At 61.6% G+C, this 57,531-nt stretch carries 49 protein-coding genes and 3 pseudogenes (1 of these 52 only partly in view); 21 read left to right on the forward strand and 31 right to left on the reverse strand.

Going from position 1 to position 57,531, the window contains the following annotated elements:
* The first annotated feature begins 104 nt into the window (after positions 1-104).
* Complete coding sequence (locus tag ACFPN9_RS25500; RefSeq protein WP_377817872.1) at positions 105-1,064, forward strand: esterase/lipase family protein; 960 nt, start codon at positions 105-107, stop codon at positions 1,062-1,064.
* Between the two features lie 80 nt (positions 1,065-1,144).
* Complete coding sequence (locus tag ACFPN9_RS25505; protein ID WP_377817828.1) at positions 1,145-2,887, forward strand: CHAT domain-containing protein; 1,743 nt, start codon at positions 1,145-1,147, stop codon at positions 2,885-2,887.
* Position 2,888: 1 nt separating this feature from the next.
* Here ACFPN9_RS25505 and ACFPN9_RS25510 read toward each other — a convergent pair whose 3' ends face one another.
* The 11 genes from ACFPN9_RS25510 to ACFPN9_RS25560 form a co-directional block, all read right to left on the reverse strand.
* Complete coding sequence (locus ACFPN9_RS25510) at positions 2,889-5,468, reverse strand: S8 family peptidase (protein WP_377817829.1); 2,580 nt, start codon at positions 5,466-5,468, stop codon at positions 2,889-2,891.
* 45 nt (positions 5,469-5,513) lie between these two features.
* The gene (locus tag ACFPN9_RS25515) at positions 5,514-6,494 is read right to left on the reverse strand and encodes an AAA family ATPase (protein ID WP_377817830.1); all 981 of its coding nucleotides are present in this window, start codon (positions 6,492-6,494) and stop codon (positions 5,514-5,516) included.
* A gap of 985 nt (positions 6,495-7,479) precedes the next feature.
* Positions 7,480-8,271: an HpcH/HpaI aldolase family protein gene (locus ACFPN9_RS25520; protein WP_377817831.1), complete on the reverse strand. Its 792-nt coding sequence runs from the start codon at positions 8,269-8,271 to the stop codon at positions 7,480-7,482.
* Between the two features lie 61 nt (positions 8,272-8,332).
* Positions 8,333-9,955: an ABC transporter substrate-binding protein gene (locus ACFPN9_RS25525; RefSeq protein WP_377817832.1), complete on the reverse strand. Its 1,623-nt coding sequence runs from the start codon at positions 9,953-9,955 to the stop codon at positions 8,333-8,335.
* A 37-nt stretch (positions 9,956-9,992) separates the two neighbouring features.
* Positions 9,993-10,967, reverse strand: coding sequence for an ABC transporter permease (locus tag ACFPN9_RS25530; RefSeq protein WP_417281644.1), 975 nt, complete (start codon positions 10,965-10,967; stop codon positions 9,993-9,995).
* Positions 10,937-11,923, reverse strand: a complete 987-nt coding sequence (locus ACFPN9_RS25535) for an ABC transporter permease (protein ID WP_377817834.1) — start codon at positions 11,921-11,923, stop codon at positions 10,937-10,939. The genes ACFPN9_RS25530 and ACFPN9_RS25535 overlap by 31 nt, the downstream gene beginning before the upstream one ends.
* On the reverse strand, positions 11,923-12,615 hold the full coding sequence (locus ACFPN9_RS25540) for an RraA family protein (RefSeq protein WP_377817835.1): 693 nt from the start codon (positions 12,613-12,615) through the stop codon (positions 11,923-11,925). Before ACFPN9_RS25540 ends, ACFPN9_RS25535 begins: the two co-directional genes overlap by 1 nt.
* A gap of 52 nt (positions 12,616-12,667) precedes the next feature.
* Complete coding sequence (locus ACFPN9_RS25545) at positions 12,668-13,366, reverse strand: hypothetical protein (RefSeq protein WP_377817836.1); 699 nt, start codon at positions 13,364-13,366, stop codon at positions 12,668-12,670.
* Positions 13,367-13,396: 30 nt separating this feature from the next.
* A complete protein-coding gene (locus ACFPN9_RS25550) occupies positions 13,397-14,230 on the reverse strand; it encodes a CoA-transferase (protein ID WP_377817837.1) in 834 nt (277 codons plus the stop codon).
* 64 nt (positions 14,231-14,294) lie between these two features.
* On the reverse strand, positions 14,295-15,902 hold the full coding sequence (locus tag ACFPN9_RS25555) for an ABC transporter substrate-binding protein (RefSeq protein WP_377817838.1): 1,608 nt from the start codon (positions 15,900-15,902) through the stop codon (positions 14,295-14,297).
* A gap of 69 nt (positions 15,903-15,971) precedes the next feature.
* Complete coding sequence (locus tag ACFPN9_RS25560) at positions 15,972-17,639, reverse strand: ABC transporter ATP-binding protein (RefSeq protein ID WP_377817839.1); 1,668 nt, start codon at positions 17,637-17,639, stop codon at positions 15,972-15,974.
* 718 nt (positions 17,640-18,357) lie between these two features.
* On the opposite strand from ACFPN9_RS25560, the gene ACFPN9_RS25565 reads away from it, so the two are divergent.
* On the forward strand, positions 18,358-18,621 hold the full coding sequence (locus ACFPN9_RS25565; RefSeq protein WP_377817840.1) for a hypothetical protein: 264 nt from the start codon (positions 18,358-18,360) through the stop codon (positions 18,619-18,621).
* On the opposite strand, the gene ACFPN9_RS25570 is transcribed toward ACFPN9_RS25565, so the two are convergent.
* Together ACFPN9_RS25570 and ACFPN9_RS25575 are read right to left on the reverse strand one after the other, a co-directional pair.
* Positions 18,596-20,371 (reverse strand): hypothetical protein, encoded by a 1,776-nt coding sequence (locus ACFPN9_RS25570; protein ID WP_377817841.1) that lies wholly within the window; start codon positions 20,369-20,371, stop codon positions 18,596-18,598. The genes ACFPN9_RS25565 and ACFPN9_RS25570 overlap by 26 nt on opposite strands.
* Positions 20,368-20,751: a hypothetical protein gene (locus ACFPN9_RS25575; protein WP_377817842.1), complete on the reverse strand. Its 384-nt coding sequence runs from the start codon at positions 20,749-20,751 to the stop codon at positions 20,368-20,370. Before ACFPN9_RS25575 ends, ACFPN9_RS25570 begins: the two co-directional genes overlap by 4 nt.
* Positions 20,752-21,041: 290 nt before the next feature.
* Here ACFPN9_RS25575 and ACFPN9_RS25580 point away from each other — a divergent pair, with 290 nt between their 5' ends.
* From ACFPN9_RS25580 to ACFPN9_RS25595, 4 genes are read left to right on the forward strand one after another with little or no spacing between them, the layout of a single operon-like run.
* The gene (locus ACFPN9_RS25580; protein WP_377817843.1) at positions 21,042-21,536 is read left to right on the forward strand and encodes a hypothetical protein; all 495 of its coding nucleotides are present in this window, start codon (positions 21,042-21,044) and stop codon (positions 21,534-21,536) included.
* 16 nt (positions 21,537-21,552) lie between these two features.
* On the forward strand, positions 21,553-22,266 hold the full coding sequence (locus tag ACFPN9_RS25585) for a hypothetical protein (RefSeq protein ID WP_377817844.1): 714 nt from the start codon (positions 21,553-21,555) through the stop codon (positions 22,264-22,266).
* On the forward strand, positions 22,266-22,913 hold the full coding sequence (locus tag ACFPN9_RS25590) for a hypothetical protein (protein WP_377817845.1): 648 nt from the start codon (positions 22,266-22,268) through the stop codon (positions 22,911-22,913). The genes ACFPN9_RS25585 and ACFPN9_RS25590 overlap by 1 nt, the downstream gene beginning before the upstream one ends.
* Positions 22,910-23,146, forward strand: a complete 237-nt coding sequence (locus ACFPN9_RS25595) for a hypothetical protein (protein WP_377817846.1) — start codon at positions 22,910-22,912, stop codon at positions 23,144-23,146. The genes ACFPN9_RS25590 and ACFPN9_RS25595 overlap by 4 nt, the downstream gene beginning before the upstream one ends.
* Before the next feature lie 645 nt (positions 23,147-23,791).
* Here ACFPN9_RS25595 and ACFPN9_RS25600 read toward each other — a convergent pair.
* A complete protein-coding gene (locus ACFPN9_RS25600) occupies positions 23,792-24,925 on the reverse strand; it encodes an AAA family ATPase (RefSeq protein ID WP_465247901.1) in 1,134 nt (377 codons plus the stop codon).
* Positions 24,926-25,816: 891 nt separating this feature from the next.
* Here ACFPN9_RS25600 and ACFPN9_RS25605 point away from each other — a divergent pair.
* Both ACFPN9_RS25605 and ACFPN9_RS25610 read left to right on the forward strand, forming a co-directional pair.
* Positions 25,817-26,794 carry a LysR family transcriptional regulator gene (locus ACFPN9_RS25605; RefSeq protein WP_377817848.1) on the forward strand — a complete coding sequence of 326 codons (978 nt, stop codon included), beginning with the start codon at positions 25,817-25,819 and terminating at the stop codon, positions 26,792-26,794.
* A gap of 631 nt (positions 26,795-27,425) precedes the next feature.
* On the forward strand, positions 27,426-27,509 hold the full coding sequence (locus ACFPN9_RS25610) for a hypothetical protein (protein ID WP_377817873.1): 84 nt from the start codon (positions 27,426-27,428) through the stop codon (positions 27,507-27,509).
* Between the two features lie 159 nt (positions 27,510-27,668).
* Here the strand turns inward: ACFPN9_RS25610 and ACFPN9_RS25615 are convergent, their stop codons facing one another.
* Positions 27,669-28,574: a LysR family transcriptional regulator gene (locus ACFPN9_RS25615; RefSeq protein WP_377817849.1), complete on the reverse strand. Its 906-nt coding sequence runs from the start codon at positions 28,572-28,574 to the stop codon at positions 27,669-27,671.
* A 114-nt stretch (positions 28,575-28,688) separates the two neighbouring features.
* On the opposite strand from ACFPN9_RS25615, the gene ACFPN9_RS25620 reads away from it, so the two are divergent.
* From ACFPN9_RS25620 to ACFPN9_RS25630, 3 genes and pseudogenes are all read left to right on the forward strand, one after another.
* Positions 28,689-29,540 (forward strand): carbon-nitrogen hydrolase family protein, encoded by an 852-nt coding sequence (locus tag ACFPN9_RS25620; protein WP_377817850.1) that lies wholly within the window; start codon positions 28,689-28,691, stop codon positions 29,538-29,540.
* A gap of 54 nt (positions 29,541-29,594) precedes the next feature.
* A complete protein-coding gene (locus ACFPN9_RS25625) occupies positions 29,595-30,935 on the forward strand; it encodes an MFS transporter (protein WP_377817851.1) in 1,341 nt (446 codons plus the stop codon).
* Between the two features lie 562 nt (positions 30,936-31,497).
* Positions 31,498-31,755, forward strand: a pseudogene (locus ACFPN9_RS25630) (transposase); the annotation flags it as partial.
* A gap of 121 nt (positions 31,756-31,876) precedes the next feature.
* On the opposite strand, the gene ACFPN9_RS25635 reads toward ACFPN9_RS25630, so the two are convergent.
* The 10 genes from ACFPN9_RS25635 to ACFPN9_RS25680 all read right to left on the reverse strand — a co-directional run bounded on the left by ACFPN9_RS25635 (position 31,877) and on the right by ACFPN9_RS25680 (position 43,449).
* Positions 31,877-34,306: an FAD-binding and (Fe-S)-binding domain-containing protein gene (locus tag ACFPN9_RS25635; protein WP_377817852.1), complete on the reverse strand. Its 2,430-nt coding sequence runs from the start codon at positions 34,304-34,306 to the stop codon at positions 31,877-31,879.
* A gap of 181 nt (positions 34,307-34,487) precedes the next feature.
* On the reverse strand, positions 34,488-35,240 hold the full coding sequence (gene istB / locus ACFPN9_RS25640) for an IS21-like element helper ATPase IstB (RefSeq protein WP_068176996.1): 753 nt from the start codon (positions 35,238-35,240) through the stop codon (positions 34,488-34,490).
* Between the two features lie 13 nt (positions 35,241-35,253).
* Positions 35,254-36,762 (reverse strand): IS21 family transposase, encoded by a 1,509-nt coding sequence (gene istA, locus ACFPN9_RS25645; RefSeq protein WP_305663633.1) that lies wholly within the window; start codon positions 36,760-36,762, stop codon positions 35,254-35,256.
* 131 nt (positions 36,763-36,893) lie between these two features.
* Positions 36,894-37,514 (reverse strand): FAD-binding oxidoreductase, encoded by a 621-nt coding sequence (locus ACFPN9_RS25650; RefSeq protein ID WP_377817853.1) that lies wholly within the window; start codon positions 37,512-37,514, stop codon positions 36,894-36,896.
* 8 nt (positions 37,515-37,522) lie between these two features.
* Complete coding sequence (gene hglS, locus ACFPN9_RS25655; RefSeq protein WP_377817874.1) at positions 37,523-38,929, reverse strand: 2-oxoadipate dioxygenase/decarboxylase HglS; 1,407 nt, start codon at positions 38,927-38,929, stop codon at positions 37,523-37,525.
* A 68-nt stretch (positions 38,930-38,997) separates the two neighbouring features.
* The gene (locus ACFPN9_RS25660) at positions 38,998-39,354 is read right to left on the reverse strand and encodes a RidA family protein (RefSeq protein ID WP_377817854.1); all 357 of its coding nucleotides are present in this window, start codon (positions 39,352-39,354) and stop codon (positions 38,998-39,000) included.
* 55 nt (positions 39,355-39,409) lie between these two features.
* Complete coding sequence (locus ACFPN9_RS25665) at positions 39,410-40,726, reverse strand: NAD(P)/FAD-dependent oxidoreductase (RefSeq protein WP_377817855.1); 1,317 nt, start codon at positions 40,724-40,726, stop codon at positions 39,410-39,412.
* 124 nt (positions 40,727-40,850) lie between these two features.
* The gene (locus ACFPN9_RS25670) at positions 40,851-41,639 is read right to left on the reverse strand and encodes an ABC transporter ATP-binding protein (protein WP_377817856.1); all 789 of its coding nucleotides are present in this window, start codon (positions 41,637-41,639) and stop codon (positions 40,851-40,853) included.
* Entirely contained in the window at positions 41,627-42,448 is an 822-nt protein-coding gene (locus ACFPN9_RS25675; protein WP_377817857.1) for an ABC transporter permease, read from the reverse strand. The genes ACFPN9_RS25670 and ACFPN9_RS25675 overlap by 13 nt, the downstream gene beginning before the upstream one ends.
* Positions 42,445-43,449, reverse strand: a complete 1,005-nt coding sequence (locus ACFPN9_RS25680; RefSeq protein ID WP_377817858.1) for an ABC transporter substrate-binding protein — start codon at positions 43,447-43,449, stop codon at positions 42,445-42,447. Before ACFPN9_RS25680 ends, ACFPN9_RS25675 begins: the two co-directional genes overlap by 4 nt.
* Positions 43,450-43,798: 349 nt before the next feature.
* Here ACFPN9_RS25680 and ACFPN9_RS25685 point away from each other — a divergent pair, with 349 nt between their 5' ends.
* Complete coding sequence (locus ACFPN9_RS25685) at positions 43,799-44,800, forward strand: LysR family transcriptional regulator (protein ID WP_377817859.1); 1,002 nt, start codon at positions 43,799-43,801, stop codon at positions 44,798-44,800.
* 403 nt (positions 44,801-45,203) lie between these two features.
* On the opposite strand, the pseudogene ACFPN9_RS25690 reads toward ACFPN9_RS25685, so the two are convergent.
* The 3 genes and pseudogenes from ACFPN9_RS25690 to ACFPN9_RS25700 form a co-directional block, all read right to left on the reverse strand.
* Positions 45,204-45,664: pseudogene (locus ACFPN9_RS25690) on the reverse strand (transposase); the annotation flags it as partial.
* 85 nt (positions 45,665-45,749) lie between these two features.
* Positions 45,750-46,076: pseudogene (locus ACFPN9_RS25695) on the reverse strand (IS630 family transposase); the annotation flags it as partial.
* 98 nt (positions 46,077-46,174) lie between these two features.
* Positions 46,175-46,807: a TetR/AcrR family transcriptional regulator gene (locus ACFPN9_RS25700; RefSeq protein WP_377817861.1), complete on the reverse strand. Its 633-nt coding sequence runs from the start codon at positions 46,805-46,807 to the stop codon at positions 46,175-46,177.
* 165 nt (positions 46,808-46,972) lie between these two features.
* On the opposite strand from ACFPN9_RS25700, the gene ACFPN9_RS25705 reads away from it, so the two are divergent.
* From ACFPN9_RS25705 to ACFPN9_RS25735, 7 genes are read left to right on the forward strand one after another with little or no spacing between them, the layout of a single operon-like run.
* Positions 46,973-48,205, forward strand: a complete 1,233-nt coding sequence (locus ACFPN9_RS25705) for a metal-dependent hydrolase family protein (protein ID WP_377817862.1) — start codon at positions 46,973-46,975, stop codon at positions 48,203-48,205.
* Positions 48,206-48,242: 37 nt separating this feature from the next.
* On the forward strand, positions 48,243-49,514 hold the full coding sequence (locus ACFPN9_RS25710; RefSeq protein ID WP_377817863.1) for an ABC transporter substrate-binding protein: 1,272 nt from the start codon (positions 48,243-48,245) through the stop codon (positions 49,512-49,514).
* Positions 49,515-50,384 (forward strand): branched-chain amino acid ABC transporter permease, encoded by an 870-nt coding sequence (locus ACFPN9_RS25715; protein ID WP_377817864.1) that lies wholly within the window; start codon positions 49,515-49,517, stop codon positions 50,382-50,384.
* Complete coding sequence (locus ACFPN9_RS25720; protein ID WP_377817865.1) at positions 50,384-51,259, forward strand: branched-chain amino acid ABC transporter permease; 876 nt, start codon at positions 50,384-50,386, stop codon at positions 51,257-51,259. The genes ACFPN9_RS25715 and ACFPN9_RS25720 overlap by 1 nt, the downstream gene beginning before the upstream one ends.
* Positions 51,256-52,014, forward strand: a complete 759-nt coding sequence (locus ACFPN9_RS25725) for an ABC transporter ATP-binding protein (protein WP_377817866.1) — start codon at positions 51,256-51,258, stop codon at positions 52,012-52,014. Before ACFPN9_RS25720 ends, ACFPN9_RS25725 begins: the two co-directional genes overlap by 4 nt.
* Entirely contained in the window at positions 52,014-52,721 is a 708-nt protein-coding gene (locus ACFPN9_RS25730; RefSeq protein WP_377817867.1) for an ABC transporter ATP-binding protein, read from the forward strand. The genes ACFPN9_RS25725 and ACFPN9_RS25730 overlap by 1 nt, the downstream gene beginning before the upstream one ends.
* On the forward strand, positions 52,711-53,199 hold the full coding sequence (locus ACFPN9_RS25735; RefSeq protein ID WP_377817868.1) for a hypothetical protein: 489 nt from the start codon (positions 52,711-52,713) through the stop codon (positions 53,197-53,199). Before ACFPN9_RS25730 ends, ACFPN9_RS25735 begins: the two co-directional genes overlap by 11 nt.
* 683 nt (positions 53,200-53,882) lie before the next feature.
* Here the strand turns inward: ACFPN9_RS25735 and ACFPN9_RS25740 are convergent.
* From ACFPN9_RS25740 to ACFPN9_RS25750, 3 genes are all read right to left on the reverse strand, one after another.
* Positions 53,883-55,541: a recombinase family protein gene (locus ACFPN9_RS25740; protein ID WP_377817869.1), complete on the reverse strand. Its 1,659-nt coding sequence runs from the start codon at positions 55,539-55,541 to the stop codon at positions 53,883-53,885.
* A complete protein-coding gene (locus tag ACFPN9_RS25745; RefSeq protein ID WP_024925088.1) occupies positions 55,538-55,927 on the reverse strand; it encodes an HVO_A0114 family putative DNA-binding protein in 390 nt (129 codons plus the stop codon). The genes ACFPN9_RS25740 and ACFPN9_RS25745 overlap by 4 nt, the downstream gene beginning before the upstream one ends.
* 87 nt (positions 55,928-56,014) lie before the next feature.
* Positions 56,015-56,329, reverse strand: coding sequence for a hypothetical protein (locus ACFPN9_RS25750; protein ID WP_051504830.1), 315 nt, complete (start codon positions 56,327-56,329; stop codon positions 56,015-56,017).
* Positions 56,330-57,004: 675 nt separating this feature from the next.
* Between ACFPN9_RS25750 and ACFPN9_RS25755 the strand changes: the two genes are divergently transcribed.
* On the forward strand, positions 57,005-57,531 hold the 5' portion of the coding sequence (locus ACFPN9_RS25755; protein WP_024925086.1) for a LysR family transcriptional regulator. The gene runs 439 nt beyond the window's last position; the window shows 527 of its 966 coding nt (coding positions 1-527); the start codon lies at positions 57,005-57,007; its stop codon lies off the right edge, out of view.

The following is a 57,531-nucleotide window of genomic DNA, read 5'->3' on the forward strand; positions in this document are numbered from 1 at the left end:
ACCCGAAAAACGACCGCTGTTCCATCGCAATCCGCCCCGTGCGCCGAGGGGAGATGGAATCATAAAATCAGCAAGCGCGGTAGGTTCTTGCGGGTGTCCAGCTGATTTTCGTGGCCCATTCGATGGGCGGCCTGGTCGCCCGATACTACGTCGAGTGCATGGAGGGCTGGAAGCTCACCCGGTCGCTGGTGACCTTCGGGACCCCCTTCCGAGGATCTGGAAACGCCCTTGGTTTCCTCGCGAACGGCTTCGTGTGGAAGAGCGGTCCATTCTCGCTGTTCGACGGCACTGAGGCCCTTCGCTCCTTCGATTCGGTCTATCAGCTTCTGCCGATCTATCCCTTCGTGAACGATGGCTCGAAGCTCGTGCGCCCGGCCGAGATCGACATACCGAACCTGGACAGGGAGCGGGCGTCGGCGGCGCTCGGGTTCCACGACGAGATGACAAAGGCTTACGAGCTCAACCGGGAGCTCGATGCCTATCGTTCCGCGGGTACCAAAATCCGTGCGGTCGTCGGGGTCGACCAGCCCACCGCGCAGTCGGCGACCATAACAGCAGACATGGTCGAGACCTCCACGATGTACGAGGGCGAGGAGATATCGGGCGATGGCACGGTGCCCCGGGTATCCGCCTTCCCTATCGGGTATCAAGAAAGCGGCGTCACCTACATCTCCGCGACGCACTCCGCGCTGCAGAGCGTCGCGAACGCCCTTGAGCATCTGAGAGGCGTCCTGACGGCGACCCAGATCGACTTCGACAAATTCCGGGCCGACCCGATTGGGCCTGGATCGATATCGCTGGATCTACCTGACGCGTTCGACGGCACGGCGCCGGCCGCGTTCAGGCTCCGCACCAGCGCGAACGTTCAGGCGGTATCAGGCTTGGTCGAGCGCCTCGACGGAACCCCGAGGCAATGGAGGCCGACGCTGATGCGGGTCGGGCCCAACGAGTATGCGGGCGAGCTCGCGCTGCCGGCCGGTCTGTATCGTTTTTCCGCGTCTCCCACGAATTTCCGGCCCGCCAGCGATATCTTCCTCGTCGCGGGAGCGTACGCGAACTCATGACGTCGGACTTGGATTGGAGCTGGCGTTGGGCGCCCGAGCTAAATCTGCGAGACGGGCGTTTCCGCGTCGGGATGAACGATATGGGCGGCCCCTCACTGGAAGAGGAGGCGTGGAGCTCGATCCGGCTCGCGATCTACCGGCTGGTGGCGGACATCTATCGCCTCGATATCGTTCGTGACGGTTCGAAGATAACCCTCACCGGTGAAGTCACCCGTGACGATGTCAAGGCGACGATCGAGGAGTCGATGCGGCGCCACGGAGTGGATGTCGACAACCAGCTCGTCGTCGCCGCGCCGTTCAAACCGGCCGGCGACATCGAGTTTTCCGCTCGGACTACTGCGCTGTCCGGGCCCACGCCGACGAACTCGATTTGCCGATTTCCGGACGTCCGCAAGGTCTCGGAGGCGATCCCCGATGAGGAGTTCGTATTCACCGTCGACCTGACGGTGGGCGATCCAGGTGACGGCGCGTCTATATCGATAGACGGCGTACCGCCCGACTGGAGCTCATTGGAGGTCGAGGCCGAGGTCGTCAGCAACGCGCTCGTTTTCGAGGAGGGCGAAAGCGTAAAGCCGGTAGGGATCAAAGCCGACGAGAGCTCCGTGGCGGCGGAATTCAGGGCTCTCCTGCGACCCATGCCCGGCGCAGTCTCGTTCGAGATACGGATCCTGTTTTCTTTCAAGGGCCGTCACAGCGGCATGACCCGCAAAACCTTCGACGTCGAGGCGAAGCCGGGCCCCATCGGCGAGCCGGTCGCGGTCGCCAAGCCTGCGGCGGTCGTCATCTCGCCTTCGGCACGGCCTCCGACGTTGACGATCCGCATAAGCGACATCGGCGGCGGCAGATATCACTGGTCGTCCATCGCGCCGCAAGGCGTTGGGAAGGGTCCTCGCGATGGCACGATCGAGCTGGAGGATGCCCGGGAATTTGCACGCGACCTGATCGGCAGGTGCCCGCACATGGCTCCCGGGAAGCATCGTAGCCAGCTGCGCGGAATAGGCGAGCGCATCTGGCGGACGACGCCCGAGCGCTTCCGGGGACTGATGGCGGCGATGCGACAGAAGTACGGATCGGAATTCCCGATCCAGATCATCACCGACGAGACCTTCGTACCTTGGGAGATGATGTTTCCGACCGACGACTCGGGGATCGCCGATCCCACCCATCTCTTCCTCACCCATCCGATGGCACGCTGGTTCAATGCGCACGACGCCGTCGTTCGCGACAGCCTGCCCAAAGGCGCCGTGGCCTGCTTCGTGCCCGAATACGAGGACGGCTCCGCGTTGCCGAGCACGCTCAGGGAGGCGGCGTGGTTCGAGCGGGAGCTGGGGGCCGTGCGTCCCGAAGCGAGCTGCGATAGCTTCAACGGGTATCTCGGCCCCGAAATGCCGCCGACGACCACGGCGATCGTCCACTTCGCCGGCCACGGACGCGCGAAGGATGGCAGCGCCGCCTCGGCGATCCTCATGACGGATGACTGGGTGACGTCCGACGAGATCCACGGAGGCGTGAAATTGGGCGAACGCGACGGCAGTTACGTGATCCTCAACGCTTGCGCTGTCGGGGCCGAACAGGCGCAGCTGGGCGTGCTCGACGGTTTCCCGAGCAGCCTAGCCAGCCGCGGCTTCCGGGCCGTTCTGGCACCCATCTGGTCGGTCCTCGACAGCCAGGCATCCCAGATCGTCTGCGATCAGGCCAAGTACCTGATGGACGGGAAATCTCTCGGGGTATCGGTCCGCGACGCCCGGGCGACGCACTACAACGCGTCTTCCACCCCGTATGCGTACATCTGCTACGGCGACGTGATGGCAAGGATCGCGTAGCTCAGGTGTCGATCGCGATGGCCGGGGTTTCCACTCGCACGCGGGTTGGGACCTTCGCCGAGACCTCGGTCCAAAGATCTCCCGGCTTCGCCTCGGGGGTGCGGATCGAGACGATCAACGAGAACCGGACCGGCACGTCCGTCTTGTCGAAGGTGGCTGTGTCGCCCCACCAGCCCCGAACCGGCGCGACGACAATGCCGTCGCGGTCCACCAGCTGATAGGCGGGCCCCTGCCAGACGTCGTGATGCAGCGTTCCCCGCTGCCTCGCTCCGAAGCCGAGCATCCATCCCGAGTCCACCGCAGGCGAGCTGAAGTCCCCGCCGAGCGCCAACTCGTTGGCGCGCCTTTGGGTCGTCTCATGGCTTTCGCCATATCGCCGGAGGTCGAACCTCAGCCGGTGGGAGGGATAGCTCTCGATCCGATCGCGGGACACGGCGTGAGGATCGGGATCGACGAAGAATGACAGCGTCACCCGCATCTCGACCTCGGTGTTCTGGAGGCTCCGGAGAACGTCCGACGGCCAGGGCAGCTTGAAGTACTTCATCTCTTTCAGCCTCGGCGCCGACGCGCCTTCCGCGTAAGGGATCAGCGTATCCTCGGCGATCAACGTCAGCGCGTTCCGAGCGCTGTGGAACAGGCGCTCCTCGTTCGGAACGCCCCAACCGAACCGGCTCAGCAGCAGCCTCCTCGCCTCCAGGCGTCCCATGCCAGCGCCCACGGCTTCGTCGAAGTGAGCCCGCATCGCCGGCGTCCATTCGGCCGAGTTCACGAGCATGGCCCGCAGTGTCTCGGGCCTAAAACCGGGATAGCTGGCGAGCAGCCTGCCTGCGAGCCCGGCGGCGGCCGCCGTCGCCGCGCTCGTCTCTCCTACCAGCGCCAGCGGCCTCCCAGAGCCCGCGCTGGAGGTCGTGAGCACGAAGTGCCGCGGAGAGGGTTGGCAGTAGAGGTTGTCCTCGTCGACCACGAAGTTCCCGCCCTCCATCACGATATCGGGCTTGGTCGGGATGACGTCCGGCTTGTCCGCCCGGGAGTTCTGGGGCCAACCCTGGGCCGTCCGGGACGAGGGAGCCAGGTTGCCCGGCTGCGCGACGAGCTCCGCGCCCTCGTCCGGCAGGCTCTTCAGGCTGGCTCCGCCGACCGACAGCGCGTTCAGCGCCTGCGCCGGCGCCTGGATGCCGAACTCCGCATTCCAGAGCACGTAATCGGCGAGCTGATACGGCTCGCTGGGGGTGTGGGGTGCGTTGCCGACCGCGGCGACGAACAACCTCGTGTCCCTGCCGTCCCCGAACGCGAGCTTGTCGAGCACGGCCGAGGAGCTGGTGGGACGCCCGTCCTCGCCTTCTCCCTCGGCGGTCTGTGCGAGGCAATAGACACGGGGACCTTTCGTCGTCTCGACGATGTTGACCGCCCGTTGGATGGCGTCGCGAGCGGGAAGCGGGGGCGCACCTTCGGGCGCGGTGACGACGACGGATTCCAACCGGGTCGCGACCGGGACGGGAGACTTGTCCCGCGGCAGGGCGGCTATGTCTCCGAATTGGACGATGCCCGCCATCTTCGTGCCGTGGCCCTGATGATCCTCGGGCTCCCAGCGATCGTCGGCGGAATGGCATCGCGTGGATGGCAGCGCCGCGCTCAGCAGCGGATGCGCGCGCATCACTCCGGTGTCCAAGACGGTGACGACCGGCGCGTTGGCGGCGGGTCCATGCATGCGGGCCGCGAGATCCGAGATGGCGGCGGCCCGATCCTCGGGCACCATCTCGAAATAATCGGCGATGAAAGAGGAGGCGCTTCGGAGTTCCAGCACGGCCGCACTTGCGCGGACGATATCCTGGATTTCCGCCGCCGTGGCCAAAAGCGTTCTCACCCGGGTGTCGACGAATTCCGAAGGCCGACCCCGGTTGGCGACCCCGAGATTTGAGACCGCGCTCTCGAAGGACTCCTCGAAGCTGGATCTCGTCCAGACCTCCCAAAGCAGCTTCGACGTCTTCCGCGGGAACGGGTTGTGCCGGTCGGTCCAAAGATCCCGCAGGGTGGTCGGGCGGATATGCGCCCCGGTCTCGAACAGCTTGAAGTGCGGTGGGCGGCGGGCGGCGCCCTCCTCTTCGTCGTCCTCCTCGTCGTTCGACAGGACGTCGTCGTCGGGTCTTTCCCAGGCGCCGTACCTCTCCAGCGCGGCCCGGACTGACTTGAGGGTGCTCCCGGTCAGGAAAAAGGTCGCGATGTCCTTGGGCTCGTTGGCGTTGCCGTCGCCCACGACGGAGCGCTGCACGTTGAAGGCCCCCAATCCCCGGCCGGCCCGGCCCTTGCCCACGAGGAGCCTTTCGCCGATCCTGCCCTCGACCGTGACCGGCATTCCTCGACGCGAGTAAGGAAGCCCCGCCTTGCCTTGGGCGGCGCGATACGCCTTCAGATCGGCGACCGCGGCGTCAAGGTCGGCCCTCAGGCTTTCCGCGTGCCCAGCCCTGTCGGGGATCTCCGGGACCGGCTTGCTTCCGCCCCGGCCGGGCGATCGAAAATCGACGGATGCGACGCCGAGGCCGCGGACGTGGATGTGGCGTTGGCGCCTGACGTTATCGGCCATGTTCGTGTTTGCTTGCCATCCCCGGGAATCATGGCAAGCATATCGTTAATCCGAATGGATTGAAGCCCGATCCCTCAACGCTTGGTTGACGAGTTCGGTCGTCAGCACGCCGTCGTTGTCCAACACGGCGTCGCGCGCCGCATCGCCAGCGGCTGCCACGAGATCCGCCTGGCTCAGACCGTCGACGAGGCCGTCGATCCCGGGCCAATCTATCGGGTCGAGATCGAACGCCAGAAGATGGTTTCGAAGGACCTGGCGGGCCTCCTCGGCGGTCGGCTTCGCGTAGACGAACACCGTGTCGAAGCGCCGAAAGATCGCGGGATCCAGCAAGGTGCGGTGGTTCGTGGCGGCCACGATCACGCTGCCGGAGCGATCCTCCTCAAGGAACTGCAGGAACGAGTTCAACATCCGGCGGGCCTCGCCGACGTCGTTGTCGGTGGCGCGGCGCGCAGCCAGCGCATCCACCTCGTCGAAGAAATAGACGCCCCTGGCCGAGTGCATCGCGTCGAATATCAACCGCAGCTTCGCGGCGGTCTCGCCCATGAACTTGGTGATGACGCCGTCGAGTAGGATGGAGAAGAGCGGCAGTCCCAACTCGCCCGCGATCGCCGACGCCGTCATGCTCTTCCCGGTTCCCGGCGGGCCGGAAAACAGGAACTTGCGCCTCGGCGTCAGGCCGCTTTCGCTCAGCGCCTTCGCCTCTCTGTGCTCCCGCACGATACGGCGAATGCGACGCGTCAGATCCGCCCCCAAAACGAGGTCGGAGAGATGAACATCTGGATAGGCCGCGCGAACGAGACCAGCAAGCTCGCCGCGCGGGGATGCAATCGGAACCGGGCGATTGGTGCCTCGGCCGTTTGGGCTGGGACGAACGCGCGCCACCGTCGAGCGGATCTCGTCGGCGACACGGGTCTTGCCTGAGCGAGCGGCATCATCAGCCACATGCTCAGCCACCGAGAAGAACTGATCGCTGTCACCCGCCGCGTGGCTACGGATGAGGGCGAGCACCTGCTGAGAGCTTGCCATCGTGGGCTCCTATTCCTTGGGTCGATTGAGGTCCAGTGCGACCTTCAACGCTGCTGACACGCGAGGGGCTAGTTCAACTAATTTCTGCAATAATAGCAAAAAATCTTCGGCCGACTCTTTCCCTTTCCTTCGGCGACCGACCGCTCGCGCTGCGGCCCCCTCCCTCAGGCCTTGCCGAGCAAGATCCGACAAACCTTTTGAAAAAGCCTTTTCCTCCATCGAACGAAGGAGCGTTGACGGACTGCACCCGATCGAGTTGGCGAAGGCGGAGAGACTCGCTCCGCTTGCAGCGCATGCCCCTTCGATCTCCTTCGCAAGAGCGACATCTTCTTTTCGCTTTGGTCTACCGCGCATTCTGCGGCAATAGCATTAAATGCAAATTTTGCAAAACAAATTAAACTTGGCAGGTTGGCTCGTAGTAGGGCACTCGTGTGGGGCGTGCTGGCAGTTCGAGGTCGTCTTAACCCGCGCGAGTGAACGCGAGAGAGAAGAACGAAACCTAGCCGGTAAAGCTCGTTTTCCGGCCCCGACCGGTTCACTGAAACAGGACAAGCGACGCATCTTCGATGATGCCACTGAACCGAATTTCGCCGCCGAAGTGCATCGGGCGGCTGCGCCCCGCTTCGGCGGGCGGCGATATGGCTTGCCGTCGCCGCGAGGTGCTGGCTGCGCAGACGTTCTCTCGCATAATGAATCCTAGCTACCGCCCAACCTATCCCATCTGGTCGAGCAGGCGGGATGGGATTTGCATGCTTTGGTCATCGATGACCTTCACCCGAGGTGGCCGACCCAAACGGTGTAACCGCCGCTGATTTCGAATGTCCGCTGTCCGGCTGCACCTCAACGTCCGGGAGTGGCGCGGCGCCGTCTTGAGGCATTCGCCCGATTTTCTCGACTATCTTCGGTTTCGCGCCGATCGAATCCATCCTCCGGATGCCTGCACCAAATGTCCGACACACGCTTGTCTGCCGACAGCGGGGCATCCTCACCCTTCGCTGCGCAAAAGCGTCTTTATTGCTTTTGCTTGAGCTGAAGCAGCCGAAATCAGAAGGCCTTGATCGGATCCCGCCAGCGCGAAACGAGCTCCGATGCCGATAAAGATTTCAAGAAGCGCCGGAGTGTAAGCCCCGCCTATGCCCATCGCCTTGCCATGCCTCCGACAGGCACTCGATACACGCTTCGCAGCTTCGATGATGCGCGGATGGTCGCGCTCGTCCGGGATGCCCATCTCGGCCGACAGATCCCCAACACCGAGCAGCAGGATGTCGATACCGGGTGTCGAAGCGATGGCTTCGGCATTCTCGATCGATTCGGGCGATTCCAGCATCACCGTGAGGAGAATCTCCTCGTCGCTGAGCCGCTGAGCCTCGCCCATGGCCGGCGGCGCGAAGCCGAAGAGCGCGGGCGGGCCGCCCCAGCTTCGGCGGCCGATCGGCGGATAGCGGAAGGCATCGACGATCGCGCGCGCCTTTTCCGCTGTGTCGACATGAGGAACGATCAGGCCCTGCGCGCCATTATCGAGGGCTCGGGTGCCGTCGTGAAAAGCGTCGGGGCCGATCTGCACGATCGGCGTCACACCGGTCGGGAGCGAGGCCAGGCACAACTGGCCTATCTCCTGCGTCGAGAATGAACCGTGCTCCCCGAGGATGAAGAGCCAGTCATAGCCGGCCGTCTTTGCCAGGATTGGCGTCGCAGCGGTCCTGAGGTGGTAGACGCCCAGCCCGATCGCGAGCTCTCCCGCCGCGAGCAGTCGCTTGGTCCGGTTTTCGAAGAGCATGATCCATCCTGACTTCTGAGGAGCGCTGCGGCCTGCGCCACTCCGCGCAGAGCGATCACCGCTATTGCGCGATCCAGACATCGGCGAAATTGCCATTGACGCCGTCGGCGGTGATGCTGTGATCGCGTACTTTCCGCGCCCCGACAGTGAATTCCTGGATCGTCACGAGATTGACCACCGGAATGTCCCTCGAGACGATCTTCTGGAATTCCACGAAGAGATCGCGCCTTTTTGCCTCATCCGGCTCGATCGCGGCAGCTTCGAGCAGCCGGTCGACCTCGACATTTGAATAGTGCGAGCCGTTCGAGAAGGGCACGCCCGGCTTGAAGCTCTGCGACCAGTAGATGCGCTGCACGCCCACGGTCGGATCGAACAGGTTGCTCATGCCGGTGACGTGAAAGGCGAAGTCGCGCTCCGTGAAGATCCGCCGCACATAGGAGCCGAAATCCTGTGCCCGAACGGTGACGCGAATCCCGATTTTGTCGAGCGCGTCGCGCAGGAAGTTGGCGACTGCGCCGTAGTCCGAGGCGTAGGGATTGTAGTCGAGCGGCAGGGAGAAGCGCGCGCCGCCTTCCTTGCGCGGGTAGCCGGCCTCGTCGAGCAGCTTCTCGGCGCGGGCAACGTCGAAACCGTATTGCTCGATATCGTTGGTATGGAAGCGAGCGAGCAACGGGCTGATCGGGGAGACGACCGGGCTCGCATAGCCGAGATAGACCACCTCCGCGAGCTGGACGCGGTTGATCGCATGCGCGACGGCCTGGCGGACGCCCGCATCGGCGAGATAGGGATTGTCGAGGTTGAATTCGAGCCGGCGCCCGTTCGCGTTGTAGGTGTAGCCCTCGCTCGTCGCCGTCAGATTGGGGAGCTTGCGCAGCCTGTCGAGGTCCGCGAGGGGAACGGGGTTTTCGCTGGCGAGATCGACCTCGCCTGCTTCGAGCGCCGCGGCGCGCGCGCCTGCGTCAGGAATGAAGCGGACGGTCAGGCGATCGATATGGGGCTTCGAGGTGTCCCAGTAGTCGGGATTGCGCACGAAAGTGGCATGGCTGCCGCGGACCCAGTTGGAGAAACGGTATGGGCCGGTCCCAACAGGGGCGGTATTCGCACGGTTCTTCTGGACGTCGCCGTCCTTGTAGAGATGCGCGGGAACGATTGGCGATTCCGAGGCGGCGAGCGCGTAGAGAAGATAAGGAGCGGGCTTCGACAGGACGATCGTCACCGTGTGCGGATCTGCGATCTCGATGTCGGTGACGTTCTGGAAGACCGTTCGGCCCCGCGGATGGGACTTTTGCAAGATTCTGATCGAAGCGGCCACATCCTCGGCCGTGAAATTCTTGCCGTCATGCCAGCGGACTCCTTGGCGCAGCGTGAAGGTGTAGCGCGTACCGGTCGGATCGATCGACCATGCGGTCGCGAGCTGAGGTTTTGGATCGAGCTTTTCATCGTAGGACAGCAACCCCTCGATAACCTTGGCGCTGAGCTTGCGCTCGGAGCCCCCCGTCGTCGTCAACGCCACGAGCGTCGTCGGCTCGGGCGAGACGGCCAGGGTAAGGGCTCCCCCGCGCTTCGGGGTCCCTGGAGCGCTCTGGGCCAGGGCCGGGAAGGCCATCGTGGCCACGAGCGCGCTCGCGGCGCTGCCGAGGAGAAGTTGGCGCCGACTGGCGGCAAGGGCTCTTATGTTGCTCATGATCGGTCTCCATTCCAGGCCGGGCCGGGCGGCGCGGTCACCTGCCGCTGTTCAGGCGTGGGTTGAGGGCGTCGTTGAGGCCATCGCCGACCAGATTCAGCGCCAGCACGGTGAGGACGATGGCCAGCCCCGGAATCGCGGTCAGATACCAGGCGGTGCGGATCAGTTCGCGCCCTGCGCCGATCATCGAGCCCCAACTCACTGCGTTCGGATCACCGAGCCCCATGAAGGACAGGCCCGACTCCATCAGGATCGCTGAAGCGACCATCACCGAAGAGGTCACGACGATCGGCGGCAGGGCGTTCGGCAGGATCTCGCGGAAGATGATCCAGCCCGGCCCGCATCCCAGGCTGCGGGCCGCCATCACGAAGTCTTTTTCGCGGATCGAGCGGAATTCGGCTCGGGTCAACCTGGCGACGGTCGGCCACATGATGAGCGCCATCGCGACGGTCACCGTCGTTATCGACGGCTCGACGATGGCGACAATCACGACGAGCAGGACGAAATTGGGAATGGTCTGGAAAAGCTCCACGACGCGCGTTGCTGCATCGTCGATGCCTCCGCCGAAATAGCCCGCGGCAGCCCCGACCAGAATGCCGAGAAAAAGACTGCCCGCAGTCGCGGCCAGCCCAACCGCCAGCGATATCCGCGCCCCGTGCAGCAGGCCGGCGAGCACATCGTGGCCAAGCGCATCCGTCCCGAGGGGGAAGCCGGCATTCTGGCCAGGCCAGATGAACGGCTTGGCGACGATCGCCAGCGGGTCTCCGGGGAAGAGGATGGGAGCGGCCAAGGCCAGCCCCGCCACGACGAGCAGGAAGGCCGCTCCGGCAGCGGCGCTCGGATTCCTGGCGAAGATCTTCAGCCTCCGGAAGCGCGGATTGGCGCTGCCGGTTCCGGCCTGTACGAAGGCCGAAGGATCAGGCGAGGTGTTGGCGTCCGACATGATGGCGTGGATTCTCGTCGTGCGGTTTGGTGGAGCGCTCAGCGATCGCCGATCCGCGGGTCGAGCCAGAGCTGCAGCAGGTCGACGGCGAGGTTCGCCAGGATCACGAGGATTGCGGAAAGCAACAGGATGCCGAGCAGCACGGTGGTGTCGCGCCCCATGACGGCCTCGAAGGCGAGCCGCCCCATGCCGGGCCAGCTATAGACGGTCTCGACCACGACCGCCCCGCCGAGGACGCCGCCGATATGCATGCCCGCCATGGTGGTGACAGGCATCAGCGCGTTGCGCAGGACGTGATGAGTCGTCACGCGCAGCGGCGTCAGTCCCTTGGCGACGGCCGTCCGCACGAAGTCGAGAGACCTGACTTCCAGCATCGCGGCGCGTGTCAGCCGCGCATAGATCGCAATGTAGAACAGGGCGAGCGACGTCACCGGCAGGACCATGTGGCGGAGCCTGTCGACGATCCCCGCAAGCCCGGCATTTTCGGCGCCGATCGTCTCGGCGCCCCCGCTGGGCAGCCAGCCGAGCTTCACGGAGAACAGGACGATAAGCATCAAGCCGATCCAGAAGTTCGGGATCGAGTACATGAGCTGGGACAGCACCGACAGCACCCGGTCCGGCAGTTGCCCCGCCCAGCTCGCCATGACGGAGCCCAGCAGCAGTCCGAGCGTGATCGCGATGAGCAGGGCCGCGATCATCAGCTGCAGTGTTCCGGCGATCCTTTCGGCGATCAGCTCCGAGACGGGCATTCCGAACCGGGAGGAGAAGCCTAGATCCCAATGTGCCAGCCGGGTCAGGTAGGTCACGAGCTGGGTCAGGACGGGCTGGTCGAGCCCGAGATGCTGCCGCAGCGCCGCCATCGTCTCCTCGGTCGCGCTGCCGGCTTCGCCCGCGAGCACGTCGGCGGCATCGCCCGGCGCAAGTTGCAACAGGAAGAAGTTCAGCACGACGATGCCGAGGATGGTCGGGACGGCTTGGAATGCCGTCCTTCTCAATGTGCGGCCGATGCGGGCGAAGCCATGCATCAGGGTGTTTCCCACCGCTTCAGCAGCGGAGCGAGTTTGTAGATCTCCTCCGCCGAGACACCGGCGTCACGCTGGCGCACGCGTTCATGCTCGCCCGCGAGATGCGCATCGGCCAGCCGCGCGACATCTTCCGCAGCCTCGCGCGGGATCACCACGATCCCGTCGCGATTGCCGACGACGACGTCGCCGGGATTGACCGTCACCCCGCCGCAGGAGATAGGCACGTTGATCGCTCCGGGCCCGACCGAGCCGTGATAGGGGATGCAGCTTCCCCGGCAGAAGGCCGGAAAGCCCGCATCGATGATGCCCTGCGAATCCCGAACCGCGCCGTCGATCACCACGCCGACAGCTCCCTTATGGGCGAAATTCTCGGCGAAGCGGTCGCCGAATACGGCGAAATCCTTCAACCCGCCGGAATCGATGACGACGACGTCGCCGGGCTGGACCAGGTCGAGCGCCTTCTTCACATAAAGTACGTCGCCGGGCTTGGTGAGGATCGTCAGGGCGGGGCCGACGATCAGGGTTTCCGGAACCAGCGGCTTGATCTCGTAATGCATGAAGCCGTAGCCGCCCATCGCATCGACGAGCGTGGCCGTGGCATGGCGCCCGAGCCTCTGGACGAGATCGCTCTCCGGGCGGGCGACGTCCGTGACGATACGGCCGTGCAGCCGGTGCTTTTCGATGACGCTCATGCTGTCCTACCTTCCGAAACCCGGGTGATGCCGTCCGGGGCGATGCCCGTCGTCAGGAGAGGCTCTTGCGCTCGCCCAACCAGGGGATGGAGCCGGGGGCGAAGCCGGGGAAGACGCGCGAGGCCAACACCTCCTTCTCCTCCGCGGTGGGAAGAAGCGTCTCGCCGACATCGTCCGCCACGTGCAGTTCGAAGCCCGTCGCGGCCCGCACGCTCTCGACGCTTTCGCCGGGGTGGTAGCTCAGGAGCGTCACGCCGCCGCGCTCGCGATCCACGCCGAGCACGGCCTTGTCGGTGATGATCCGATACGGTCCGCCGAGGCGCCGCTCGCGCGGTGCCGGCGAGCCCGAGGCGGTGATGTAGTCGACCTTGGCAGGGAGGCTCTCGGGATTGTGTCGCGGCACCAGAAGCACGACCCTCCGCACGACCGAGTAATAGACGGGCACGGCGAAAGCGCCCGAAAGGGTCTGCCAGTCGTCGCCCTTCCTCAGGCGTTCGAAATTGACGTCGAGATTGCCGTCGACCTGCGCCGGGGTCAGGAAGAACAGTCCCATCTTGCCGCTCATGGCCAGCGCATGCGGCTCGCGGGCGCCGGCGACGAGTTCGCCGCCGGCGAGGCCGCGCGTGACCAGCCTGGCCGTGGGTGCGTGCAGGTTCTTGGCGAGGACGGCTCCGACCGTCGCGATCGTCGACTGGATGCCGACACCGAAAATCTCGTCGGGCCGCACTTCCCGTGCGCAGAGCACGGCCATGAGACCTTCTATGGGCTGATAAGCGGGCATTCAGAGCGCTGCCTTCGCGAGATAATCGGCTTCGCCGCCGGACGAACGGATGACGCGATCGATATAGGCGGCGATCTCGGCGGGGGTGGCGGATGCCGCGACATAAGCCTGGAGCGCCGCGCGGTCCGGCGTCTTGTCGCCATAGCCGGGAAAGGGATGCGTGCTGCGCGGTTCCGCCACGACGAAGTCGACATAGGCCCCGGAAATGATCTCGCTGCCGCGGGCGCGCCGGTCGAGCGCCTCGGGCGAGACGGATTCGACGGTGGCGATCGTTCGGCGGGCGGCGCGCGCCAGCAAAGCCTCGTCGCCGCCGCCATCGACGAGGAGATTGCCCTCGGCATCGGCGGCGGCGGCATGGATGAACGCGACATCCGGCTGGATCGACGGCACCAGAACGATGTCGAACTCCGGCTCGTAAGGATTCGGGATCACGAGGAAATCGTCGCGCTCCCGGAGAATGCCGGAGCCGATCAGGCCCGGAACGGCCACGAAGGGCTGCCCCAGCGAACCTCCGGTGAGCGCCGAGACGATAACCGAGCAACTCGAGGGCAGCGCCTTCACCGCGCCCTCCCTGACGGCACGCTGATAACTCCTGGCCGCCCCGAGCGGGCCCAGCGTGACCGCCCCCGTTTCGACGGAAGCGAGCGACCCCGAGGCCGCCAGCAGATCCGCGGCCAGACCGGCGATCGGCATGCCGACGAAGCGAAGGTCCCGCTTGCCCTGCCGGATCAGTTCCCGGACCAAAGCCATCGGATAGAGCTTCGAGAAGGCGACCCTGGAACCGTCGGCGACCTGGGATATCGCGCGTTCGAGTGTCGTGAATTGCGTACTCATGCTGACCATGCTCCGCGCACGCCCTGCCGCGCGCCTGCTGAATCCCGGACCATTCGGCTATCGATCATTTCGGCAGCAGGAACGCTTCGGCAAAATTGCCTTTGGGCCCCTCGCAGGAGACCGTGTGCCGGCGCAGTCGCTTCTGTGTCAGCGTCAGCACCTCCACATCGACCAGCGGGATCTGCGGAAGGTCGCGCTGGGTTTCGATCTGGAAGTCGAGGTAAAGCTTGCGGCGGCGCGCGACATCGGCCTCCGCGGCGGCGGCGACCAGCAGGTCGTCGACGGTCTTGCTCGCGTAATGCGCCCCGTTGGAGAAGGGAGCGCCGACCTTGAACCCCTGCGACCAGTACAGGCGCTGCACGCCGATGGCCGGATCGGGCCCCCCCGAAAGAAGGTAGTTGGCGGTGTCGAAATCGCGTTCGGTGTAGATGCGGCGCGTATAGGAGCCCATGTCCTGGCTTCTGATCCGCAGCGCGATGCCGGCCTTGGCGAAGGCGTCCCTGAGATACTCAGCCGTGCGCTGATAGGCCTCTCCGAGCGGCACGAAATCATGCGTGATGCTCAACCTGATGCCGTTTGCGTCGGGCTTGAGGCCCGCCTCATCGAGCAACTGGCGTGCCTTCTCGACGTCGAGCGGATAGTGTGGCACCTGCGCGGAGTAGAATTGCTGGAGCGAGGATGAGAACGGCCCCGTTGCCGGCCGCCCGTTGCCGTACCAGACGTGCTCGATCAGAAACTGGCGGTCGATCAGATGGGCGAACGCCTGCCGCACGCGCACGTCCTGGAAGATGGGGCGGTCGAGGTTGAACATGAAATAGGTGCTGAGGCCAGCATAGTCGTAGCCGGCCTTCGTGCCTTCGATCGAGGGCAGTGAGAGCAGGCGCCCGATCTCCCCGCCCGGTACGCCGGATTCGGTGACGATCGCGGCTTCGCCGGTTTCCAGCGCCACGGCGCGGGCCGAGGCGTCCGGCAGGAAGCGGTAGATCACTGCGTCCAGATGGGGGCGTGGCTGGTCCCAGTAATCCTCGTTGCGAACCAGCCTGATATGGCTGCCTCGCTCCCAGCTCGCGAAGCGGAAGGGGCCCGTGCCGATGGGCTTCAGATTGGCCGCATTCTTGAGGAGGTCGGTGCCTTCATAGAGATGGCGGGGGATGATCTGCAGGATGTGGGAGGCGAAGGCGAGCAGCAGGTGCGGCGCGGGTTTGGACAGCTTCCAGACGACAGTCAGCTCGTCCGGGGCGGTCACCGATTCGACGCTGCCGAACAGCGAAGCCGCCCGGGGGCTGAACTTGCGCCAGGCCTGATCGTAGGAAAATACCACATCCGCAGCCGTAAACGGCTTGGAATCGTGCCAACGCACATTGGGGCGCAGGTGAAAGACGAGCTCCAACCCATCCGGACTCAGCTTCCAGTCGCGCGCGAGTTGGGGCTTGGGCGAGAAATCGAACTCGTAGGTCAGCAGCCCGTCGAAGATCTTGGGCGAAATCAGGCTCGCGGCATTGTTGGCCTGCACGGCGAGATTGAGATGGGTCGGTTCGCTCGACTGGGCGACGATCAGCGTTCCGCCTCGCACCGGCGTCTCGGCCAGTGCCGGATGGCCGTGGCCGAGGGTCAGGGAGGCGAGCCCCGCGGACAGGCCTGTATTCAGGAAATCTCTGCGTGAGATGGGCATGAGTTCGAGCTTCACAAGCGTTGGGGAAAGGAGTCGCGGCTTCCGAAGGCGCGACGGGGATCATGAGGGTCAGGACTGGACGGAGGCGATCAGGCTCCTCGTGTAGTCCTCGCGCGGATGCTTCCAGATGGTCTGGTGATCGTTCTCTTCGACGATCCGTCCGGCCTTCATCACGATGACCCTGTCCGAGACGTACTGAACGACGGCGAGATCGTGGGAAATGAACAGATAGGACAGCCCGAGTTCCTCCTTCAGATCCATCAACAGGTTGAGGATCTGTGCCTGGACCGAGACGTCTAGCGCCGACACGGGTTCGTCGCAGACGACCAGCCTCGGTTTCAGGATGAGGGCTCTGGCTATGCCGATGCGCTGCTTCTGGCCGCCGGAGAATTCATGCGGGAACCGCCCCGTCGCGCTACGCGGCAGGCCGACCTGATCGAGCATCCCGGCGACGAGCCGCGCTCGCTCGGCGCCGTCCTTCATGCCCTGCATGATCAGCCCGGTCTGCAGAATGTCGCCCACGCTCTGGCGAGGATTGAGCGAGTTGAACGGATCCTGAAAGATCATCTGGACATGCCGGCGCACCTGCCGCAGCGCACCGCCCGCCATGCGGGTGATGTCTGCGCCATCGAAGAGGATGCGCCCCTTGCTCGTTGAGACCAGTCGCGTGACGGCCTTGGCGAGCGTCGATTTTCCGCTGCCGGACTCGCCGACGATGCCGATCGTCTCGCCGCAGCCGAGCGAGAAAGAGACATCCTCCAGCACGGGCGAACGGTCATACCGCACCGACAGGTCGCGGACTTCGAGCAAGGGTTCGCCATCCCGGGGAGGCGGCGAGGCCGCCTTCCGTTCAGGCCGCGAAAGCTCGAAGCGATATTCGCCGCCGGCCTCGCGCCGAACGTGGACTTCCGCCAGGCGGGTCTTGCGATAATGGAACGTATCGCCGAGCCGGATGGCGGCGCCGATCAGGCCCCGCGAATAGGGATGGGTCGCGTCCGCAAAGAGCCGGTCGGCCGCCAGCTCCTCCATCTTCTGGCCATGATGCATCACGACCACGCGGTCCGCCCACCGCGCGACCAAGGGAAGATCGTGCGAGATCAGCAGGACCGACATTGAAAGATCGCGGCGGAGCCTGTCAATCAGCTCCAGGATCTGCGCTTGGATGGTTGCGTCGAGCGCAGTCGTCGGCTCATCGGCAATCAGCAGCGACGGCTCGCAGGCGATGGCCATCGCGATCATCACGCGCTGTCGCTGACCGCCGGAGAGGCGGTGAGGATAGTCGTCGACACGGATATGCGGATCCGGAATCTTTACGAGATCGAGCAGTTCGATCGCCCTGCGCCGCGCCGCAGCGCCTGATATATTGCCATGGCACCGTAGCACCTCGACGATCTGGTCGCCGATCCGATGAACAGGGTTGAGAGAGCTCATCGGCTCCTGGAAGATCATGCCGATGCGCTTGCCGCGCAGCATGCGCCACGCTCGCGCGGACGATCCGACGATATCCTGGTCCTCGAAGACCATCTCGCCGGAGATCCTCGCCTTATTCGGCAAAAGCCCCATGATCGCGAGAGCCGTCGTCGACTTGCCGCAGCCGGATTCTCCGACAAGTGCCACGACCTGATTGGCTGCAACAGAAAAGCTCAACCCATCCACCGCGTGCGGTTGCGCGGAGGAACCGAAGCCGACCCGCAAGTCCCTAACGTCGAGAAGGGAACTCGTCTCGCCGGACACCATCAGAAGTCGCCGCCAAAATATCGAGACCAGTAGCTGCGGAACCTCACGAGGTGTCTGGTCGGTCGATCCATCGATACCTTGCCATTCGCACGACAATCACGCGCGCAGTGCACGATCTGTTCTAAGAACGCTTGTACCGATTTACCGGAATTGGGATCAATGGTTTAGGCTAGAAATATTCTCCGAATATTAAGCCAATTGGAGAATTAATTTTTCGCGCCAGCCGATGACGTATCCAATTGCTTGAGAACCGAAGCCAATGGCCGAGCTCGAATGTCGGCTTTCGGGCGATATGCCAAAGTCTGTTAATGGCGCATCCTGAGCGCGCAGAGCGGAGCCAGAAGCTGGCGACCGAGAGCGCCGGCCACGAACTTCAGCAAGTTTCCGAAGCCGGGGCAGGCAATACTGGCTACCTTACGGGAGCTCATAGGCGATCGCTCACGCTATCGCGAGACAGTCGCAATTGACAATTCGCCGGTGCGGCATACCTTAAGGCTGATGGAACCGTGCGATTGGCCGGATGCATTGCGGAGTGACGACCTGCAATCCTGGCTGCCGATGAGGCGAGATCGTAGCGGGGCGGCTCGGATGTAGCGGCGTAAATCGTCTCGCGCCATGCATTCGACAACTCGCGGGGCATATAGCCACTCCTGCGTTTGATGGCTCCGAGGCTTCGCGAAGCGACGAAGCGTTCTCGCTCCGGAGCGATCGCCAAGCCATGTCCACTCTCGACGACCAGATCAAATCTGTTCGCCAGTTCCCTCGCGCCGAGATCAAGGCGAAGGAGCTCGGCGCGATCCTCGGGATTTCCGACGCAGCCCTGGGTTCCCAGCGCCAGCGCAGGACGGGGCCTCCGGCGGTCGTGCGGCAGGGTTGCCGGCCCTACTACGACCGCGCAGAGGTTCTCATCTGGCTTCAGGCGCAGATGGAACGGAACGCCCGCTGGACGCCCCCGGTCAATCCCGACCCTTCGCCTGAATGAGCTCCCTGAGCCTGCGCTGACGGCCGATGGTGGCCATGGTCTTCGCCGCATCGCCTTCCCCGGCGCGGCGCAGAGCCGCCTCTGCGGCGAAGGCGTCGATAGAGCGGCCGCCGTTCCAGGACCGGACGACCTTGTGCTGCCGCGCACTGCCATCTCCGGCCAGCGACACCAGCCCGGCAATGGCATCCTTCCCGAGCGCACGCTCCAGGGCATCGCGCGCGATTGGAACGGCTCCGCCCGAGAGGGCTTCCAATGCCATTGCGGCGAGAACCCGCTGAGACTTTCCGATCAGTGCGAAGTCGAAGCCAGCAGGCTTGGTTTCTTTCGGCGAAGAGGCTGGCGCAGCGGAGACTGGCTTCGGCGCGTCTCCCGTCAGCTCTTCCGTGATGGCGATCGCTGCAATCTGCGATTCAGGTATAGGATGGCCTCTCGTGCCCGATGCGCGCCTCTGGGCGATCAGCGCCTGCGCCTGAGCGCGCAGAGTGTCGCCGTAACCCTTCATCGCGACGGTCGCGACGAGGCCGGCGCCGAGCGCCACCGACAACCCCACACCGGTCAATAGTATCCCACCTGCGGCCATGGCGAAGGCAACCTTGCGGGCGCGGCGAGACTGCAGAATTCGCGCCGTCCGAAAAGCGCGGTCGATCCTACGCTGCCTTATCCGGGCCGTCTCGCGCCGGGTCGCCAGGGTGGCCCGACGCAGCGCAGCCTGGGACTGGCCCCGCCCGGCCTCGCCGGGATCGGCCTTGGCCTTATCCCGCGCGCGCCGCATCCGGCTGAAGATGCTGTCGAACTCACCATCCGAAGCGGCCTCGAAGCGGCCCCGATCGATTTCGCGGTCGAGATCACGCTCGGCCCGCTTCAGCGTGCGGGCCGCGCCCTCGCGGCGACCTTGGGGCAAAGGCGGTGCATTGTGACGGAGTTGCGCGATCACCGATGGCGAGATCTCCAGTCCCTCGCCGGAGCCGATCTCGACCGAGGCGGCGAACGGGAGCGCCATGCCGGTCTCGTCATGGACGACCATGAGGGTTTCCTTGCGGTTCCCGATTGCGACCGAGAAGCCCTGCCCGGCAAGGGCGCGAGGAAGCGAGCCTGAGCGCAATCCCTTCCGGACAGCCGCGAGGAGGCGGCTGCGGAACTCCGCCAGTGGCAGCTTCGCCCGGGCGGCCTGCTGCCGGTCGGCCTCGCTGTCCTTGCCGCGCCGACGAACCGGCTTACAGGCTTCGAGGATTTGCGCTTCCCGATCACGACCGCGGGCGCGCAGGTCAGCAGCGTTCCGCTGGACCCTGGGCCCTGGCGTCAGAGCTTCGCCGAACGCAACCTCCAGGCGGCGGCTGACGAGTTCGTCACGCGCATAGTTGTCCTTCGAGGTAACGACGCGCCCCGTCGCAGGATCGACCGCGCTGAAGAGAAGATGATAATGCGGTGGCCTGTCCCCCTTGTCGTGCTCGATCAGGCGCATGGGGTGATTGCGGGAGATGCGGTTCTCGCGCCGGATCATAGCAATCGTGCGCAGGAGCTGCCTGCGATTCAGGACATGCACCGGCGAGATCTTGAAGTGTCCGAGGGTGATCCGGGCTTTGGGGTGAGCCGCGGTCAGGGCGGAAGAGAACGCCAGGAACCCGGGCAGTTCGCCCGGGCAGCCGCGGTCGAAATCGCGGTGCTCGACGACGCGCCGGTTGTTCTCGGTATTGAGGAGATGGGCCACCCGGTTGGGATCATCCTTCACGTAGCTGGATCGAACGATCATGACCGCCCCCGTTTCAGCGCGGCCATGACGGCGGCCAAGGCGGTGTCCAGATTGAGCCGCATACGCTCAAGCTCATCTTGCCGCCAGGGGATCGCCTTGCCAGCATTCAAGTGCGCGGCAACCTGGTTGACATCGTTGCCGACCCGTCCCAGCTCACCGAGCCCCTGTCGGAGCAGGTCGGCATTCGCCACCCGGCGCCGGACCATCGCGGTGCGCGCCATGAGGCCGACCTCACGCTCGATGATGCGCCGCGCCAGTTGGCCCGGTGTCAGGCCCATCGCCACGGCGACCTTGATCAGCTTCTCCGCCTCTTCGGTTGCCACGCGAAAAACGAAGGGGCGGCTCTTTTCGTCCTTCTTCTCTTGCTTTCGGTCTGCCATGGCAGGCCTTCCGTGCGTTCGCGCGGACAACCCGGCCGGAGGGCGGCGGGGGTCCACGGGGGCAGAGCCCTCTGGCCAGCAGACATGTCAGGCGCGAGCGCCGTAAACATGTCGTCACTGGCATAAAATAGCTTATCCCTTTTGCTTGAAAACCATCAGTGAAACAATCAAGACCCTTGCTGCCATGCTGTCGACAAATAGATAAAGCACCAAAACAGCAATAATATCCGTCCGTAAGTCAACGTAGTTTTCTGATATACCTGATACCTCAGGATGATTATTTTGACGACTTGGATGAGAATGACGAATTTGCCGAGATAGAGGAGATGAGCTCCGCGATCCGTGCTGGTAATGCCTTCGACAAGGAGGACGGCACAGTGAGCAACATGACCACCAGCGGCCTCGGCGACCTTCAGCCGGATCCCCCGGCACGGACTCTGAAGAGGCGCTTCTTCGACATGATGCCGGAGATCGACGCCGCGCTCGATCGCAAGGTCAGCTGGAAGAAGATTCTCGCCCACCTCCGTAACCTGGGCATCGAGATCAGCCCCGAGCTCGCGAGCAACTACGCAGCCCAATACCGCCGGAAGAACGGTTCAACGCGGACCCGCAACTGGCGTGCCCGGCACAGCGACGTCTCGTCACGACCAGCGGGCTCCGGCGAACTTCATGGAGCTACCAGAACGCCTGTCGAAAACAGCGACAAGCGCAGTCGCGAAACCTCACCGATCAACGCCGGCCTCCTGGGCGGGAAGCGACTGAAATCGAGCCCTACGGCGCGCTAACTGGAAAGACCGACACATGGCACAGCGCAATCATAGCCAGGCTGCTCCGACCGGCCGCGGCAAGAAGATCTTCTTCGTCGGCGGCGGGGGCGGCGGGAAGAGCACGATGGCTCTGCTGACGGCCAGCACCGCGCTCGCCCGCGGCGTCATTCCCCATATCTATGACATGGATCGCGCCAATATGAGCCTCGACCGCTTCTTCGATGGCTTGATCCCTACGGAAAATAAGATCGATCGCGATTCCGCAGATCCGGCCATCGTGCCGGATTTTCTGGAGGAGCGTGTCTTCAGCCACGATGGAAACGCCCTCATCGACATGGGCGCGAATCTGGAGGACGGCCTGCTCTACTGGGTCGCCGACCGCGGACGCGTCGTCGCCGACGACATCCGGATCATCTGCCCCGTACAGAAGATCGACGGGGTCTCGGCCATCGCGCGGATTTACGCGAACACTGAGGGGATCAAGAAGATCCTCGTGCTGAATCCGGGCGCGGGCCGCATGGCTGCCAACGCGCGGGCGTCGGAGAGCTATCAAGCCCTTCTCGCACAGGGCGCCAACGAGGTGATCTTCCCATCCTTCGACCACACGCTCGTACGGATCGACCGGTTTGGGGTGCGGCCTGACCTGATGTTGGAGCAGGGCGGACTTTTCGACAGGCAAGGTGCGAAGAACCTTTTGCGGGAAGTCGAGGGCTTTTATGAGCCGCTTCCGGACTTCAGGATCTGGTGATGGCCCGGCCGACAGAAAACGAGCGGCGGAAGGCAAGGGTCGAGGACCGCGACCCCGCCGCCCCACTGTTCGACGCGATCGACCGGATGCATCGCCGGCTCGATGCCGTGCTGTCAAACCTCCGAAGGGCCGCGAGCACGGCAGCGCAAGAGGTGATCGTGCCGGAGCTTCGGCGCGAGCTTATCCGAGGAATATTCGCGATGAGCGCGCTCGTCGCAATCGCGGCGACCGCGATCGCCGTCTCCATCTCCATAAGCGCGCTCAGGGTCGCGGACGCTCGTGCCCTCGCCTGGGCGCAGGCGGTCGACGATGAGCGCTCGCGCAGCTTCGCCGCTCGGGTCGAACAGCGGGCCGCCGAGCTGGCATCCTCTCGCATCGCGGAGGCTGATCTGCGGGCGGCAAAGGCTGAGGCCGAGGCCACGAATGCTCGGGCAAGCGTCCTGGCGCTTGCCGGCAAAGGCGGCGACGAGGATGTCAGAGCCCTCCTGTCGGCGCTCGTCACCGCCCCGCGCGGCGATCTTCACGTGATCTGGCGGATTCTGCGGCATCCCGATCAGAACGTCCGCCGCCTGGCGCTCCAGGCGACGGAAATCCAATCCGGCGAGGTCAGCCGGATACTGCAACAACTGGAGAAAGTACGACGATGATGAATCTTGATCTGGACGACGACGGCCGCGACTACGACGAAATGTGGTTCGGCCATGCCAGCCAGCTGATGTCGGTCCGTGGGCTTCCCTCGGTCAGGGCTGCTGCCTCGTCCCTGGCGCTGATGCGGCGAGTTTTCGGCCGCGACCCCGCCTTCAACGCCTGGCTCGCTGCCGTGCTGGCTTCCCTCCCGCCGTCCCCGGCGCTCAAGCCTCAGGGACAGGCCAAACCCTGATGGGGGGCTTCCCCCCGTCGAGCCCGCCGGGCAGCATACTCCACGTCCCCGGCGCACCCATTCGTTTCCCGGGCGATCAGCGGCCTCTCTCACGCACGCACAAGGAAAGGTAACAGCCGGGCGATAGGGCGCTGTCTTTGCCACCGGTTCGCAAGGCAGGAGGGCCCACAAAAAAGACGGCCCGCCTGCCCTGGTGCGCCGTGAACGGGCAGTCCGTTAATTCTGGCAGGGGATGCCGAAGGTTGCATATTTTTCCCTCGCGCCATTCCTCATAAGGTCGAACAAGACCTCCAAATCGCTGACGTTCGCATCCTCTTCTCCACCACCGCCCCTCCCCCTTTCAGGGGGAGGGGCGGTGGTGGAGTCGATGAGCGTATCCGTCAGCGTTATCCGGCAAAAATATTATGTCGTCACCACCGGCCGACGCGACCTTCGGAGCGTCGGCCGGTGGTGACGACGCTGCAACCGAAACGGATCCCGTGCCCGCATCATAGAGCAGCTATGAGGCCGGAGGGCGCGAGGGAAGGATGTCATCCAGAGCCGGCGGCAAACAGGCCTTGAAAGGAAACAGCGAAGGCTATCCCAAGCTCCCTCCCACAACACCGCTCAGACCCCAACTGCCGGATGGCCAGTTTCAGGATCCACCTATCCGTCAAGAGCGCCACCGGGCCCGGGCGCAGTCCCCGGCGCGGAGCCAACCGCCGGCATAGCGTAACCGCCGCCTCCCCTGACGCAGTCTCTCGGCCTGCCGTTCTTGCCCGGGTTGTTGTATGTTTCGATCGCGCCGTATTTCAGCATGAACTCGATCAAGCTTTCGATCAGGTCGCGATGGGCTTTTCCGTCGATCCCGAGCTGCTCCGCAATCGCATAGCCAAACCAGTTCGGAGACCCGAAATTATAGATGTTGCGCGGATCGGACAGCGCATCCAGTGCCGCCCCGACCATGGCAGGCAGATCGGGCTCTTCGATCTGTGGTTCGAATGGCTCGACGATCCCCACGACATCGCCGGGCGCGGCGGGATCAGGATCGTTGCCGATCGCTATCGACCCGAGCTTGAACCATTCGGTTCCGCTGATCGCTGAATTGTTCTGCTTGGTCACCCTGATTCCGACATGGCGCCGCAACTCGTCTTCCCGGATGCCGAAGGCCTTGGCCTCCTTCTCGGTCATCTGGGCGAGATTGCGGACATAGCGGGCGGCTGCGGCCAGCGCACTTGCTCCCCGGCTCGCGTCGGCGCTGTCGGCGGCGCCCCCTTTCGAGGCATGGTGAACGAGGTGAACCGCGCACTCGCCCTCTTCCGCAATCCGGCCCCACGCCTTTGCCATAAGATCGATCCCGGTGTTGTCGTTTTCCGGGATCGAATGCGTCGAGATGAACGGGTCGACGATCACGACGTCGATCTTGCCGCGGATGCTCTCGACCAAGCTCGTGATCAGCGGGTCATTGACCTCGACCCGCTTGTCCTTCGAATGCCTCGAGAGGTCGACCCGGTTCCGGCTCCGCCCGGAGTTCACGAACAGCCGTTCGCGCAGTTGCTCATGGTCAAGCCCCTGCGCCATGGCAGCCGCCCGGACCCGGCGATCAATCTCATCAAGAGGCTCCTCGCCGTTGTAGATCCAGACTCGCAGCGGACGGACCGGCTCCGCCAGGAAGCGCTTGCCAGCGGCCATTGCCACCGCCTCCGCAATACACAGAGAGGTTTTGCCGGTCCCGCCGCCAGCGACCGTCAGCGCGACCTGATGCTTCTGATAGGCGGGGCCGAATAGGAATTCACGCATCCGCAGCTTTGCTCCTTTCAGGGCGCGATAAGGTTGGGGAGCGAGGAAAGCCGGACCGGCTGGATTGGGAGGAGGCGAAGCTGGATTGGCCCCGGGCACAGCAGGACCGGCATTCGAAGGGCCGGATAGGGTTGGCGTGCGCATGATCTCGATAGCTCTCGGATACGAGGAGGAAGAGGCGGCCCATGAGGGCGCCGGTGGAACCGCGTTGTTCCCTGGCTCCAAAACGCCGGGTTGCAGCGCGGGATCGCCTAGCGATGCCGTTTGACAAGAAGGGCGAGGACTAATCGTTCGAGGGAGGAATCCTTCGCCGGCCGAAGCCGAACCAAATCGAGCACCTTGGCGAGCTCCGATGGCCGCGTTGCGGCTCCGACCCGCCACCGGCCACGACCTGTCCCGCTCGACACGCCGGACTTCGCATAGGCCCGATGCCATGCGGGATCGCGATCGCGTCGTGAGCTTCGTCGAACCGCGCATGCCAACGGAGCTCTGGGGTTCCATCCGGGTTGATGAAGCCGGTCGACTGGAGCAGTTCGTGATTGGGGTCACATGACCTCAATGCCGCCTCCAGGGCTCCGACTTGGGCAGCACGGCCCGCCTCGCGCGCCGCCGCCAGCGCGAGCGCGTCGTTCAGCTGCTTCTGGTCCCAGTTCAACCAGCCCGGGACATCGATAGGCGTGGCACAGGCCGTCCTGCTCGTCGGGTATGGCTGCCGGGTCCGTTCGAAATCCAAGACATCGCCCCCACGCTCATGGATCGATGTGCGCCCCTGCTCGGCGGCGTTGCCTCGATCGATCGCGATTACGCAGGCCGGTGACGTAGGGTCGATTAACGTTTGCGTTCCATGATGGACCCAAGGCGTTCCATTCTGCGCGCCGCAAGATCGAAGCCATGGCTAGCGACACGTTCAGAAAATCACCGCGTATTGACCGAATGAACTGGGACGATCTGCGGCTTTTCGCGCTGGTCGCTGAGGAGCGCAGCATCAGGCGAGCCGCTGCGCGGGCGGGCGTTGGGGCCGCGACCTTGTTCCGGCGCATCGGCGAACTGGAGCAACAACTTGGTGCCGGGTTGCTCAACCGCTTGCCAGAAGGCGTCTCCCCGACCCTCTTCGGCCAACGAGCACTGGCCCTGATCGATCAAATGGCCGCTCCAGTACACGGGCTCGATCAGTTGGCATCGGAGGTTCGTGGTGATCGCGCTTTCGTGTCGGTCACTGTGACGCAGGGCCTCGGCGTAAACTGGCTCATCCCGAACGCCGCAGTCTTTCACAAAGCGAACCCCACCATCGGCCTGGACTTCCGCATCGCCAACGGCGTCGCCGACATCCTGCGGTTCGACAGCGATCTCGGCATCCAGATGACGCCGCCCACCGCGCCGGACCTCGTCGCGGGGAAGCTGGGTCGCATGCATTTCGAATTGTTCGCCGCACAGGCCTATCTGGACCTGCATGGGTGCCCCGCCGACCTCACCGAACTCAGGCGGCATCGCTTCGTCGAGCAGCTCGATGGTCATGTCGAGGAGGGCCATGTCGCTAATGTTCTCGGAGAACTCCGCAACGAACAGATCGCGGCAAGAGTTCTGGGGAGCTGCGGGGCGATCCGGGCGATAGAAGCCGGCATCGGCGTCGGAGCGCTGCCAAATTATTCTGTCGCATTCGGCAACAAGGTGGTACCGCTGAACCTTCCTCTGACGAAACATCGCGATATCTGGCTGACCTATAGGGCGGATGCTCGCGAGCGGGCGGCAGTAGCGACGACCATTGCCTGGCTGAAGGCCCTGTTCGACCCACGTCGCTGGAAATGTTTTCGGGATGAGTTCGTTCCGGCAAGGGATGTCGGACCGATGCCACCGGAGGTCGCCGGCTGACTCCTGGCGTTGATCAGCAACCTTCGGACCGGATGCGGCGCGCGTGCTGGTGCTGAGCTCAAGACTGTGGAGACCCAAGGCACACGAAAAGCATTTGTCCGGCATCAGCGCTGAACCGCGCGCGCCCTCGACGCGCAACCCCAGACGTCCCAACCGCCCGAGCAGGACAGTTTCCAGCACAGTCAGGGCCGCGCGCGAGCCGGTATCCTGCGGCATGCAACCCAGCCGCGGAGGCCGCTCCGCCCTGCCGTCGAACCGGATGCGCCCTCGGCATGGAGCCAGTCCCCGCGATCGCCTTCACGAGCGATGACTTGTCCGAGCCGTTGGGACCGACGACGGCGAGCATTCCACCGGGTTCAAGCCTCCAGGTCGAGCGAGCTGGAGACCCGCAAGAACCTACGGGGCTGGTTTCGTGATTCACTCGGCCATCAGCGTGGTCGGCGGACGGGCTCATGGGACAGCGGTCGTTTTTCGGGTTGTCGGAACATCTTGAGCGGCTGAGCCGGATCGGCGATCCGCTTGAGGTTCTGAAGGCCGCGATCGACGTTGATTATTTCCGCAGCTGGCTGGCCGAAGGGCTCGGCTATGGCGAGGGTGCTAGGGCGGTCGTCCGCCCTTCGACCCGGTCTCGATGTTCAAGGCGCTGATCCTGCTGGCGCAGCACAATCTGAGCGACGCGAAGATGGAGTTTATGATCCGGGACCGCCTGTCCTGAATGCGGTTTCTATGCTTCGATCTCGGCGGCCGACGCCGGACGAGAAGACGACCAGGCACTTCCGCAACAGGCTGACGGAGACGGGAACGCTGCGGCGGGCGATGAAGGCCTTCGACTGGCAATTGCAGAAGAAGGGTTACATCCCGATGTCGTGCCACATCATCGGATCGGTTTCGCACAACCATACGCACGAGCGACTTCGAGGAAGCGTTTGGCTGCCACCGACAGATTATCCTCGCGCCAAGCGAGGCTGACGTCGACCCTCACGTCGGCATCCTCAATTTCGAAGGTTTGGACACCCGACGGCAGAGTCGAGATGAAGGAAGCATCGAGAATCGTGCAACCGAATCCTGAACGAACCAGTTGAAGGAGGACTGGCAGGTCGTCCGCCTCTTCGCTGACGTGAAGCGTAAGATTCCGGCGCGCGAATAGCGTGTCCAAAAGAGGGCGGAAGCCCTTCCACCGTTGAGCGGTGCCCGCCACAACCCGGGTCTGTGTCACTTCCCGCAGCGTTACAGACTTTCGCCCGGACCACGGATGCCGCAACGGCGCCACCAAAATCATCCGCTCGCTTGAAACTGCGACGGCTGCCAGAGGCGGGTTGCATGCATTCGAAAGAATGAAGCCGAAATCAAGCGATCGATTGGTGAAACCTTCCCACTGCTCCGGAGATGCCATGAGGCGAAGGTTGACCTCTATATCCGGATAGCGAGTGCGGAATTCGATGATGATGTCCGACATAGATCCGTTGGCCGCGAAGGTGGTGTAGCCAACGGTGATCTTGCCAGCGGCGCCGCTGGCGATCCTCTTTGCGTGCTCACATGCCCGCGCGAGGCTGGAGATCGCGATCTCGCCTTCCCGATGGAGCGCCTCTCCCGCCTCGGTGAGGCTGACCCGCCGGGTCGAGCGCTCAAGAAGCCTGAAGCCAAGCTGATCCTCGAGCTGCGCGATGCTCCGGCTGAGCGATGGCTGCGCGACGCCGAGCCGTTCCGCCGTGCGTCGGAAGTTCAGCGTCTCCGCTAGAGCGAGGAACGTTTGGATCTTGGCGAGTGGAAGAAAAGGCATTCGGCGATCGTCGCGATTGATAGCTAGAGAACATCATTGGCTGATGAATTGATATTGGACAACCCCCGTCGCACTCCCCCAAGAGAGGACACACTGCTGCTGAATGGAGATGATATGACTGCTGGGGAGCGCACGGCGGATCGATCGGTTACGGTATCGATCATTCAGTTCAATGCACGAGACGACGCCAAGGACGATAATATCGAGAAAGTTGAGAGCCTGCTGCGGATCGCCGGGCAGCGAGGATCGGACCTTTGCGTACTTCCGGAAGTCTTCACGGGCTCAGCGCTGGCGCTGGGAAACTCTTTGGAATTGGCCGAGCCCATTCCCGGCCCAACGACGGAGCGCCTTTGCGCGATCGCGCGGACCTACGGCATGTACATCGTCGGCTCCCTGTATGAAGCGGCATCAGGCGGCATCTATAATACAGCACCACTGATTGGCCGCGACGGCTCCATCCTCGCGGCGTATAGAAAGAGTCACCTCTTCGATCCAGGCGTCCGGCCGGATCTCCCCGTTTACCGCGAGTCCGACAAGGTGACGCCGGGCGATGGCCTGTGCGTGGTCGATACGGATTTCGGCCGCATGGGGATCGCGATATGCTCGGACATCAGGTTCCCGGAAATCTTCCTCAACCATGCTCTGCAGGGAGCGGAGCTGGTCGTGCTCCCGTCTGCGTTTCCCGCTCGCCTCGATCATTGGGAGTTCCTCAACCGCGCTCGGGCGGCCGACAATCAGCTCTTTATGGTCTCGTCGGGTATGGTCGGGAAACTCCAGGACAGTTCGATTAGCTTCGTTGGTCGTTCCATGGTCGTCGATCCGTGGGGCGTCATCACCGCACAAGCATCAGATCGAGAAATGGTTCTGACGAGCGTGATTGATCTCGGTGCAGTCGAGCTCGTCCGGTCGTGGTGGGATCTCAATAGCCAACGCAGGCCTGAGCTCTACACCGCGCTAGGCCGATAGCTGGTCTGAACTATCAACAACGACAACATAAAAGCAGTAATGCGGGGAGGCATCGTGACCTACAATCAAAATCCGCCGGCCGAAACAGACATTGCGCCTATAGCCAATAGCGGTAACCTTGAGCTGAAGCGTGTCGTGTCATCAGCCGCTCTGGGGCAATTTGTCGAATGGTACGACTTCGTCGTCTACGCTTACAGTGCGACGGTGATCGCAGCGCTATTCTTTCCGTCCGTCGATCCGACCGCCGCGCTTCTTTCATCACTCGCGGTCTACGGGGTCGGATTCCTGATGCGTCCGCTTGGAGGCATCGTATTCGGTTACCTCGGTGACCGTATCGGGCGACGCAATACGCTCTCCGCCATTATCCTGCTGATGGGTGGCGCGACTGTCGCGATTGGATTGTTACCTACATACGAGCAGATTGGCATCCTAGCGCCCGTTTTGCTGGTGGTCTGCCGCCTTATCCAAGGGCTGTCGGCGGCGGGGGAGGCCACCGGATCGAATTCGTTCGTCGCAGAGCACGCACCACAGAACAAGCGCGGTTTTCTTGTCGCCTTTACCTATGCGTTCGCGAACCTGCCGCCGATCGTAGCTGCACTGCTCGTCTTACTCATCACCAACGTTCTGACCCCCGACGACTACAAGAGCTGGGGTTGGCGCATCCCATTCCTTCTCGGAGCACCACTGGCCCTCGTCGGCCTCTATATCCGCCGTAGAACAGAGGAATCGCCCGCTTTCATAAAGATGCGCGCGACCAGAGGTATTGAGCCCATGCCTCTGAGCATAGCTTTCAGAGACTATAAAAAGGAAATGGGCTTCTCTTTCGCCCTTGCCGCGCTGTCCAGCTTGGGATTCTATACACTAACAGGCTATTTTGTTACGTATCTCACCGTTACAGCAGGCCTAGATAGAAACAGCGCTCTCATCTCGAACAGTTTCGCGCTGCTGATCGCGTTCTTTGCGATGTTGCTGGGCGGGTATCTGTCCGACAGGATTGGCCGCAGGAAGACGATCTTGCTCGGCGCGGCGATCAGCACGCTCGTCTGCATCCCCGCCTATATGCTCGCAGGGCAGGGCAATCTCTTCGCTGCCATTCTGGGACAGGGCCTGCTCGCTTTAGCGCTAGGCCTCTTCTTCGGGCCGGTCGGCATCGCCTTCCTGGAATTGTTCCCTACGCGCATCCGTCTGAGCGGCGCCGGTGTAAGCTACAACGTTGCCTACACGGTTTTCGGCGGCACCGCGCCGCTCTTGAGCGCCTATCTCGTTTTGCAGACTGGTAACAAGCTTGCGCCGGCTTTTTATATGGCATTGGTTTCAATTGTGGTCTTCATCGTCGCTCTTTATTTGCCAGAAACATACCGAAAATCCCTCGTACACTCGGAAGATGAGGCCTAGATTCTTAATCCCAATTTTTTTGATGGTTCAGCCTTCGATAAAGGAATCCAGGGATGCGCTATGGGCCAAGGTCACCACGGGAGCGCCGCGAATACAGCGGCGTTCCATCGAGCGCCAGCATGATCATGTGGGGACGGCTCCGGCAGATCAAGGGCTCAGCCTCGGCATGTCAAGGTCACGCGTGCGGTCATGTCTTCTGCCTGTCGCGGCGGATGGTGTCATTAGCCGGCCCTGATGGATTCCGCTGATCCGCCGACCTCATCGAGAGAGCGAGCTCGAGGCTCCGACTATGCTGCAGATTCAGCGGATCTACTGCTTGTTCACATCACCTCATGATCCCGCTTAATTGCTTGATCCGTTGTCTTGAAGCCGCTGCTTACTCGACTGCGCTATGATAGCGGCCCTGGTCGATATCTTCTCCCGGTTCTCACCGACCGTCTATCCGCGCTTCAGCTATCGCGGCGAGGATGTCGTCCTGACCCTTGAGCGGATTTGCGGCGGCATGGGCTATGGCCTCCGGCAAGGTCATCACCGACTGCGCCTAAGACGCCCACAGCCTGCAGATGCAATCCTCGACGAAGGCGGTGAACACGTCATCCTGCCACCGCGCCGTCGCAAATATCAGCACAGCTACGACAAGATCGCATACTGCCAGCGCTGGGGCATCGAGAGCTTCTTTGCAAACCTCAAGCAGTGGCGACGCATCGCCACACGCTACGACAAGCTCGCTGCAAACTTCATCGGCTTCATCAAAATCGCCAGCGTCATGCTATGGCTCAAACGATTAAATCGGCACCACCGCCTAGAACTTCAAATTTGAACGAAACGGGTACGCGCTTATGGAGCAGGAGCACACCGAAATCCTGAATCGGCGCCGTAACTTACTTGCTAGGCCCGGCCCGAACGCGGCTGCGAAGTAGCGACAATTACTCGGTATCAGGTCAAACGTGACTTTCGAGGCAAGCGAGGATCGCCTCAACCGGATGGCGAGGCCGGAGCCCAGCAAGACGCTTCACCTGGCAGCGGCAGGAGAAGCCGGTCGTGAGAACGTAATCCTCGGTCCCGGGAACGAAATGATCCTTCCAACTCATTTCGAATAGCTGCCTGGACATACCGAGATGTTCCACTTGGTGACCGAAGAGACCCGCCATGCCGCAGCAGCCGACTGATGGGCTGGTTACGTCCATCCCGAAGTGCGAGAATATCCTCTGCCAAGCCGCTGCCGTCTCCGGGCGGGCGGTTCTTTCGGTGCAATGAAGAAGGATGCGGAATCGCTTCATGACTTGGACGGTTTCTCGTTTGATGCGCCCAGCCTCGATCGCATCCGCAAGGAATCGTTCGATCCCCTGGACAGGTGCCGGCGCATCGCCCAGCGGAATGCATCTGGCGTATTCCTGCTCGAACAACAGTCCCGTTGCTGCGTCGAGGCTCACAATCGGCACACCAATCGATGTATAAGCGTTTCTCAGCCGCACGAACCGTGTGGCCGTATTCAGAAATCGGTCCCTCATCCCCAAGACGTCCTGCGCCTTGCCGGTTACGGCAAAGGGGGTGATCCCGACACGAAAGCCAAAGCGCTCCAACAGTCGACAGGCGGCCTCGATCACCTCTGTGTCGAAGCTACCCAGAAAGCTGTCCTGCAGCACGATAACCGTTCGAGCCCGCTCCTTGTCCGGCAACAGAGCGATTTTTTCTGGCGTCACTATCCGTCTTTTGATCGGTGCCGAGGTCGAGAACTCGGGTAGATCCACGAGGCCGACCACACGCGAGACGATCGTTTTCACGATAGAACTCCGCAAGAACGTGTTCGAAGCCAGTGGCAATCTCCGCGCGATGCCGATCATACCCTCGAGATGGGCCAAAAAGCGGTCACGGGCGGGACGCGTCCTCGCACGGTAGTAGGCCGCGAGGAACCGTGACTTCATGTCAGGGATGTCGACCCTCACGGGGCATTGGCTTGCGCATGCCTTGCACGAAAGGCACGTATCTAAGGAGAGCTTGGTCTGCCTCTCGATCTCTGCCAGTTCCGAACCGACTGCTTCGCCGCGGCCTTCTCGGGATTTGAGTTGCGCCCAGGTGCGCAGAAGTGTCGCGCGGCCTTTCGGTGACTGCACCCGGTCACGCGTCGCCTTGTAGGATGGACACATTGCATCGGAGACGTCCCAGGTGTGACAGGCTGCGTTCCCGTTGCATGCAACGGCGCGACCGAAATCCTGCCTGTGCTCCAAGTCTAGCAGCTTGTCGAACTCGCCCCGGAAGGGCACGGTATCGATACGATCGATTGCAACCCGACCATTCGGAGAGGTAAGCTTTCCTGGATTTAGAATGTTCTGGGGATCGAACACTGCTTTGATGCGACACAGCTCAGCATATAGGATCGGACCGAAAAAGAACGGAGAGTACTCACCCCTGTACCCGCGTCCATGCTCCCCCCATAGAAGGCCGCTGTAAGCCTTCGTGAGAGCCGCGACCTCATCGGAAATCGGACGGATCAAGGCAGCGTCCTCCGGCCGCGTCATGTCCAAAGCGGGGCGAACGTGCAGGCACCCGACGTCCGCATGACCAAACATGCCGTAAGATAGCCCGTGGCGGTCGAGCACGGCTCTGAAGTCGGCGACGTAATCTGCCAGCCGTTCAGGCGGCACAGCCGTGTCCTCGACGAAAGCAGTACCTTGCCTGCTTCCAGGCATGCGGCCAAGGAGGCCTACGGACTTTTCCCGCAACGTCCACAATTGGGCGATAACGCTGGGATCGTGGACGACAGTCCAGTCGGAGGCGGGATGCGCGGATTTCCGGAGCAAAGATTCAGCCGCGTCCGTCCGCCGCCGCAGTTCCTGTGGATCATCCGATACGAATTCAATGAAGTTGAGGCCTGCGACCACCATGCCCCCGGGCGAGCCTGTCTGGCCGAGGACTGACTCGATCCCGCTCCAGATCACGTCCGTCCGCGCAACGGCCAAGACCTTGTCGTCCAGGATCTCAATGGCTGAAGGCTCTGCGGCAAGCAAGTTGCGGACGTCGCGAAGCGCCGCATCGAAACTGCCGTAACGCGCGACCACTAGTGCGCGCAGCTTTGGGCGCGGGATCAAGCGCAGGGTAATGGACTTGGTGAAGGCAAGGGTACCTTCCGATCCGGCCAGAAGGAAGGCGAGGTCGAACCCATCATCACGCCGGACGTTCTTTAGATTGTAGCCCGTCAGGCCTCTGTTCATGCTCGGAAAGGTTTCATCGATCAGGCTTGCGTGCTGAGTGACGACGCGGAGCACCTCCCGGTAAATGTCATTGGCAAGCCCCTCGCCTTCCAGGACTCTATTCAGCTCAGTAGCCGTCAGCCTTTGGGCCCGATGGTCGGACCCGTCCGATAAAACCACGTCGAGGGCTTCGATATAATCGGACGTCTTACCATAGATGCGTGACCCCTTGCCTGCGGATACCGACGAAGCCGGCCATGCATTCCAATCTCAAGCCGGCCGGGTCTTCCGATTTGAAGCCGGCCACCCTTGGCGTCATTCGCATGGGTCGAGGGGATGATGTTTTGCGGTTCGTCGAAGGTCAAGCGGCAGGCTGAGCGATGCTGCTCTGTTTGGTTTTTCGCAGGCTCTCGCCCTTGAGGTCGATGCGGTAGGCGTTGTGAACGAGACGGTCGAGGATGGCGTCGGCGATGGTGGGATTGCCGATGAGCTCGTACCAGCGATCGACGGGAAGCTGGCTGGTCACGATGATCGATCGCGCCTCGTATCGGTCCTCGACGATTTCGAGGAGGTCGCGACGCTGCTCGGCATCGAGCGGCTCGGGTCCCCAGTCGTCGAGGATGAGCAGATCGAGGCGGGCGATGGTGCGCAGCATTCGAGCGTAGCGTCCATCGCCACGCGCCAGCGCCAGGGCTGCGAGAAGACGCGGCACGCGGTGATAGGCGACGGAGAAGTCTTCCCGGCAAGCCTTGTGGCCCAGCGCGCAGGAGAGCCAGCTCTTGCCGACGCCGCAGGGGCCGGTGATCAGGAGATTGTGCCGTGAGCGGATCCAGTCGCCGGCGGCAAGCTTAAGGAAGAGCGCGCGGTCGAGCCCGCGGACAGCGCGATAATCGACGTCCTCGACGCTGGCGGCATGACGCAATCTGGCGGCACGGGCCCGGCTCTCGAAGCGCTTCTGCTGGCGCAGCGTCTTCTCCTGTTCGAGCAGCAGCCCGAGCCATTCGGCATGTTCGAGACGGCTGGCCTCGGGCTGGGCATCGAGATCGCGGAAGCCCTTGGCCATGCCGTGGAGCCCGAGGCTGGTGAGCAGATCGAGGGTGGGATGGATCAGCATGATGGTCGTTCCTTCAATGGAAGTAGCCGGGGCCGCGGAGATTGGGGTGATCGATGACCACGTCGTCCGTCGGCGTTTTGCGGTCGGTCCTGTTGGCGATGATCGCGCTGATGCTCTTGTAGGTGAGCGCGCCGATGGCGACGGCGCGGGCAGCGACGATCTCGGCGCGTTCGGGCGCGATATCCTTGAACAGGCGCAGGATGCCCAGGCAGGTGCGGAAGCCCTGCTCGGGATGAGGCCGGTTGGCCAGGATGACGATAACAAGCCCCTCCGTGTTGGGGCCGATCGAGGCGCCCCAGCGCCGGAAGCGCTCCGGCGTCCACTCGGCGTAGCGCCGATGCGCGCTGGGCATGTGATCGGGATCTGTGCCATGCCGGCGCCCGCCATGACGACGCTGGTGTGCGGCGATGCGCTGACCCCGGTGGAACAGCTCGATCGTCCGGGTCGTTGCGCGGATATCGACCTGCTCGCGGATCAGGCCATGGGGTACCGAGTAGAAGAAGCCGTCGAACTCGACATGATAATCGAGGGAGACCCGCGCCAGGCGCCATTCCGCGAACTGGTAGTCGGCGTCCGGTAGCAGCGCCAGCACGGGCCGCTCGACGGTCTCGAACAGATGCCGACGGCTGACGCCGAGCCTGCGCATGACGTGGGCGTTGATGCGCTCCACCATGGCGGCGATCGCGGCATTCGCCTCGGCCAGCGAGAAGAAGGTCTGCCGACGCAGCCGCCCAAGGATATAGCTCTGGGCGAAGCGCACGCCGGCTTCGACCTTCGCCTTGTCGCGGGGCTTGCGCGGGCGGGCCGGCAGAATGCCGACGCCGTAATGGGCGGCCATCATCCCGTAGCTGCGGTTGATCTCGGGATCGTAGAACGAGGCTCTCTGGACGCCGGACTTCAGGTTGTCGGGCACGACGAGGCGCGGCACGCCACCGAGGAAGCGGAACATCCGGACATGGGCCTCGATCCAGTCGGGCAGCGTCTGCGTCCAGGTCGCTTCGGCATAGGTGTAGTTCGAGGCGCCCAGCACGGCGACGAAGATCTCGGCCTCCCGCACGACACCGGTGGTCCGATCGACGATCGAGAGCTTCTTGCCGGAGTAATCGACGAAGACCTTGTCGCCGGCGGGATGATCCTGGCGCATGGTCGGCGACAGGCGGCGTTCGAACTCCCGGTACAGATCGCAGAAGCGGCTGTAGCCGTAGCCGTCGGGATGAGCGTCGCGGTACTCCTCCCAGAGCACCATCAGGTTGACGCCGGGCCGCTTCAACTCGCAGACGAGGCAGGCCCAGTCCGGCTCGACGCGGCGGCGGAAGCCGCTCTTCACGCCGGCATGGGCGAACAGGCGCTGCTCGAGAACGGCGTCCGTCAGATCGCCGGCCAATGGCCAGGCAAGCCCGGCGGTCGCGGCGCGCTTGAGGTTATCTTGGATCGTGCTGCGCGCCACGCCGAGCGTGCGTCCGATCTCCCGCGCGCTCACCCCATCTCGGGCAAGCCGCAGCATCTGTCGTATCTGTCGCATGGTCAGTTCTCTCTTGGCAGGCATCCGGCTTCCCTCGATTGCGAGGGGCCTGATGCCCGAGGGACTGACCCAAACGAAAACGCCAAACTCTCCGAAAACCGGCCGGAGATTGATCGGAACCCCGGCCGGCTTCAAATCGGAATGGTGGCCGACATCAGATCGGAACGGTGGCCGGCTTCAAATCGGAATACCCGGCCGGAATGAATCGGAATCCGCACCTTGCCGGAAGCATCTGTCGCGACCATGCCGCCGATAGTCGCCCGCGTCGCTGTCGACACTGTCGGCGGGAAAAAGAGCCCGTAAGGCTTCAGGTATTCGTTGAGTTGGTCTAGGACGACGCCGGGCTCAACAACGACGGTGCGGCCGACGACGTCGAGGGATACGATCCGGTTGAGGTGACGGGAAACATCGACGACAACCCCCCGAGTGAGAGATTGTCCGTTAGTGCCCGTTCCACCGCCGCGCGGAGATAACGCTATCGGCCGTTGCGGATCGGAACGTGCCGCCCGAACGATCCGATTTATGTCCTCGCCGCCACGAGGATAGAGCACGGCTGCCGGAAGAACCTGATAAATGCTGTTGTCGGTCGCTGATACTAGGCGCGAAGCCACATCCTGCGCGACCTCGCCTGCATATCCATCTCCTAATAAGCCCGTGAGAAAACGGCTGAGTGCCTGTTCGCCCGGGTCACTGATTCCGACGTGCCGCGCGCCTGAATCAGAAACCTTGGCCATGGTCGGCGCGGTAATCATGCTCGAATTCAGGCGGCAGACGGTTTGCGCCCGTCGCGAAGGGCAGCTTCGACCGCGCCGATTGAACGGGCTTGGGCATCCTCGTAGAGACGGAATTCGTCGAGCACCGACGCACCGAGTGCTGCCTCGAATGCGTCGCGATTGGCATTTGCCGCGTAGCTCTTCTGTTCCGAGCCACCAAGGTTGGATTGAAAAATTCCTGCGGCACTGACGGGAAGAAAGTCCTCGTATACGATGGGGACCGCCTCGATGTGCCCCGCCGCAATCAGGTCATCCATGCCCAACCCTGTGAGATCGGCCACCGCCCCGCTTCCCGTCAGTGAATAGCGGAAGTATCCGAGATCCTGTGCGCGAATTTCTTCGTAGCTGTCGGGAAAGCGCGCAAACGCTTCGGCGAGGCGAGAGGGATAGTCTGCGGAAGCGCTACCTGCGCCATCCTCGTCGCGCACGGAGGCCAACAACTCGTCGTAGAGGGCGCGCCCTTTTCGGGTTAGCGCGATGCCGCGCTGCTCGATCTCGCCGAAACGCGCCGTATGGGTTCCTCTACGCGTATGTTCATCTCCCATGAACAGTACCGACTCCTCCAGCGCTTTGAAGCTGGTCTGGCGGAGGAGGATCGGGCAAGATCGGGTTGGCGGCCCCTCGATTACGGCCTTGGCGGTGATGCCACGCTCCGGCATGCCGACTTGCACTGCATCGATATCTAGGGTTCGCGGTGTCAGGTGATTGATGTGCGGTCCCTTGAAGCTGACGACATCCGCAATGAGACGGTGGGCGGCGAGCAGCTTCCCGTACACATCCGCATCGACGGTAGCCTCACTGTGCCACCGGAAGGTCTCCAGGGCTTCGGAGACGAACTCCTCGGCTTCTGTTGGTGTCAGGCTGCCTTGGTCCTCAAACTTCTTTATGAGCCGCAGAGCCCCTGGGGTGAATATTTGTCGCCGATCAAGAATGGCCTGCGCTTCCTTTCGGAGATCTTCATCTTCGATGAGTTCCAGGCGCAGCAATGACGTGAAGACTCGAAAGGGATTTATCGCGAGAGAGGCGTCATCAATCGGACGGAAGGCGGTGGAATGGACCGGAACTCCTGCCACGGACAGATCGTAATAGCCCACGGGCACCATTCCCATGACGGCGAACAGGCGCCGCATCGTAGAGAGTTCCGCAGCGGTCCCAATTCGGATCGCCCCATGCCTCTCGAGATCGAGCCGGTCTAACTCATCAGCGCGAGCGAGCCGTTCCTGCAACTCAGAGTTGCGGTCCAATGTGGCTCTGTTTACTTCCGCGACCAATTCCATAAGCGTCCCGTATTGCGGGACCTCAGCGCGGTACATATCGGACATGGCGCGCGAAAACATGGTGCGGACGTCGTCTGGGCTAACGGAAGAGTTTAAGGCCATCCGGGATCTCCGTATTCGGGCGTCGATCGTTGATTGTCTCAGGTAATGGACTCACCACCGGCGTTGGTGGTGCTTGGTCGCGATCAGCTTTCGGCGCTCGCTGTGACCAGAATCTCTATTCTGGCCCCCGCGCGAGCCAGGCCGACTTGGCACGTCGCCCGGCCGGGCGGGCTCTCGGGATCAACCCAAGCCTCCCATGCGGAGTTGAAGCCCGCAAAGTCCGCAAGGTCGCTCAGCCAGATCTCTGCGAAGACGATGGCCGATTTCGTCAGGCCAATCTGCGCGAGCAGTGTGTCGATCTTGCAGAAGACCTCCTGCGACTGGCCATCGATTGCCTGAGCGCAGTCATCGGCAATCTGTCCCGCCAAGTGGATCGTGCTCCCGTGCTGCACGATCTGGCTCATTCTCCGGGATTTCTGAAGACGGGTGATGGTCGCCATTGTGCGATCCTCCATTGCAAAGGAATGCATTTTCTGCGGTGTGTCCTGAGCCTAGTTACCGCTCGCTTCGGCTTGCCCAGCTCGCATACTTCATGCGTGTGCGGACGCCGACGCCGAGGAACGGCTGTGGCGGATTGAGCGCAGGCATGCCCGACACGTCGGCCATGTCCGAGACGAGCTGCGAATCCTGCCCTGTCGCTAGGTCGGCGAGCAAATGCCCAGAGATTGTACCGCGTGCTGCGCCAACGGCTTGGTGGCAGGCGGAGGCGTAGACGCCATCGCCGACCTTCCCGAAAAAGGCCGCATAGTTCCGCGACATACCGCAGACACCACCCCATGTGTGCTCGAATTCTACGTCCTTCGCCCATGGATAGCGATTGATCAGCCCTTTGCGGTGGTTCTTCCGGACGACCGCGATGTCATCGAGCCTGCTCGCATAGTCGGGGACGTAGCGGTGCTCGTGACGGATGAGCAATCTGCGGTCGGTCGTGAACCGCATCGTCGTCCCTGCATGGTCGGCCGGTGTCAGCCCCCAGTTGTCCGCACCGCCATAGTTTTCCATTTCCCGGGAGGTCAACGGACGCGTTATGCTGGCAAAGGTCATCACCGGCACCATCCGCTGACGCAGGTAGCCGAACTCTGCCGAGAATACGTTCGTGCCGAGGAGCAGTCGGGGTGTCACGACCGATCCTTGGGATGAGCTCAGCTCGATTCTTCCGGCGCTGCGGTCGATGTTGGTGATGGGCGTATCCTCATAGACCTCTACGTTCGGCGGGAGCGTCTCGCCGAGGCCACGTACGAGCGCGGCTGGCTGCATGAGGATCCCGGTCGGGATGTAGATCGCAGCCTCGTAGTAGGACGTGCCGAACACTTTCGTGAGAGAGGAACGGTCGTGCCATTGATAGGGATGGCCAATTGCGTCCAGGAGCGTTTTGTAGGTCTTCAGATAATCGAGGCCTCTTCTCCCGACGGCGGCCTGGTAGCGGCCGGCGTGGGACCACTGGCAATCGATTCCATACCGTTGGACGGTTTCATCTAGGAACGAGATCGCCGCTTCATTAAGGCGCATCACTTTTTTCTTGTAGCTGGCATCCGGGTTCTCAAGATCGCGCTTGTGCGGAAGATCGATGACGAAGCCGGAGTTGCGCCCGGAGGCTCCCTGGCCGATGCGCAAGGCCTCGATGAGCATGATGCGGTCGTTTGGGCGCAAAGCCGCCAGTCGTCGGGCGGCCGCGAGCCCCACGAATCCTGCGCCCACCACCACCCAGTCCGCTTCTTGTCGACCCGACAGGGTACAAGCTGGCTTGGGAACGGGCAGTAGCTGGTACCAGCCGCAAGAGCGGTCGTCGCGTGGAAGTGTCTTGATCTGCATGTCGGGAAACCTCGCGGCCCACCTTCTTCGGTCGAGCGGCCACAGCGGGACGCTGCCGGAGGCAGCCCGTGTGCCACTCCTGTAAAAAGTAAGTCGAATCGGTTCGCGGCGCCTCAGGCTGCGGTCACGCAGCGCTCTCGATGCTGCGGACCACCTCCGCCTGAACGGAATCCCAGATGTGACGTTTGAGATCGACAAAACGATCGGACAACTGGACATCTGCGTTTCGAGGGTACGGCAGGTCGTTTGCAATATCCTGCACGACCCGGCCAGGCCGAGCGGACATCACGATGATCCGCGACGAGAGTAGGAGAGCCTCGTCGATAGAGTGCGTGATGAACAGGATCGTTTTGCGCTGCTGCTCGTAGATCCGGACCAGTTGCTCCTGCAGGACCTGACGGGTCATGGCGTCGAGCGCGGCAAACGGCTCGTCGAAAAGCATGACGCTGGGATTGTTGGCGAGGACACGAGCGATAGCGACGCGCTGGCGCATACCTCCTGAAAGCGCTTTGGGGTAGGCCTTTTCGAAGCCCCGCAGCCCCACCATGTCGACATATGCTTGCGCCTGCGCGCGGCGTTGTGCCTTTCCCTCGCCCTTCATCTTAAGGCCGAACGCAATATTGTCCTCGACGGACATCCAGGGAAACAGGGCATACTGCTGAAAGACCATGCCGCATTGCGGGTTAACGCCCGTGTTCTCCTTGCCCTGGATCTGTATCCGCCCCTGGGTCGGCTCGTCGAAACCTGCGATCATATTGAGCATAGTGCTCTTGCCGCAGCCTGAAGCTCCGACGATGACGACGAACTCGCCCTCTTCGACCGTCAAAGTGACGTCGTTCAGGGCCAACATCGGGCCATAACTCTTGGACACGTTCGAGAACTGGATCACAGGGGTCTGATTCAGGCCTTCCATGGCAGGGCCCTCTTTTCGACGAACCGGAACACCAGATCTGTAGCCATCACCGTAATACTGATGAGCACCATGCCGAGGACGACAGTATCGGTCTGGAAGTATTCCTTGCCGTTCATGATCATGAAGCCGAGGCCTTCCCGGGCTGCCACGAGTTCCGCTGAAATGACGCAGGTCCAGGCGATGCCCAGCATGACCTTTAGTCCGCTGAGAATCTGGGGAAGGCTCGCCGGCAGGATCACCTCGATCATGACGTCCCTGGACTTCGCGCCGAGATTCTGTGCCGCCTTGATCAAGAGAGGATCGACGCTCTTCGTCGCCTCCATCACGTACAGGAGTGACGGCGCGAACGCTCCCATGAACACGATCGAATATTTCTGGGACTCGCCGATGCCGAACCAAAGGAGCGACAGGGGAATCCAGCTCATCGACGGAAGCGGACGAAGGAACGACAGGACGGGATCGAAGACCGCCCGGGAGACCGGAGAGAAACCCAGGAAAATTCCCAAGGGTATGGCGACCAGAGAGGCGAGCAGAAAGCCGACCATTACGCGCCAAGTCGATGCCACCACGTGCCCGAGCAGGATGCCCTGCTCATTCATCAGCATGGCCCGGTTCAGGATCTGCGAGGGAGCGGGCAGGAACAGCGGCTCGACCAGGCCGAACCTTGTGACGCCCTCCCATAAGGAAAGGAGGGCAATGCACGAAGCAAGGCTGATGGCCAGCTTGGGAACCTTCGCCCGTTGAGCCTTGCCGCTGGACGGAGCCCCTGAACGGGCTCCGTCGCCGGTGGTTGCGATGTCAGTTTTCATTGCAACAGACCAGTCTTCACCCAATCATCGACCTTGGGCGCTCTGTCGATCTGCTTGTAACGCACCAGCAATTCCGCCAGGGACTGGAGTCCTTTGGTGAATGATCCTCCCGGGGCCATAATCTTCTGCTGCTCTTCGCGACCGATCCACTCGATATCCTGCAGGACAGCGAGCTGTTCGTCGGAAGACAGCTGAGTCAGATCCGTCAGGACGGCAGCGGCCTCCTTCGGATTGTCGGCGATGAAGCGGGCCGCCTCGAAGTACCCATCGAGAAATGCGGTGGTGGTCTTCGGGTTCTTGTCCACGAAACTGCGATTTGCGACCAAGACATCGGGCCCTGGCCCGAGCTTGAATTGCTTGTAGAGGCTGAACTCCTTGGCATCCAGCAGGACGTTGCTGTTGGCCTGCGCCTTGAGCGTGTTGAAGGCAGGCGTCCAGGTCGCCACCGCGTCAACTTGCTTGGCTCGCAAGGCGCTGGGCGTGTCGCTGGCCGGCAGGTTGATGAGCGTGACATCCTTGTTCGGGTCGAGGCCGGCCTGTTCCAAAACATCGAGAGCGAGCACATGTGAACTCGTCGCGAACGGCACGCCGATCTTCTTGCCCTTCAAGTCTTTGATCGATTTGATATCAGCCGAGGCAATGACGCCCTCGACCGTGGCATAGGAGTCTGGAGCAGCGAGAACAGAGAAAGCCTTCGTACCCGAGGCCATCAGAGCGATGGCCGAGATGGAGCCGGCTCCGCCGAACTCTATCTCCCCGACAGCCAGGGAGGCCATGCGCGCGGATCCCGTGCTGAAATTCTTCCAATCGACGGTCAATCCCCGATTGGTAAAGTAGCCCTTCTTTATGCCTACCCAGACGGGGTAGTGACTGAGCCAGGAAGAGCCGCCATAGGAGACTTTGGCCTTTTCGAGTTCCGCGCCGGATGCGAGGCTCGGGGAAACGATGGCTATCGCCAGAGCCACGGTAGACGCCAGTAATTGTCTTTTTGTCTTCTGCATGGTGCTTTCCTCCCTACCCGGTCGTGAGCTGCCGGATCTTGCGCATGAACGCTTTCTGCCGCGAGCCGTCTTCTGGCCCTGAAGCCATTTCGCGACGGATTGAGTCTTAGCATGGGCCGTCGAGGAGCTCCCGCAAAAACGGGCATTATTAATATTTCTAATCTTATAGCATTTGCATTGCTTCTGATTTGATGCCCTAAAAGCGCTGCAGCGGCCGGGGGGGGGCACGCTTCTCATGCCTTTGTAATCGATTATTCGTTTGAAAACCGCGATCCAATCGCCCTATGGTGATTTTGTCAGAGGCCCCGCTCATGAAGTATGTTCACTAAAAATAATGTAGAGGCTTTCGATGGCGCCGGCCAAGGCCAGATTGGACCGAGAACAATTCGTAGAGCTTTCATCGCTCGCAGTCTTCACAGAGATCGTTCGCGAACGCTCACTGACTGCCGCTTCTAAAAAAGTCGGGCTGACACAATCCGCCGTTTCGCAACTGCTCAAACAAATCGAACTACTTCTCGGGGTCGAGTTGATAGATCGCACGGCCCGGCCATTGCGGGTGACGCCGGCAGGGGTGAGATTCCTTGCTTATGCGGATTCCATGCTCCTTGAAGCGAGAAAAATCTCCACTGCCGTTCGCCAAAGCGCCAGGGCGGCCTTTCCCAAGATCCGCCTTGGTCTCACAGACAGCTTCGCCTCCACTTTCGGCCCGCATATCGTGCCCCACCTACAGAGCCGCGCCGAGCAACTCACTCTCCGCTCCTCAGGGATTAACACCACGATCCGTGAAGCATTGCTGGCCCGAGAACTGGATCTGATTGTCACAACGGATCCGTTCGACTCCATTGATGGGCTGGAACGTCATGAACTCTTTCGCGATCCTTTCCTGCTCGTCTCGCCGGCCGACTATTCCGGGCTTTCTATCGATGGCTTGCGTGGGCTTGCTCATCAATTGCCTTTGGTCCGATACAGTCGCCGTTCATCGCTGGGGATTCATATCGATGTTCATCTGCGTCGACTGGGCATCGAACCTGTCGACCGGTTCGAGATGGACTCGTCAGATACCCTGTTGAGCATGGTTACAGCTGGTCCCGGCTGGGCCCTGACGACTGCGCTTTGCCTCCTTCACGCGCGCCACTTCGTCGGCAATGCGAGACTCGACCCTTTGCCGGGACCTCGCACGTCGCGCTGCTTCTATCTGATCGCCCGAAGGGAGGAGCACGGCGACATGCCGCAACAAATCGCGCGTATATGCCGGTCCCTTCTCGTCGAAAAAGTAATTCCTGATATGAAGACCATAATACCCTGGCTGAATAACGACCTGTTCAAATTAGAATCTAGATTAGAAAATTGAGTTTTAAGAATTGTTATTCAGACTTACCTCTATCTAAAAACTGGCAGTCGCAGCCGATTGGTCTGCGCTGGCGAGAGAATGGGCGATTGCGAAGATGGCCTCTAAGGTCGAATCTTTGTGTATATCTACGAGGTCTTGAAAGCGATCGAGGCGGCCATCGATTGCAGCGCCGAATGAACGATGTACGCTCGATGTTGGCACCCGCCCCCCCAAAAAGTGTCCGAAGACGATCCGGGTCGAACAGGGCTCCGAATTCTTCAGCCGTGACCTGGCCTGTGGGTCCGAACAACGAGAAGTTTGCCGCACCGCTCCGCGATAGGCAGAAAATCTATCGCCTAGAGCGCTTCCGGTTTAATCTGGGTCATATCCTGCGGCTTTAAAGTCGTTTGCGCATTCAGGCGGTGATCCGACGCACGTCGACATGAAAGGGGTAGAACGGCACAACCTCGCTCCAGGCGCGGCGCCAGCTCTGGGCCAGGGCCGGATAGCGTGGACCCCAGAGACCTTCCTCAAAAGTGCGTAGCTCCGCTTCGCCGGCTTCGACAGCGACAGCGCGGCAAATCATCTTCAACGCGGCGGCAACGGCCCTTCGATCCTTGTAGGAGACGAAATCGAGGCTGTGCGCAGCAGGTCAACCACGCAGATCTGGACCATCTCCTCCGAGAAGACGGCCAGGATCGCGTCGGGAAAGCCCTTCAGCCCGTCGACGACGGCGAGCAGGATGTCCTCGACGCCGCGGTTGCGCAGCTCGTTTATGACGCGCAGCCAGAACTTTGCACCTTCGTTCTGCTCTAGCCAGATGCCGAGAATCTCCTTGGCGCCGTAAGCTCGAACATCAAGACAGACAAACAGATCCATGGACCGGTTAAACCGATGGAGCCTGCCCGGAAAATCCTACCGTCTCCTATTTGGCAGGAGGTGACCGCCCCCCGGCAACCCGATCTTTTTTGAACCTCCAGCCATGCGACCGCAGCCAGGAACGGAGCCCGCTGTGGCCTATGACGACCGACCACTCGCCCGACAGACGCGCCATCGTCTCGTTCAACGTAATGTTCCGGCGATCTGCGATCAGCCCCACGATGAAGGCCTCATCCGCATCCAGGCGCGAGGCTCGCCGTCGGCCCTTCACCCGCTCGCCGAGCCTCGCCCGAGCGATCCACCGGATCGCCGTCCAGATCCCGACCCCGAGCCGGGCTGCTGCCTGGCGTACCGAATGCCCATCGCTCGAAGCCTTCAAAGCCCGCCCACGAAGATCATCGCTCAGCGCCGGCGTCATCGCACGCCCTCATCAACCGGTACGTTGAGTTAGGCCGACGGCAAAAGCGTCGCCTCACAATCGTTTCAACAAAGGCCGGAAACGCTCGAGTTTTAGGCTTATGATTTTCGAGAGAAAATAATACCTCCCACACTACCGTTTACAATGTTTGGCAGGAGAGCTTTCCAGGCCTCGATCATCTGCGCGTAATAATCACGATCGTTCCGCAGAACGGTCTGAACGCCCATTCCTCTGAGTAGGCATATAGTAAGGTTTAAAATCATGCGTATTTCAGCTGAAGTTCTGCTTTCGGCCGCGCAAAACTCATCCCAGATTTCGTCCATCGCATGATGGAATTTCTGCACAATCGGGATCATCTGATCGCGAAATGGTGCGTCGGTTCGAGCTGATACCACAAGCTCAAGGCTTAGGTGCAAAAACCGACCAGAGAAAATCGGCCAGAGAAAATCTATAATCGCATCAGAAGAGATTGATGCGCTTCTAAGCTCAGCCGTCTTGCTTCTCAGGCGCTCCGTCATCTCATTGAGAAAGTCCTCCATCGCGGCCTGGACGATCTCCTCCCTGGTCGAAAAATGATGGAGCAACGCACCTCGGGACACTTCGGCCCGATGTGCGATCTGCTTCGTTGTCACCGCTTGCAAGCCCACTGCGTGGATTTCCTCGAGAGCCGCGCCGATTAGCTTCTCGCGGGTCACCACGCTTCTGACCTGCTTGCGCCTCTTGGCCACCATTCTCGTCCGCCTCAGGTCTCGGTTCGCACATGCGTTCGGTATCGCATGGCCCGTCTCTAGATAGTTTGCAAATCCTTATAAAAGCAAGCTTGATTGATTTTATAAGGATGCTAAGTTCGTGACATGCCCCCGACAGGGTCGTGGGTTAGATCGCTGGGGTAGGGCGTGAAAAATTCGTATTGGCTAACAAACTTACGACTTCTCGACTGTCGCGCGGGTCGGCTTATTGCAGGCAAAAGCGTCCACATTCGCGATGGCGTAATTGACGAAGTCGTCGAGGATGCGCACCCCGTCACGGGCGCGGTTTTTGATCTCGGGAACCGCGTGCTGATGCCGGGGCTGATCGACTGCCACGTTCATGTTACCGCGGTGAAGCTCAATCTCGCTCCTGGGAAAGAGTTGCCAACCTCCCTCGTCACCGCCCGCTCGTCGCGCGTCATGCGAGAAATGCTCCTTAGGGGATTTACCAGCGTCCGAGATGCCGGCGGGGCAGATCTGGGCCTGAAACGCGCCGTCGAGGAAGGGCTTTTCCAGGGACCTCGGCTCTTCATTTGCGGACGGGCAATCAGCCAAACGGGCGGTCATGGTGATTTCCGCGCCCAGATCGATCAGCCGAACGTCCACGAGATGGAGCACACTCTCAATGGCATTGGCCGCATAGCAGACGGGGTGCCCGAGGTGCGGCGGGCTACGCGCGACGAGTTGCGGCTCGGCGCGGACCACGTCAAAATCATGGCGTCGGGCGGTGTCGCCTCCGTGGCAGACCCGATCGATTTCCTGCAGTACTCCGATGAAGAGCTCGCGGCCTTCGTCGATGAGGCGCGGCGGGCGAGAACCTACGTCATGGCCCATACTTATACCGCAGATGCGGTGGAAAGATGCGTCCGAGCCGGCGTCCGGACAATCGAGCACGGAAATCTGATCGATAAGCCCACGGCCGAGCTGATGGCCGCGCGTGGAGCCTATTTGGTTCCGACACTAGTGACCTATGATGCGCTGGCGCGAGAAGGGCGAAATCTCGGTTTCTCTGAGGTCAGCCTTTCGAAGCTAGAGCGCGTTTTGGCCGTCGGATCGGATTCACTTCGCATTGCCCAGGCGGCTGGTGTGAAAATGGCTTATGGCAGCGACCTGCTCGGCGAGCTTCATCGTTGCCAGCTCGATGAATTCCGCCTCAGAAGCGCGGTGTTGAGCGCACCTGAGCTGATCCGCAGTGCAACGTCCCTTGGTGCCGAGGTGGTTGGAATGGAGGGGAAGCTCGGCGTCATCGCTCCTGGTGCATATGCCGACATGTTGGTGCTGGATGAAAATCCACTCGAAGACATCAATGTTCTGACCGATCCTACGAAGAACATTCGTGCGATCATTAAGCATGGCGAGTTTGTAAAAAGGGAAATCTAAAACGGAACCTACAGCAAGTACAACTCAGGAGTTTTGCTTGCGTCATTTCCTGATATCAAAACAAAAAGGGGATAACATGACAAAATTTGTAATTAATCGACGGGCGGCCGTTTCTGGCCTGATCACAACTTTGCTTTCAACGTCATGGAGCGATTCAGCATTCGCGGCTGGAAATATCCGGGTCGGGGCACTAAATCCGGTCACAGGTGCCGCCGCGGCCTTTGGCGCCGGCATGCAGAAGACGATCATTGCTGCATCGGAGCGCATCAATGCTCAAGGTGGCGCGGGAGGGCGACGATTCGAGATTTTTGCCGAGGATAGTCAAACTCTTCCAGAGCCAGCGCTGCTCGCTGCTCGGAAGCTGATCGAGGTCAATAAGGTCCATTGCCTGCTCGGAGTCTATTCGAGCCCCGAGGCGCTGGCGATCATCCCAGTGACCAACGCGTCGAACGTCGTGCTGATGCATAACGGCGCAGCTCCGAAACTGGCATCGGACAATACAAAAGGTCTGGGCTTCCAGTTCTACCCGAGCAGCAACTCAATTGGTTTTGTTCTTGACTTCATCGCCGCTCGCGAGGCCGCAAAGAAGCCGGTCACCCTCACCCTCACGAACGACGCTTCTATCGGAAACACCGCTGCGTTCGCTGCGCGCTGGAAAACGAGGACTGGCACCGCACCCGGCAACATTCAGTATCAGCCGAATCAGCCAAACTACAGGTCAGAATTGCAGACTCTTCTGGCTCTCAATCCTGACCTCATCGTGCTCAATGGCTACGAGCCGGACGCGACGATCCTAGTCAAGCAACTTTATGAGCTCGGAAACTCTGCGCCGATCGTAGCACCGGAGTTCGCCGCTACACCCCGACTTGTGTCGGCGGTCGGCAAGGATATCGCCGAAGGGCTGATGGTCTACCGCTTCACCCCGAGCCGCGGCTCGCCCGCATATAAGGAGTTCGATGCCATTTATCAGGAGGCGATGAAGACTTCCGGTGCGGGCAACAACTTCGCAGCCATGGCGTTCGATCAGGTGGTGCTCGTAGCGCTGGCCCTGGAGGCTGCCCCGAATGCAAACAACGGAGCTGAGATCGCCCGAGCCATCAGACAAATCTGCGGTCCGGAAGGCGAAGTCGTTAACAGCTTTGCAGAAGGAAGGGAGTTGCTGAAAAAAGGCGTCAAGAACCTCAACTATCAGGGAGCTTCCGGCCCGGTCGATTTCGACAAAGAGGGCCGCACACCGGCGAACTTCAGCGTCTCCACGATCAAGAACGCGCAGTCGGCAGATCGATACGATGTTGGCTTCGAGCGCTGAATGATGTTCTATGCGAACCTCGCGATGTCCGGCTTGGTACAAGGGTTGCTGCTTGCGACCCTTGCACTGTCAATCTCACTTTGCTTCTCGGTCGCGAAGTTCACCAATGCCGCCACCGGCGATTTCATGACAGTGGGTGCCTATGTCGTGGTTGGCACTCAGGCGCTCACGAACGGATCGTTGATCGCCGGGCTCTTGGGCTCAGCGGCCGCAGTGGCCGGGCTATCTCTGGTTGCTTATGCAGTACTTTTTCGACATCTCGGCAAAGCTTCGCCCGTCATGGCTCTGATCGCTTCGGTCGGTCTGGCACTGTTTGTTCGGGCTATACTCACCTTGTTCGTCGGGCACGGACAGTTTGCGATCGACTACCCTGCCAGCCGGGCGATGAACTTCAACGGTTTCCGCGTGGTGCCTATCGACCTCTGGGTCGCGGCGGGCTGTGTCTTTCTGCTGGGCCTCGTCTTTGCGGTCCTGTATTTGACGCCAATCGGACTCCAGGTGCGCGCGCTCGCGGATAATCGCGATCTAGCGCGCAGCGCGGGCATCAAGGCTCGCCGAGTCATGATCCTCCTCTGGGCGTTGATCGGCATCGTGACCGCGATGGGCGGCGCCCTCGTAGGTATCAAGACAGTGGTCATTCCAGAGATGGGCTGGCACCTGATTCTGTCCGGCTTTGCCGCCGCCGTCCTAGGAGGATTGGGCAACCCGATTGGTGCTGTAGTTGCAGCCGTCGCATTGGGAGTGCTGCAGGAATTGTCGACGCCTTGGACAGGGTTTGTCTTCAAGTCCATCTTTTCCTTTGGAATCTTGATCGCCGCTTTGATCTGGAAGCCCGAAGGGCTGTTTGGTCGGCCTGAGCAGGTGCGCTGATGGATCACTATCTCATCACGCTTCTGTCCATCGGCGGAATCTACCTCCTGCTCGCGCAAGCGCTGAACTTCCAATACGGCTTCGCGGGTCTCGCAAATTTCGGCGTTGTCGGATTTTACGCCATTGGGGCCTACACATCCGCGCTTCTTTCGATGGCGGGTTGGCCAGTGCCCGTCTCAGTCTTGGTAGGGGGATTGGCCGGTGTGCTTGCCAGCCTGCTACTCGGGCGCATCTGCTTGCGCCTTCGCGCAGACTATCTGGGCATCGTCACTCTCAGCTTCAGCGAGATTGTCAGGACATTCCTGATCGGGCACGAATCGCTGACCAATGGCCCACGCGGCATAGCGAACGTGCCGGCTCTGCCTCTTCCGTGGTCGAGCGCTGCAAATTTCCTGACCGTGATCATCCTAGCCAATCTCTTGGTCGCAGTCGGCATCTATTTATGGGTGAGAAGCCCCTTTGGGAGATCCGTTCAAGCGATGCGCGATGATGAAGCGGCTTTCTCGGCGATCGCCAAGAGTGCGTTGTCATATAAGATGCGCGTGCTAGGTCTCGGTGGTGGAATTATGGCTATCGCCGGAGCGCTCTACGCGCATTACATCGGCTATATCAGCCCGGACCAGTTTATTCCCTTGACAACCTTCTATGTGTGGATCGCGGTGATTGTTGGCGGTGCCGGACGATTGAGCGGAGCACTAGCCGGCACCCTGCTCCTGACATTGTTTCTCGAAGGATCCCGCTTCCTTCGCGATGTTCTCCCATGGATTTCAGAAGTTGAGATGGCGAGCATTCGGCTCGCGGCTATCGGCCTTGCCTTGATGATCATGACAGTCTGGCGCCCCCAGGGCCTCATGGGGAACTACACCTCCAAATGACTCTCACGCTCGATTCCTTGTCGCGCTCCTATGGCGGATTTCACGCTGTTCAGAGTGTCAGTCTCTCGCTATCGACCAACGCCATCGTCGGCATGATTGGCCCGAACGGCGCGGGCAAGACAACACTGTTCAGCCTCATCAACGGTCTTCAGTCGCCGAGTTCCGGATCGGTTTCCCTGGATGGTCTCGATCTCACGACATTGCCAGCATTCAAACGCGCCAGAGCTGGATTGGCATGGACATTTCAGGTCCCGAGGCCGTTCTCGCATCTCACCGTCCTGGAAAATCTGCTCGTAGCCGCAAGAAATCAGCCAGGAGACTCGATCCTGCGGGCCTTTTTTCAGCCTAGAGCGACCCGTCGGTTTGAAGTCGAGATCGAAAGGCGTGCAAAGCAAATTCTAGAATTTCTACGTCTGTCTCACGTGTCCGAAGAGTTCTCCAAGAACCTGTCCGGAGGGCAAAAAAAATTGGTCGAGCTTGGAAGAGCTCTCATGCTCGAACCGAAGTTTATTCTTCTGGATGAACCTTTTGCGGGCGTTAATCCGGTTCTAATCGATGAGATAAGCGAGAGGATCATTGAACTCAATCAACTTGGGATCGGCTTTCTGATAATTGAACACAATATCGGGGCCCTGTCTCGCCTCTGCAAACGCATGGTGGTGCTCGACCATGGCCGCGCCATCGGCGACGGATCGCCCGCCCAGGTGCTGGCTGACGAAACCGTGAGGATGGCGTATCTCGGGGAGAGCGTCTGATGCTGCTACAACTGAGCGAGTTTAGTGCCGGATACGGTGAGATCGATATCATTCGCAATATAGAGCTGTCGGTTTCCGATCGGGAAATCGTGACGATCGCGGGAACCAATGGTGCCGGCAAGTCCACTTTGGTGAAAGGCATCATGGGGCTAGTTCCTAAGATGTCCGGCACGATGCTGTTCGCCGGCGCCGACCTATTGCGCATGAGGGCGGAAGAACGTGCTGCTCGGGGGATCAGCTATGTTCCTCAAATCTCAAATGTCTTCGCAAGTTTGACGGTTCTGGAAAATCTGAAGGTCGTGAACGTATCAGGGCGGTCCGGAAAACGCCTCGATGATATGTTCAGCGTGTTTCCGGCCCTCCGCGACCGCAGGCGCACGTTGGCGCGGTCACTATCTGGAGGGGAACGTCAGCAGCTGGCTTTCGCCCGCGCGCTAATGACTGATCCAAAGCTGATCATTCTCGATGAGCCCACGGCTGCTCTTTCTCCTGCGCTTACAGACCAGGTCTTTCAGCGCGTTATCGATCTGCGATCACATGAAGTCGCCGTTCTCATGATCGAACAGCGTGCGCGCCAGAGCCTGAAGATAAGCGATCGTGGCTACATCTTGGACGGCGGCAAAGTTGCGATGTCGGGAAAGGCCGCTGACCTTCTCAGCGATCCGGCGATGGCCAAGCTTTATCTAGGAATCAACGATGGCCATTGAACTGCCGACCCCACAGAGGGGTGAGGATTCCCTACAATTCCTCGCCGCATACATCCGCAAGGCGTTCTCGGCCGTGAATAGTCGGTTACAGATCCAATTCCGTGAGGACTATGTCGCGAGCGGGGACCCATTCGCGCTTGATCTGCAGAGCCGCGGTTTGTTGCTGCCCTACGTGGCTTTCTCATTCGCCCCGGCGGATCAGGCGCTAGGCCACGTTGGCTGCATCCTCGTGGGAGACAATCGGCTCTCGGTAGGATTGCATTTGACGGAGAAGCATATTGCTAGTCACCGCGAGGCGCTTGAAACCTTGAGAATTGCTACGTGTGTCACTTTGGCTGAGAGCGAGGCCGTCAAAGAACTGCAGTGCAACCTGCCCGAGTTCGATCTTGAGCGCGGCGGTCTTGTGACTGCTGCAGCCTCTGCTGCCCTCTTTTGCTCTTGGCTTTCCATGATGCAAGCATCAGAGCATGGCGAGTGACGGCCTTTTTAACGTGGGACGCCCCCTGTGGGCCTCCGGGCATTCAAAAGCGATTCCCCCTACAAACGAGCAACCTGCGCGCCCGTTTCGTGCTACGCTACATTGATCAAACTTCTGCTCTTACAGCCATCTGGACACCTGCAAGAAGCCTCTAATTTCTTACACTCTCGTCCGACCAGTGCATTCGGGGTATGAAAATTGGCGTCAGGCTGCCTGGGAAGCGGCCTATGGAGCCGATTTCAACGTCTTCTTGCTCCGGGCGGACTCATCCCGTGACCCTGACGCGTCCATGGAAGATCAGACGACAGAAGTTGTAGGCGATGTCGACCAAGGGTAGACGGTGCCTGGACCCACCTCTGGGGATGGGGATGAACGTTGATGTTCCGAGCCTGCTGGGCTTAGACATATGACGACTTGCAACCTTACGCCTTAGTCGAGAGTCGAGATCGACGAGCCGGTTAGACGGTTTCGGGCTCGTCGGCCGGGCTGGCGAAGCGCGAAAGCATCTTCTGCGAGATCATTACGTATCCATGCTCGATCTACGAAAGCGCGATGACGTTTGAGGCCCAAAACGGTTTGCAGTGAGCCTGCTACCGCATTGAAACTTAAGGTTCAGATTATGGTCCATTTTGCAGAATTTCTCAAATAAATCAATGGACAACCTTAGACTACGAATCTGAGGGTCAGAGGTTCGAATCCTTTCGGGCGCGCCATTTCAGTACAGAACTGCGAACGCCAAAAGCCGCCGATTTTACGCTCGAAGCGGCAACGAGGGTTCTCAGCAGCTCCGACTTCGATCCCGTGATGCGAACCTCGGTGTCTGCGACCTCAACGCGCTGCGCGAAGGCGCGCAGATGATCCCGCCGATAACCGCCGCCTTCGAGGCGCAGCCCGGCGCGGGCGGCGCTGGAGAAGGTCTCGATCATGTCCGGGGTGATCGCCTGATTGCCTGCGCTGTCGAGCGTTGCCTGAATGCGTTCGGCGTCGGCCGTGGCCTGATCCCGAAGCGCCTTGAGGCCGGCGATGCGCTCTTTCAGCGCTGAATCGTCCAGAGCGGCTACGCCGGATTCGATGGCGTCATAGAGCCGGTTGAGCCGCTGGTCGGTCTCGGTGATTCGCCGGTTGAGTTCAGCGAGGTGTTCACGGCGGCGCTCGGCGCGTTCCTGTCGGCGGTCGAGGAGGCTGAAGAGGATAGTTTCCAGACGTTCCGGCTGGAGCAGCCGTTCTTCCAGGTGGCTCGCGATCAGATCGTCAAGTTTGTCCATCGGGATCGATCGTCCCTCGCAGCCAGTCTTGCCCTGACGCGCCTTGGTTGAGCAGGTGTAGTAGCGATACATGCCGCCCGCGCTGCCCTTGCCGGTGCGCAGCGTCATTGCGCCCTCGCATTTGGCGCAGAAGCAGATACCGGTAAGGAGGGTGGGACCGCTCGTGACGCGAGCCGGCACCAGCATGGGGTTGCGGGATTTCAGCTTCGCCTGAACCGCATCGAAGGTCTCGCGGTCGATCAGCGGCGGCACCGCCATGACTGCGACCTCGCTCTCGGGCTTTTTCTCGCGGTTCTTATGCGAGCGGGTGTTGAATCGGTGCTCACCGATATAGGTCGTGCGGGTCAGGATCGAGTGGATTTGTGCGAGGCCCCAGCGTCCACCGTCGCGGGTGAAGATGCGCCGCTCGTTGAGATGGCAGGTGATGGCTTTGACGCCCAACGGACCGGAATTGCCATCGCCTTCGAGGAACAGCCGATAGATCAGCCGCACTGTATCGGCGTGCAGCGGGTCGATCTCCAGTTTCTTCTTGGTCTTCGATCCGCGCTGCTCGGCTGCGATGATGCGATAGCCGATCGGCGGCAGCGCGCCATTCCAGAAGCCTTGCCGCGCATTCTCGTTCATGGCGCGCAGGACGTGCTTGGCGTTCTCCTTGGACTGATACTCGTCGAACAGCGCCATGATCTGGCGCATCATGACGTGCATGGGATCGTCGCCCATCTCCTGCGTGATGGAGACGAGCTTGACGCCATTCTTCGCCAGCTTGCGGACGTAGAACTCAAGCTCGAAGTGGTCGCGGAAGAAACGGCTGAAGGAATGCACCACGACGACATCGAAGGGTGCGGGCTTCGATGTGCCCGCTTCGATCATACGCTGGAATTCGGGGCGGCGGTCGTTGGTGGCGGAGGCGCCGGCTTCCACGAAGGTTTCGATGAGCCGATAGCCGCGCGATGCGCAATAGGCTTCGCCCTGTTTGCGCTGATCGGGGATCGATACGTCGTGTTCGGCCTGCCGCGTGGTGGAGACGCGCAGGTAGAGGGCGGCGCGCTGGGCGACATCGGGACTGTGCATATTCATCGCCTGCCTCCCTTCATTTTGCGGCGCTCGATCAACGGCAACTCCAGGGTCACGCGGTCATACAGCACCGTGGGCACAACTTTCTGACCTTCGCCGGGGTCCATTCGGACAAGGCCATAGTTCGCCATCGTTTTGAGTGTTCGAGACAGACTGGACTTGGCTCGCCCAGTAATTCTTGACAGATCCTCCAGCGATCCGGGCGATTGTTCGTCGATAACGCGCAGCAACTCGCGGTTTCCGCTGGAGAGAATTTGCGCGAAGGATTCGGTGGAGGTGAACCACACCTTCGGATCGTCCGGCGCGGGCTTTTCGTCGCCGCGTGCGATCCGCATGGTGCGAGCCTTTATTTCTTCATAGTCGGCGATTCCGACCTGCAGCGTCTTCATAAAATGTCTCGCTCCTTCAACACCACATCCACCGCCTGCCCGAAGGCGGCTCGAAGAGCGTGTCGAGGGTCGGGTCGTGATCCTCGCTCACGACCTATCGTTAACATCAGATGTTAATGGTGGCAAGTCCGCGTTCGGGGACGTGTTCTCGATGGGGCCGAACAGTCGGTCGAGCACATCGCCGAAGTAGCGCTCGAAGATGTCAACCTCGACCTCTGTGACCGGCACACGCTCGGGCCAGTCGTCGTCGACGCGCCAGGTTCTGGTCGTGTTTCTGGTCGGCGAGTCGCGATGCGCCGCCGGCGCATCACTGTAATAGTCATAGAGATCGTCAGGCAGCGTGCCGGGAACGGGATGCTGGGGACGGCCTTTATGACGACGGACGCGCGATCGGTTCATCATGGCAATATCGCGCGAAGCAAGAATCCAAAGAACAACCCATTTCTACGCCAGACACGGAACTCATCGAGTTTCTGAAGAATGCTGCGTTGAGTTTCAAGGCCATTGTCGCGCCAAACTGCAATTAACGTGCAAGATTTTTGTCATCTCTCCTCGTTTTCGAGGAGAGACATGCAGTCCTAAACTCGCGATTTTCGTTTGTGATTTTCGCGGATTTGATTCTTTGGAGCGTGCATGCTGGTGAAGACGGGGCTGAACAAAGACTGGAGCGGCCGATCGCTAAAGAGCGGACTGAGAACAGTGAAGACAATATCGGTCTTCCATGATCGCAACCGATCGTTCCAGACTGCAGGACCGTCTCATCGAACCGTCCCTGCACCGCGCGCTTGCCTTGCTCGTTAGCTCGGCGCCAGCCTGCGCTACCGGTTCTGACGGAGATCACGCCATCGATTTTATCCGTTGCTCGGTGACCGTAGCCGCCGGTGTGAGTCCGACAAGAGGTGCTGATGACGCAGCGCAGGCCGTCCACGGCCGCCGGCATCGTCGGATGTCCGCCGCTGGCGACGCGACGGCTGGTGCTGCCCTGCCTGCTCGACGGGCGCTGGGACGGACCGAACCTTGCCCGCGGCGCCAACGATGCCGACGCCATTGTGACCGCACTGCCGCATTGGGAGCACGATGGTGAGGCGTCGCCCCTGCAAGTGGTCGGAGGAAGCCGACGCCCTGCACTGCCGGCAGTGCCGCCTTCTGGGCACACGCATCCCGCTCGCCTCGTTGATCCAGGCTGTCGCCGTCGGCGAGCATTTGAACTTCCGGCATGCGGCCACCGCGCTCGGCGTCAGCCAGTCGTCGGTGAGCGAGCGCATCCGTGCATTGGAAGAGACGCTCGGCGTCCGTCTGTTCGAGCGACGGCATCGTGGCGTCCAGCCGACCGAAGCTGGACGCTTCTTTCTGGCGCAGGTCGCCGATGGAATAGACCAGCTTGCCTATGCGGTGAAGACAGCCGGGATGATTGGCACCGGCGAACTCGGCCGCGTGCGGCTCGCCGTGCCGACGACGATCGCCGCCGGATTCCTGGCCGATCTTCTCCATTGTTACCGTCAGCAGTGGCCGGGCGTTGAACTGGAGCTATTCGACGGACGTGCCAAGGACGCGATCCTGCGGGTGCGCGAAGGCAGCCTGGACGTTGCATTCGTCGCTGCGAT

The organism is Allobosea massiliensis (assembly GCF_042655245.1).
Classification (GTDB): Bacteria; Pseudomonadota; Alphaproteobacteria; order Rhizobiales; family Beijerinckiaceae; genus Allobosea; species Allobosea massiliensis.

Excerpts from the sequence above, each read along its gene's own strand:
- ACFPN9_RS25505 (WP_377817828.1), top strand. The coding sequence starts at position 1,145 with ATGGGCGGCCCCTCACTGGAAGAGGAGGCGTGGAGCTCGATCCGGCTC.
- ACFPN9_RS25510 (WP_377817829.1), bottom strand. The coding sequence starts at position 5,468 with ATGGCCGATAACGTCAGGCGCCAACGCCACATCCACGTCCGCGGCCTC.
- ACFPN9_RS25515 (WP_377817830.1), bottom strand. The coding sequence starts at position 6,494 with ATGGCAAGCTCTCAGCAGGTGCTCGCCCTCATCCGTAGCCACGCGGCG.
- ACFPN9_RS25520 (WP_377817831.1), bottom strand. The coding sequence starts at position 8,271 with ATGCTCTTCGAAAACCGGACCAAGCGACTGCTCGCGGCGGGAGAGCTC.
- ACFPN9_RS25525 (WP_377817832.1), bottom strand. The coding sequence starts at position 9,955 with ATGAGCAACATAAGAGCCCTTGCCGCCAGTCGGCGCCAACTTCTCCTC.
- ACFPN9_RS25535 (WP_377817834.1), bottom strand. The coding sequence starts at position 11,923 with ATGCATGGCTTCGCCCGCATCGGCCGCACATTGAGAAGGACGGCATTC.
- ACFPN9_RS25540 (WP_377817835.1), bottom strand. The coding sequence starts at position 12,615 with ATGAGCGTCATCGAAAAGCACCGGCTGCACGGCCGTATCGTCACGGAC.
- ACFPN9_RS25545 (WP_377817836.1), bottom strand. The coding sequence starts at position 13,366 with ATGGCCGTGCTCTGCGCACGGGAAGTGCGGCCCGACGAGATTTTCGGT.
- ACFPN9_RS25550 (WP_377817837.1), bottom strand. The coding sequence starts at position 14,230 with ATGAGTACGCAATTCACGACACTCGAACGCGCGATATCCCAGGTCGCC.
- ACFPN9_RS25555 (WP_377817838.1), bottom strand. The coding sequence starts at position 15,902 with ATGCCCATCTCACGCAGAGATTTCCTGAATACAGGCCTGTCCGCGGGG.
- ACFPN9_RS25560 (WP_377817839.1), bottom strand. The coding sequence starts at position 17,639 with ATGGTGTCCGGCGAGACGAGTTCCCTTCTCGACGTTAGGGACTTGCGG.
- ACFPN9_RS25565 (WP_377817840.1), top strand. The coding sequence starts at position 18,358 with ATGTCCACTCTCGACGACCAGATCAAATCTGTTCGCCAGTTCCCTCGC.
- ACFPN9_RS25570 (WP_377817841.1), bottom strand. The coding sequence starts at position 20,371 with ATGATCGTTCGATCCAGCTACGTGAAGGATGATCCCAACCGGGTGGCC.
- ACFPN9_RS25575 (WP_377817842.1), bottom strand. The coding sequence starts at position 20,751 with ATGGCAGACCGAAAGCAAGAGAAGAAGGACGAAAAGAGCCGCCCCTTC.
- ACFPN9_RS25585 (WP_377817844.1), top strand. The coding sequence starts at position 21,553 with ATGGCACAGCGCAATCATAGCCAGGCTGCTCCGACCGGCCGCGGCAAG.
- ACFPN9_RS25590 (WP_377817845.1), top strand. The coding sequence starts at position 22,266 with ATGGCCCGGCCGACAGAAAACGAGCGGCGGAAGGCAAGGGTCGAGGAC.
- ACFPN9_RS25595 (WP_377817846.1), top strand. The coding sequence starts at position 22,910 with ATGATGAATCTTGATCTGGACGACGACGGCCGCGACTACGACGAAATG.
- ACFPN9_RS25600 (WP_465247901.1), bottom strand. The coding sequence starts at position 24,925 with ATGCGTGAATTCCTATTCGGCCCCGCCTATCAGAAGCATCAGGTCGCG.
- ACFPN9_RS25605 (WP_377817848.1), top strand. The coding sequence starts at position 25,817 with ATGGCTAGCGACACGTTCAGAAAATCACCGCGTATTGACCGAATGAAC.
- ACFPN9_RS25610 (WP_377817873.1), top strand. The coding sequence starts at position 27,426 with ATGTTCAAGGCGCTGATCCTGCTGGCGCAGCACAATCTGAGCGACGCG.
- ACFPN9_RS25615 (WP_377817849.1), bottom strand. The coding sequence starts at position 28,574 with ATGCCTTTTCTTCCACTCGCCAAGATCCAAACGTTCCTCGCTCTAGCG.
- ACFPN9_RS25620 (WP_377817850.1), top strand. The coding sequence starts at position 28,689 with ATGACTGCTGGGGAGCGCACGGCGGATCGATCGGTTACGGTATCGATC.
- istB (WP_068176996.1), bottom strand. The coding sequence starts at position 35,240 with ATGCTGATCCATCCCACCCTCGATCTGCTCACCAGCCTCGGGCTCCAC.
- istA (WP_305663633.1), bottom strand. The coding sequence starts at position 36,762 with ATGCGACAGATACGACAGATGCTGCGGCTTGCCCGAGATGGGGTGAGC.
- ACFPN9_RS25650 (WP_377817853.1), bottom strand. The coding sequence starts at position 37,514 with ATGATTACCGCGCCGACCATGGCCAAGGTTTCTGATTCAGGCGCGCGG.
- ACFPN9_RS25660 (WP_377817854.1), bottom strand. The coding sequence starts at position 39,354 with ATGGCGACCATCACCCGTCTTCAGAAATCCCGGAGAATGAGCCAGATC.
- ACFPN9_RS25665 (WP_377817855.1), bottom strand. The coding sequence starts at position 40,726 with ATGCAGATCAAGACACTTCCACGCGACGACCGCTCTTGCGGCTGGTAC.
- ACFPN9_RS25670 (WP_377817856.1), bottom strand. The coding sequence starts at position 41,639 with ATGGAAGGCCTGAATCAGACCCCTGTGATCCAGTTCTCGAACGTGTCC.
- ACFPN9_RS25675 (WP_377817857.1), bottom strand. The coding sequence starts at position 42,448 with ATGAAAACTGACATCGCAACCACCGGCGACGGAGCCCGTTCAGGGGCT.
- ACFPN9_RS25680 (WP_377817858.1), bottom strand. The coding sequence starts at position 43,449 with ATGCAGAAGACAAAAAGACAATTACTGGCGTCTACCGTGGCTCTGGCG.
- ACFPN9_RS25685 (WP_377817859.1), top strand. The coding sequence starts at position 43,799 with ATGGCGCCGGCCAAGGCCAGATTGGACCGAGAACAATTCGTAGAGCTT.
- ACFPN9_RS25700 (WP_377817861.1), bottom strand. The coding sequence starts at position 46,807 with ATGGTGGCCAAGAGGCGCAAGCAGGTCAGAAGCGTGGTGACCCGCGAG.
- ACFPN9_RS25715 (WP_377817864.1), top strand. The coding sequence starts at position 49,515 with ATGATGTTCTATGCGAACCTCGCGATGTCCGGCTTGGTACAAGGGTTG.
- ACFPN9_RS25720 (WP_377817865.1), top strand. The coding sequence starts at position 50,384 with ATGGATCACTATCTCATCACGCTTCTGTCCATCGGCGGAATCTACCTC.
- ACFPN9_RS25725 (WP_377817866.1), top strand. The coding sequence starts at position 51,256 with ATGACTCTCACGCTCGATTCCTTGTCGCGCTCCTATGGCGGATTTCAC.
- ACFPN9_RS25730 (WP_377817867.1), top strand. The coding sequence starts at position 52,014 with ATGCTGCTACAACTGAGCGAGTTTAGTGCCGGATACGGTGAGATCGAT.
- ACFPN9_RS25735 (WP_377817868.1), top strand. The coding sequence starts at position 52,711 with ATGGCCATTGAACTGCCGACCCCACAGAGGGGTGAGGATTCCCTACAA.
- ACFPN9_RS25740 (WP_377817869.1), bottom strand. The coding sequence starts at position 55,541 with ATGAATATGCACAGTCCCGATGTCGCCCAGCGCGCCGCCCTCTACCTG.
- ACFPN9_RS25745 (WP_024925088.1), bottom strand. The coding sequence starts at position 55,927 with ATGAAGACGCTGCAGGTCGGAATCGCCGACTATGAAGAAATAAAGGCT.
- ACFPN9_RS25750 (WP_051504830.1), bottom strand. The coding sequence starts at position 56,329 with ATGATGAACCGATCGCGCGTCCGTCGTCATAAAGGCCGTCCCCAGCAT.